The sequence below is a fragment of the Aureisphaera sp. genome, from assembly GCF_059726885.1.
The window spans coordinates 3,035,078-3,091,764 of the sequence record NZ_AP041051.1 but is presented as its reverse complement, the minus strand read 5'-3'; the positions used below and the strand labels follow the sequence as shown (position 1 = coordinate 3,091,764).

The window sequence follows — 56,687 nt, the reverse complement described above, 5'->3', positions numbered from 1 at the left end:
CTTTCAAAAAAACCAAAAATGTGCCCTATGTGAACATTGATCGTTGTAGTTTCAAAATTCAACGGGTAGATAAGTCAAGGAACTAACGGGTCTACCATTTATTTCACCAGGGGTAAACTGCATAGAACAGCTATTTAAAATATCTAAAGCAATGGTGTTGAGTTCTGGATGCTCCATGTCCACGGGTTCCACATATTTAATCTCCCCATTCTTTGTTAAAACAAAACTAAGATAACAGGTTATTTTCTCAGCATCGGGCTTCTTCTGCTGCCCTTCCCTTATTTTTTGTTGGTAACATTCTATCTGCTTTTGTGTAGGTTCGACTATCTGTGCAGGTTTGTCCAAGGCGCTGTACGATGCAACTATAATTTTATCGGAAGGAACTTCAAAATCATCCCTAGTTAGCTCTAAAGATGTGATTTTAACCGCTTCACGAATTTCTATATAGTCTTCAAACTCCGTAATGGCTTTCATGGTAATGCAACCATTGACTTCCTTCAATTTTTCGTACCAATTCCCAACCTTGTGACCTTTAAAGGATTCATAGTCGACTTTAATTTCATCTGAATAGAACGTAGTGCTCTTTCCATATTCCGAGTCGTAATGCACGGCAAAACACTCCCTGCCCAACACTTCTACAATGCTATCCCTATTAATTTTGGAACCATAGTATTCATAATTCGATTTTCGGGAATCACGATACGTGATATACGGTGAATCCGGAACCTCGTCATACATTCTTTTGGAAACATCATCATAAGTATATACATAGGTTACATTTCCATTGTCCAAATAGGTCGATTTGTAAAGGTTAGGTGAGATAAGGTATTTTGATGTCGATCCATTTTTGAGCGACCAAATTGAGTCGAGACTTAAAGATGTGTCCTTTAAGATTATACTCGTTTCATATTCAATTTCTCCACTAAAATATTGTGCATGAGTAGTAACGGAAAGGACAAAAAATAAAAATGTAGCTATTAGTTTCATTGAGCGGTATATGTATTAGGGTTTACAGGAATGATCTATTGTTACCTCTTCTTTCTTCCCTTAAATATAACATAGTTCCTTCTAACTGTATTGTAAAATTCCTGCATACTGGTTGGATTTATTTACAAATGTTTATGGGAACTTAAATTATACATTTTAATGTACATACAAAAGGTACTATGGCTAGCGTACTTTTTAATGGAAATGTTTCGTTTGGGCAGAAATGGAATCCTGTTCCATCAATAACCACTTCTCTTCGATGGGTTGATGGCTTTTGGCAAATTCTGAAGGTTCCATGAGAAAGAAGGAGTCATCGTACTTAAATTCAAAAGAATAGGTGGACATATCTATGACCCCACTAGACCAAGTGGCATCGCACAAATACCATTTGCCGTCTAATTTTACGGCATTCCACGAATGATTGGGCGCGACTAGCTTGTCGAATTTCGCTTTAATGGTTTGTCCGTATCCGTACACAATTTCACATTCCAACCCTACGAGATTGGCCAGTACTTTGATTAAGTATGCATAACCGGTGCACAGGGTCTTCTTCTGCATGAGCAGTTTGGTGAACGCCTTCTTTTTAAATTGATGGTTCCATCGCTCTAGTGCCACAGGATCGTCCTTTAGGCGCAAACGCTCTGCATCGTTCTCTGCTGTTAGATAGTAATCGCCAGCGATGTTATGACAGACCCAATAGTAAATAACCCGAAAACGTTCTACTTCGGTACTTAATTGTGTCGTGAAGCCGTGTGCCAAGCGTTGCATATCATACAACTCTTCACCCTTATGTCCCTTCGCTATGTAATCTGCACGCCAGAAGTCAATTTCATTGAAGTCACTTTGCTGAGCGTGCAAAGGAACAATAAAGGTGAAGATGAATATATGAATGATGGTTCGCATTCCTGGAAGGGTATTAGTTCCTCATTCCCTCCAATGGCATGGTACCTTCCTTGGTTCGCAAGGCAGCTACGACAATAATAGGATCGTCTTCTAAAAAGGGCTCTACATAAGTGGTGCCCTTGGCAATGGTAACCTCCTCCTTTTTGTATCCAAGATAGGTCACTACCAGAACATCATTTTCCTTTAGTTCTTCCGGAAACGTGAACTCCCCATTCTCATTAGAAACTACTCCAATAGTAGTGCCTTTTAGCACAATGGTTGCACCAAGCAATGGTCCATCCGTACTGGTAACCAGTCCTGTTACTACCTGTCCTTCTTGCTGCCCATATACAGGATTTGCCATAAGGCATAAGGTCATGATTAAAACAAGAAAACCGATGGGTTTTAAAACTTGCTTTGCTGTCGATGTGTTGTGTGTTTTCATAGTATACTATTTAATGTTTCCTCAAACTTAACAGTACCGCTATGGTATATAAAACACAAGTGAGTTAAGGGAATGTCCCTTTGAGTGAAGTCAGGGTTTCGTTTAGTCTAGGAATAAAAGAACATGCTTTTTTATTCGTTATTTCCTAGTGGCTTAAGGAAATTCGTATTGGCATACTCCCCTATTGTATTGCCCAAACGATGCCCTTCTTCGGAATCATACCTAAAATGGATTCCTAAATAGACCCTAGACAGGGAGGCTTCCAATCCAGCTTCCGAAAAAGATTGAAATGCACGTATGGGAGGATCCATGGGTAGCTTTTCTGAAAATGGACCTGCACTTTCCACTGTAGCTGTCCTCATTGTAAAGGAATACGCATTACCAGTTCCCAAGGTATTCGACAATACAGTCATGGCCGCAGAGCTTGCCGTGCCATGTGCAGAGGGATAGGAAGGAAATGCATAGGTATGTTTATGAAGGTTGTTCCATGATTCATCGGCAGCTGTGTCGGGATTACCGTCATTAGCTGCCCATCTAATGGCCGTATAAGGCCGCCAGTGGTTGTAATGAAACTTGTTGTCGAATACATTGATATAGGCATCATAGACCGTCAAATTCAACAACGCAAAAGTACGTGCGGCTTCCCACAGGTTTAGTTTTTCCCTCTGCAAAAGATCGCGGGCCAGACGGTTATGGGAATTCTCTACAAAATCCTTCCACCACATTGCCAGATGTGCTTGATCGGCAGATCTCACAGTGCTTTCTGTACTTCCAAAAGACTTAACTTCATTAAAAGCCTGGGTGTAGTCGGAACTTGTAATAGCTGGCGGTGGTGGCGATCTAAACTGATCTTGGCTTGTAAGCATAAAGGGATGTGCGGCTGACCAACCCGCACCAAAAACAAACCCTTCTGGTGTGCCACTGTGCTCATTGAACTCTGCATACACCCCAGGAGCCATGGGATGCCACGTATAGGCTGCCTCACCATTGTAATTATCGTTGGCTCGGTCTTCCAGTATCCTTGTAGCCGATGCCTTGCCTAAGGCAATACCTTCTTCCTTTGCTTTTCCCGGTGGAACCTTATCCAACCAAAAAGCTAGCTCCTTTTCCAATGCTTCCTTCTTATCCGGAAACTGATCTATCACTACTTCGAACGCAGCTTGGGCAGCGGCAGCCATAGGGTCTGCCGTAGGGTGTTTTTCCGTATAACCATAATGCGAATACTGAGGTTGAATGCTATTGAGTGCATCGTGCATTGCCACAAAAAGCATGGCTTCGATTCGGACACCTTTCAGTGTTAACAAACCATCTTCGGCTATGGCCATATCCATGACCAAATGGTTCCAAGCAATGGCCAAGTCGGCATTGTATTCGTTAGGATCTGTCTTTTGTTCTTTGCATCCATAGAGCATGGTGAGCCATCCCAATATAAATAGGCATACGCCCCATGATTTAACAGTATGATTCGCAGAAAGCTTCATCTTTTGTGCATTTTTTAGCTAGATAAAGATACGGAACCCTAAACCCAACAAATTTTCTTGTTATTTCAAAAAATGTGCTATTTAGCTCACTTTAAATGATATCTTATTGAATTTGAAGGGCTTTTTTAAGCTGTAATGGAGGACGGTTGTATTTTTCCTTGAATACCTTAATGAAATGTGAGGTGTTCTCAAATCCCGATTTAAAGGCTATTTCACCAATATTGAACTCGGTAGTTTCCAATAGGTATTTGCTGTATTCCAAACGTTTGTTGCGAAGCCATTTACCAGGGGGCATTTGAAAGGTTTTCTGAAAGTCCCGCTTAAAAGTAGCCAAACTCCGGTCGCTTAGCTTGGCAAAATCCGTAAGCTTTAAATGAAAGATAAAATGTTCTTCCATGATGGGCTTTAATGCCTTCTTCCCCCCTTTAGCCAATTCAATAAAATAGTTGGTGAGCAATGGATTGTTTCCACCAGTTAACAAATGTAGAATAAGCTCTTTGAACTTAAGCTGTAAAAGGCTCTTGGCCGGCGGCTGGGGTTCGGAAAAGTAATGCAACACCCCATTGAAGTAATCATGCAGGCGTTTGTTCAATTGCAGGGGAATAACAGAATCTTCTTTGGTATCCTTGTTTGGTGGATCGATCATTCGTATATCATCTTTCATCACTGACCGAATAAAATCATCCGGGGTAAAAATAAGCAGGGCACAGAAATCACCATTCAATATTTTAAATACACGATGTGCCCCATTTTTAAGGAATGCGGCATCCCCTACTTGCAAGATGTAATCTCCTCTGGGTGTTTTCCATCGTGCACCTCCCCTAATGACATAGCAGAAATAATTTCGGTCTACCCAATAGTCTACCGGCGATCCTTCTAATGGACAATCATAGGCTGTAAATAAAAGGGTGTCTACCTCAAACTTCCTGAAGGCTGCGTTGCTTTGTAAGAAATCGTCGAAATCTAACATGGTTCGTTCTTTTCAATGTCATACTGCTTATGGGTGCTTTGTCCATAAACAAAATTTGCTCAGCATATAGGCTATAATGAGAACACGTTCAATGATAGGCGCACTCATACTGGTAATTATCATATCATGACCGTTCGCATATTCTTAAGGAGTCTGTGGCCACCATTGCAATACCCCATCCAACCAATCATCCAATTCATTTTCAGTTACACTGAGTCCATAATTATTGGTCAATTCAAAATACAAAATCTTCCTCAATTTAGCCGTATCCGATTCCCTATATAGTTGACTAAGAAGTAAATGGTTTATCGAATCGAACTCGTCGGTTGGTGAATCGGGAATTAAGTTCCATGAATTAATGAGTGTTCTTAATTCACTAAATCTGGTTTTATATTCTTTTTTTAAGCGAGACTTCATGGTTATAAGCGTGAACTATAATCCTTTATTAGGATTCTCCAATCGATACCTGATAAAACGTTCTTCTCCCATTTCTACCTCCTTGTCTTTCTTAAAACCAAGTCTTAGGAACCCCTTAATTCGCGTTCTTGAGGGTGGAAACAAGACTGTTACCGATTCCATTCCCATTTCATTAAAGGCCCTATGAATAATCTCTTTATACAATGCCTTGCCCATGCCCCAATAATCCGGATGCAGGACCAAGGCCAAATCTACTTCGTCCCCCTCTGGCTGCAATCCACCCCAACCGGCAAACCTGTCTTCTATAACAAAAGCCCAAGGGCCGTAGCCATGTGTTGCCCAAAGTTGTTCCTTGGCAGCTACAAACCTCTGGCAATCACTTTCGCTAAAGCTACCTTGCAGCAAGGGCATTTGACGCCTCACCAGTGGATGGTTCATTAGTTCGATAATGTACGAGGTGTCGATTTCGGTAAGTCTCGTAAGTTCAATATGCATACAACTAGTCATTAATAACTATGGAAACGGGATACTTCTGATTCCGAAATAGTTTTATTTGTTCGTTCAGATCAGTGTAGATCTCTTCTAAGCCCTCAAAGGAATCCACGCCACCAATGGATCCTATCTCTTTTAGTCCTTCAATAACACTAAGTTCCCCAATTACCTGAAACTTATCCTCAATTTTGAGTAAATTGATGTGTTCTATGCTTTGAATCGAGAATCCGAAAGCAAAATTGGGCGTACCCGCCGAATAATTCCAAATATTCTCAATGCCAGGTTGCTTTGTGCGCATCTGTTCCCTTGTGAATCCACTAAATATAGTCCTTCCCAGTATTTCTGAATTCAATATTTTTTCGATTGTGGGTTTCTCCTGTGATTTGTAATCGATAGGGACTAGCCAGTACATACAGCTTCCGCGATATTGAAAAATCTTTACACACACCGTTACGGCATATTCACCAGTTGAAAGCTTGAATGAAAGAACAGAGTTTTCATTAAACACAAAGTTGGTTATTTTTCTATATTTTTTTCGTTTCCTGACTTTTTGATTTGTCTTTTCAATTTTCGACATATATCGCTTCAGAACCGATTTTCTGGATTTCCCTTCTTTTTCGGAATATTGAGTCCATTCCTTCACACAAGCACCCTTGTTTATTATATCTTTTATAAATTGAATTCTTTCCGGTGTCATTAAGCCCAATTCCCAATAAGCAAGACCACAACTGGTCACATAAATTTCATGGTCGAAATCGTCAAAGTAATCTGTTTCCTTTAATGGAAATTGATGCAAAATCATTTCAATTTCTGCTCCGCTATCATATAAATCCATGATTCCCCAATACGTATCGTGGGCTGTGTCTCCGTCTATTATTTTTGTTCCGTCTGTTGCCATTTAGTATGCCTGGGAAGTTTATTCAAATTTAATACTACCTATAATTTGTCTCTGGTTATATGCAATTTTAGGAACCAAATGGACTGTCATTCCTAAAGTAATCTAATCCTAAAATACGCATCGGAAAAAATCAGTAATGTGATGGCTAAGGTTGTTATAAGGAAAGTCCAGAATTGAAATTTCCAATGCAATTGATGCTTTCTGGACACTCTATACACCATAAAAAACAATAGGACGCTTACCACAATGGATAGGGTAAAAGTTCCGAGCCCAAGAAACTCACTCACTCGTCCTTCGTCATTCACCTCAATAAAATTCATGCCCCCAGCCAAAAAGCGCATATAAAAAGCCGTGAACAAAAACGGATATAGGTACTTATTCCATTGGTTTCGCTGTATCAGCAGAAAGAAGACCAGGCCCTGCAGTACGGTAATTATGGGGCCTGATATGGAAATAATGGCTTTGTGGTTCTCTGTAGGGCTCTCCCCTTCAACTGGTGCGACCCCATTTAGGCGCATGATGCTTTCATAGCCCAATAGTTCGCTGGTAAGCCAATGGGCAAACTCATGGATGATCCAGGTACCTATTACTGCCAATACTGCTACTAGGATATATTTGCCATTAATGGATCTGTCTTTCATGTACAATGTTTTTATTTGATATTAACTAAATCTATGTGCTGGGTATGGATGACGCTTGTTTGTGTCAGCTTACCGTTGCGCTTGCAATTATTGGTTACACTTTTTTACTTTGGCCTCCCTTATAGAGTCGAATTCGCGTTGGTATTTGTAATTAAACCTGTCAGAAAGGTCATTGTATGTAGCTACATAAAACTCCTGAAAGGTATACTTGTTCTCTGTATTGGTTTCATGGCCTTCTGCATCGATTAAAGCTCCTTTGCCACCTGTTCTGCCCGAATGAAAAACCCCAAGTTTATCCCTTGGCGGTTCATTAGGGTTCTTAGACACACTCCACTCTTCGTTAAAATCCCTAACATTCATCTTTGGTATTTCGGTCCGGTATCCTTTTTCGTCAACCAAGTAAAACGTTTGATCCAGAAAGCCAAACTTTTGTTTGTTGTTAAGCAATAAAAGGCCATCATCGGGGATTTCATAAACCATCCCTTCTTTTCCTTTTTTAAGCGAAATTCCACAACCGTCCTTATAAATTACATTTACCTTACCCCGATAGTCGTCTGGAATCAAAAACACTTCCGGGCCTATCGAATTCACTTTTCTCCAAATGGGCCAAAAAGCAACAATACCCACGATGAAAAGTACAATAGGTACTGTTTTTTGTTTCATGGGTTTTTTTGAAATCAATACCAAGATGATCCCAATTACGAAAACGGGTAATCCTATTATTGCGAAAAATGCTGCCGCTGTGAGTCCAACAGCGCCCAAGGCCATCAGTGTTATTCCGAAATAAAAAATTAGGTTACTTCTTTTTTTAGTCATGTTGGGTTAGCATTCATGGTCTTATGGTAAAAGGATAGGACTAAGATATATACTTTCGGAGGTATATAACAAACGAATATGTTCATAAGAATTTACTTTGTTCTAAGCTCATAATTGCCCGAAGCCCATTCCTAAAAATGGTTTGTATACAATTGTTTGGATTCTTTACTCGATGCGGCCCCTGTCTTTCACAATATTGGGTCTATGCAAGGAATGGTAAAAATATTGGCAAAATGAATACATTGAAAATAAAATTGTCATGCTTTGTTTTTGATGCGCGATGGTCTTACTCAAATCCGTTTGCAATAACCTCTTCCGCCGGCTTGCCCTGAGGTGTAAATCCCTTATGTTCTTTTCCTTGTATGGGCTTATAGTCACTTCGCATCTGCCAAATATGTGCGCCGGCAAACCATTCCTTATCCCAAACGGTATTAAAAAAAGCGTGGTAGGCATTGACCTGGGTTTCTGCAGAGTATCGATAATCGGGATGGTGTGGATTATCCATCCATACCCAGGGAGTCATTGCGCCGTCCGATGTACTTTTATAACCGAGCTCCGTAAATAGTATGTTGCGGTTGTTTGCGGTTGCCAAAGACTGCATGGCTTCTAGGTAGGGCTTCCATCCTTTTTCTATGGCCTGGGCACTTGGATACTCTGAAGGGGCTACTGGGAAATAGGCTTGTATCCCAATATAATCCAAATCTTGCCAAAAGGTAATCTTCTCATAGGCTTCGTACCAGTTGGCGGCATAGGTTAATTTACCGGAATACACGGCACGTACCTCTTGTATTAGCTGTTTCCAATACTCAGGTTTCTCTAGCACCAGTCTGGTAAATTCGGTTCCTAAACAGAACATTTCGGCCTGGGCTTGCTCGGCAACAGTGGCATATCGGATAATAAAGTTGCGGTAAGTGGCTTTCCATTGTTCCCAATCGGTATCGTTATTTGGAAAGATATCGGAACGCCATTGACCATTGGAGGGGTTATCTACCCATACGTGTGGTTTTAAAAACACCTTGAAACCTTCCTTGCGGGCATCTTCAATCCTGCGAACCCAATGTGCATTGTGTTGCTGTATATGTGCACTATCCTTATTGTGGTGTGTGACAGCGGGGCTGTCTACATCGTCCTGAAAACCCCAAGGGACAAAGGTGACCCATTCAATATTCATACGGGTGAACATAGCTGCATTGGTGGTATCTACATTGCTAAACACATGCGCTCCCCTATGTTTTCGTTCGCTCGGGGTTAAAGAATCGGCTGCTATATGGGTTTCTTCGCCTGCGGCAACCTTTTCCGAAGCCATAAAATGAAAGAACACTAGGCCTATGGTTATAAGTAACAGTAGTGCTATGCCACGAAGCTTGTTCTTTTTCATGTGCTTTTCATTTTGAAGCAATATTTCAAAAGGTTTTGAATAGGTGTTCCTTACCGCCATTGGATTGTATTTACTGGTATGGGAACGCTACTAAATGTAAGAAGATTAATTACAAAATTATTAGTTTAGTTATCAAATCAATCGTTAGAAGTCTTATGTGGAAATTTATCCTTGCTTGGTTCCCCATGATCTTTATTGCGATAGCTAACGGGGTATTCAGGGAAAAAGTGCTTGCTGAACGACTCAGGGAATTGGGTGCACACCAAGTATCTACAGCCCTATTGATCCTTTTATTTGGGGTGTATATTTGGATGGTCATTCACTATTGGCGGCCTGATTCTGGTCATCAGGCCATTGCGATTGGCTTCCTCTGGTTGGGGCTTACTGTCGCATTCGAGTTTATATTTGGACACTACGTAGCCGGGCATTCTTGGAGTAGGTTGTTTCATGATTACAACATCCTTAAAGGGCGTTTATGGATACTGTTCCTTATATGGGTAACCTTGGCTCCCTACTTGTTTTATAGGCTTCAGGGTTAACTATTACGGCCTGCAATTGGGGAATTTATAACCTTCTTGATCATGGTTCTTCAATTATTGCAGATGGATGGTTACTAAAGTTAACTTAAATCGTGGCAGTGCTCATGCCGTACTATGGCATAAAGCCTATCCAATTATTTTAATTTTGAAGTATTGGTCCAGAAAAACAATGACTAATAAGAAAATGGCACAAAGAAGAAATGTGACCAAGTTAAATTTTAGACTTACGTTATTCTTTCTGGAAAACTTAAAAATCAAAAAGAAAAGAAAGCCGCAAAAAAGTATGGAAACCGTATACAACCCAATCCCAAGTGACAAACCGAACCTACCCTCGTCATTGGGACCAAAGGAATTGGCTATACCTGCAAAAAACCTATAAACAAAGGGGAAAAAGAAAAAGGGATAGAGATACCCGTTTTTGGTTTTGTTCACTACAAAATAAAATACAACAGCCTGTAGCACCGTAACTATTGGCGCCGCCATGGTAATAATATTAGCATGCCAATCGTGTTTGTATTTACCGGAAATGGGTGATGCGCCATTAAGGGACATGGACATCCTGTTGCCCAGTAATTCGCCTGTGAGCCAATGGGCAAATTCGTGTATAAAACAACTCAATAGGACGGCTATAAAAAGAAATAGCACATAGGTAAGGTTTATTTTTTGTGTCATGTAGTTGCTGATTTTATTTGTTCATTGATTTCTTACGAAAATACTCGTTTCCAAAATACAATATGATCCCGACAAGTATCCAACCCAATAGTATTTCATTAACCCAACCTTCGGGTTCGTGATATAGGAATTTGAAATAATCTTTCATGTTGCTTCTTATAAACTCTACGGTTAGACTGAATCCCGTTAAAGCCATAAAAATGAAGCAAGTGCCACTAAAAATCTTTCGTTTTGTAGTTGTTTTGGTTGCAAGGAAAAAAGAAATCGTCATTACAATAATTAGCGCAGTAAACGGAATTCCCGACAACTGTCCGCCATGTATATTGGATGTCCAAATTTTTCCAAATCGGAAGCAGTACATTATTCCAATTATCGATAAGATGATTAAAACTATTTTTCTCATTTAAAAAGAAGTGCTGATTTTTAGAGAGGGCGCAAACCAGTTATCATTATATGCGTTGTTACCTGCTGACTTCTTCAAATCTGTGTCAGTTTTGTGGCTTGTATTTTTTCGAATAAATATTTTCCCAATCGAAATAAAATTAATGGAACTGCGACTACCGCAGAAAACCATGCGGTGTTGTAAACACCAAAATAAAAAGAATCAATGGGTACAAATTCTGAAAACTGCGTGCCCAAAATAATACAAACTAAAAATATTCTTATTATCATTTTAAAACGTCCTGGCCTTGTCAACATTTCATAAAAACCAATTATGAAAACAAATAAAAATAATGTGTCGTAAGTGATAAGTAAATTTATGATTGAGTCTAATTCGGGATTTGCTTTCCTCCATTCTTGAAGTTCGTAATAATCGTTCAAAGACAAAATGAATTGAACAATGATTACTAAGATTGAAAAAACTGGTTTATATAATTTCACGATTTTTTAAGCTTACTGGTAACGGTCTTGCGTATGGCTCGTTGTGGAAAATCAACTATACATGTTGTAACAGTTCGGATTCTTTTTTATTCGATTATTTGATTTTTGGTTATCCAAAGTTCGTCTCCAATTGTATCACTACTATTTTTGTACCTGAATAGCACTTTTTCGTTTCGGTATTTGGATTTTTTGAGAATCCCGAATTCGTAATATTCTTTATCTCCTCTTGCAACACGAACATCTGAAAAGAAAATGGTGTCATTTCTGATTTCGTATTTTCCCCTTACAACGCTTACGCCGAAACAAACACTTCTTTCTTTAAACTTATTGTTTGGCTTCAATTTGAAGGTGGTCATACAATTGGCCACTCCTTCTCTTTGGGCAACGAATAAATCATCACCTTCTAATTTATCAAAATTTATTATTCCCCTTGGTTTAAGCAGAATCAACCCTAAACATATCGCCATTATTCCAATAGTCCAGTTTCGGCTTCTATTTGAAAATTTTTCTATAATTCCTTTGCCAATTTGGAATAGACAAATTATGGATAAGGCTAAAAATACAATTGTCAAAAAAATGAAAATTGGAAAAGCTAAAAACCCCATTTTCCCTTCCAAAAAGTAATTTAAATTCACCGTAAGGAAAAAGATGATTGTTATTATTATTAGCCCATTATTTTTCAATGACTTTATTTTTCAGTTTTTGTTCAAACTTTTTAAGAGAAATTTCTTTTAACCACCAAGAGTATTCGCCGTAAGCTATTTTCTTGTCATAATCCACTTCCAAATAGTCATTCCAACAGGAGAAAAAGTCATAATCCCCGTTTTGTTCATCGTCTAAATCACTTTCTATTTTAGTAGGTGCAATTAAATAGTACTCTCCTACTTTGAATTCCGCAATATACGGGCGGCATAAAATTCCATTGTCCCCCCAAATTTTAAATTGCTTTCGTGATTCGGAACCTTTATACTTTTTAACTACTTCTACAGTCATTGAATAAGGCATCTTGCCGTCGTAGCCATAGATTTCATCCTCCAAAAAGTCTGAATACTCAATTACTTTTATTAATGCCACAAATTCTTTATTATCCGAAATAGCACCGAATCTACAATTCCATTTACACTCGCAAGAACAAGCGAAAGATTTCATTGAAACCAGAAGTACAAAAATTACCAGGATTTGTTTTTTCATAATTTTGAATAACGGTCTCTTATAACCGTTAGTTAAGGGTTAGTAAGCGTATTTCAATTTTTCTTTTTTATTATAATCCACCGGCTTCGGGCCAATTCCTCCAATTATTGTTTGGCTCTAAAGTGGGGTTCCAGTCTTCTGAATTTCTACTCATCAAAATATCAGCGATCAAATTAAAGGTTTCATATGTACTGGGTTTGTCCCCACCAAATTCAGAGTATGATCTATGGTGCCATTTATCAATTTTCATTAAGAATGGTACATCGACTGGAATACACATTCTTAATTCGTTTTCTGTTGCTCGAAAAACCTCTGGATTCGTCTCATCAAGATATCGTACTAATGATGGGTAGTCAATTAGCCCATCAGGATTGTCAAAATCTTGAATTTCAATTCCCATAGCACCATAGCTTTCATTATTCTGATCAATCGTTAATTCCTTATCCCGAACTTTCACTTTTGTTGCTTCTTTGGAAACAAGTTCGAAATCTCCTTCAATTTTTTCAAACTCTTCTCCAGAGATTAGTGTCAAATATTTTGAATTACAGATGAATCTATCATCTACCCCTGCCCTGTCCAGGTTTATTAAACAGTTTCCAAAAAAATTCAGTTCAATTTCAGCTCGAACACTTCGGTTTCCAAATCCACTTTTCTCGAACACAATAGCCCATTTATTTTCATCTGCATACAAATTGATTCTACTACCGGCTGTATGAAAATACCCATGTTCCAAATCCAAGAAGAAATTGTAAGCTCCAGTGTTGTCTAGCGCATTTAGTATTTCCTCTTTTGTGTATTTACTCATTTCTCAAATTGCAGCCAACTGTCTTGTGTATTAGCATTACTAGCTTTTGTTCCTAATGAACATCATGCACATTGCAGCGGTTCGGGTTCTTTTTTATTTCATTATTTCATTTAACCAATTTTGAGCTTCTTTGGTGTACCAATTTTGAGAAAAGTTCTCGGCACTTACAATACGTTCAAAATGGTATATTCCTTTTTCATTGTTTCCCTTTCTAGCATAGTATGTTCCTAGATAAAAATGCACGTAGGGGTTGTTAGGTTCTCTCGTTAACAATAATTCCCCAATGCTTTCTATTTCAGTATCGAAATCACTGAACTCGCCCAGATCCATATAAAAGGCTACATCTTTTAAAAAAGTAAGATTATGGAGAAGATTTAAATCGGCATAGTCCTGATAGTCGGGATAATTTTTAAAGACTGACCTTAAAAGCTCCGAGCTCGATTGTAATTTTTCAGGTGCAAATCTTGCCATATAGGATTCAGCCAATGCCTGGGCTAGTATCTTTTTTCTATAAAAATCTTTATCCGAAAACTCCTCGGACACCGCACTCTGTTTTTCCAACAGGGGTACTTCTGTCAGTCCCAGTAGGTAATTTTTTAGAAAACTAAGAGCAAAAAGCGATGAGGAAACATCTCCATTAATAAGTCTGGCAGGATCACTTAAAAGGCTGTTGTTGGCAAGCAATGTTAAGGTAATATTCTTTGAGGGTATTTTTAACAGGAGACTGGAATAACAATCATATTGACCATACGCCCAAATCATATTCAAATTCGCAAATTGCTGATTGAAAACTCCATAGCCATATGGCAATTCGGATGTAAAGGATGTAAACATCAAATCCTTGGATTCTTTGGATATGAGTGTATTATTGTCCAATGCACTATTGAAAATTGCCAAATCCTCCAGGTTGGAGACTATTCCTGCGGAAGACGAATAGCCATAATCAATAAAACCGTTTTCAATTCCATTGTCTAAAATGTATGGTTTGGCTATTGCTGCAATTTGTGTAGAATCTTTAAGTAGAAAGGTGTTTTTTAGGTGTAAAGGTGTAAAAATTTCTTCTTTCATTACTTCAGCAAAAGACTTCCCTGTCGACTGTTCAATCACACTTGTTAAAAGCCCGAATCTTGAGCTGTAATAAAAATCCTTTCCAACATTACCTTGGGAAGTATGGGATAATATGTGTTTTACTAGAATTGAATCACCCAATATTGGGTTTGGAAGGAATTCATTAATGGGCTCTTCAAGGGAGAGTTTTTCCTGTTCAACCAGTTTCATGACTAAAAGCGCAGAAAACACCTTGGTTACCGAAGCAATTGGGAACAATGTCGTAGCATCTAATTGTGTGGACTCCTCTATGTTCGATTCCCCTAAATACTTTCGATAAATAGTATTACCATTTTCTTCAATGGAAACAGCAAGCCCCGGAATTTGGAAGTACTGCTTTAACTCAACAATCTCTGAAGTGAATTGTTCAGATTTATCATCTAGTTTTTCTTTTTTACCAGAACAACTAGTAACTAAGATGAGAAAAATTAATGTTTGCGCAAATCGCTTCATTTGTTGTCTAAATTGTTAGGTTTTTGTGTTTTATTTAGTATCGAGCCTAGTTTCTATAGCCTCCAAGATTCGTTGGCTTCCCTGTTGAAATTGCTCGATGGTTGGGGCATAATTTTCATAAAACATGCTGTATCGAAAAGCACATAAATTTTTGAATTCCCTATTCGTTAGTATATAGTCTATAAATGCATCATCCTTTTTATTCTGCATAATATTGGAATACCAGTCCTCATTCTTCCACAGATCGTTGGTTTTTATTAAATCATCAATAATTATAGCTTCCACCTTTTCAGAAAAGTAAATGGAACTTGCGTAGAAATTGATAATCCTAAAAGCCAACGTATCATTTTCACTTACCATATTGTCCTCAAAATTACGTAGCAAATTATACCCTCTCTTTTCTATGTTCAATACCCGAACGTCGGTTAATATGGAAAGGACGATCTCATTTCCCTCAACGTCTTTTAAACTTAATGAATCATTTAAGATTTTTTCAAATACCTCTTTTCTGTCGAGCATGAAATTCAATACCATATCCACTTCCGAGGCATCTTTCTTTAGGTCCTCTGCTACAATTCTATAAATATTATCTAAAACCTTCTTTTGTTGACGTGATTCGTTCCAATTATTAATACTCAAAGCAATTAGAATACCAATAACAACCAGCACAATTTCACCTGTGGCATATTTTAAGTACTTGGTTGTTTTCCCTTGGTTGAGAAGGTTTTGACGTATGCTGCGGAAAAATTTAATCATTGGTTTATTGGGTTGTCATAATGAAGGCTAACGGTATTATCTATGCAAGTAGCCACATTAGTTTTTGAATATTATTCAGCCGTAACTGAGGTCAATTATGAGAAAAGCATTTCAAGTTAGCCAAATCTTAACAATATGTTATATACGCTATTGTGTAAGGTTTTTTTAAATATCATCGTCTGTATACCAATTATTTAATCCAATTTGTAATATACCTATTAGACTTTCCGAAACGTATTCATCTCCATAGTTTAAATTTGAAGCATCTCCCAAATGATACTTATTATCTTTAAATCGAATCATATAAAAATCTCTTTGACCAATCCATAGCTCACGTTCTTCCCACCTCTCAAATAGTATTGAATCATCTATTTGATGAATTTCGAGAGAATCAACACATGGTATTCCGTTAGTTATTCTATAAAATTCTACTAGTTCAAGAATTGTTTTTTCAGGCACACCTTTATTATGAGCAAGTCTGCTAAACTCGGTCAACTGAGATTCGGTAGCTGGAATTACTTCTTTCCATGATGTATTAAAAATTGGTTGAATTAATTTCATCAAACTTGCTCTATAATTACTCATTACTTCAAGTGTTTCATAATGGTTAGTGGATGATTAGTTCCGGACTTTTCCAACGGATAAGACTTAAGCAGGAAATTCGCCTATTGAACTTGCGACCGCAATTAATTATACACCGTGTTGTAGCGGTTTTTAATGTTTTGCTGTATCAATACTTCTTGCGTCAGAAATTAGGTGAGCAATTATTTTCCACTCCCCGTCTTTTTTAAAGAGTCTATGATGTGTGGTCCGGCGAGTCCCCAATTCTTTTCCGTCACTTAATTTTTGTCCTTTTCTCTCTATTGTGGAAATGGCAAGTATGGTGTTTGGGGAAATATATTTCAGTTTAATTGAAGTCTGTTCCGAATTTCCATCCATCACAAAATCCATTTTAAATACTCGCGATAAATATGATTCAATATTGTTTTTCCCAATCATACTAAATCCAAAAGCATTCGTGAAATCGGCATCATTAGAATACCACTTTGCCGCTAAGTTGGGATCTTTAATTTTCCAAGCTTTATTCCAGTCACCAATTTTTTCATTAATTTCTAAACTGTCCTTTTTAGCAATATTCTGTGAATTGACTGTGTTAAATCCTCCAAGAACTATTAATAAGATTAGTATTTTTTTCATAACAGTGTTTTTATCTTCCCCTCTTTAAATTTAGACAGCTCAGTTGACCAAGGACTATGATGGTCTATAATCCATTCGCCATTTCTATAAATAAACGAAATGTAAGAACTCATAAGAACATTTTCGTGAATTTTTAAATTATCCCCTTCACTAGGTATATACTCAAAGTCAAAACAGTCTTCCCGGTTTAAATTAAAAGCAATCCATTCTGCCTTTAATCCATTACCCAGATCGTTTATTGGCATCATATACCGCCCGATTTCCGTAATTTCTTTTTCTCCATCAAATTTGAAAAGGGTCCAAATGTATTCTAACGGAATTTTGGCGTCTTTGGGGCTAATCTGCTCTATTAGCTTCCCCTCTTTTCTTACGAACTTTCTTGGCTTTCGAAATTTTATGCTTTCCTTATCACAAGAGCAAAATTTTATTCCTTTTTCGAAATCACACATAGTTTGTTTTTAATGCTGCACTACGGTCTTGCCTATGGCTCGTTTAGGAAAATCATATTCGATTTTCTGCCGTAACCGAAAGATAGCAAATTGCAATGACACTAGCGAGGTGAACTGGCGAAGCAATTCCCATTAGGACACGAGCGAAGCGAACTGCCGCAAGCAATTCAGCCACTATGAACGATACACATTATTAGCAACGTATGTTATCAATAACCAAACTCCAACACCACAATACGTTTATGGATATAGTTATCAAAATTAGGTTCGGAATTTAAGATGGCATCGAGACGGTCTTGAACGATTCCATCCTTTTTGCGGCTCTCGTAGTATCGTTTGACCAAGCTATCGGAATCCTTTATACGTTCAAGGGCATGCATATATTTTCCATGTACGTTGACTTGATAACCGGCTCTGGTTGTATCGATTCGGTGAACTTCATTCCATAAGCCACTTTTCTTGAATAAAGTCCTTGTTTCTTCAGTTTGAAAATTGAATTTTTTATAACTGGTCATTTTTAAAGATAAAAAATCCGTTAGGTACTGAAGGTATGCATCTTGGCTTGATAAGTCGGGGTAGGTATTAGATAAGTTGGTCTCAAAGTCGGATACCAGGACATTTAATGCCTCAGTCTCTTCTATACCCAATGTATCCTCAAAAACTTGAATTTGATTTTCGGTTGAATTACAACTCAGCGTCAAAATAGCGATTAAGAGGATTAATGGTTTCATAGCTTTTTCAATATGTTTGTTATCGGCTTGGCTAAACGCCTTGATCAGCTTTTGCGGGACATGAATGTTCTGGCCTTTGTTCTCGGTGGGTTTCCTTTCATTATAATCTCATTATACAATACCGTAAACTATCCAACTAATTCTGCCACCGCTTTAATAGCTGAACGTGCCGCAGTATGTACGCTACTCCAATCTTCCCCATCTGTGTAAGCATCGCCGGCAAAAAAAAGTTTATTCCCTACCGATTCACCTAGTGTTCTTACCCTTCGCCAATCCTCATTATCGTATATGTACGCACCGTTTGCAAATGGTTCTTCGTTCCAATTCTGGAAAAGGTGCTGGACATAATTTGCCGATGCTTGACCATTAAAAATATCATCCAATTCCGTCAACATAAAATTTATCAACTCGGCATCCGATAAATTCACATACGGCAATGTACCTGTGCCCACAGCAAATAGACCCAAAACATTTTGATTGGTATTTTGCCCATAGGCAGCGTCGTAATATAATTTTTGTCCTGCGGATTCAGGTTGTATATCAAACGCAACAAAGGCTGGGTAAAATTTTTCAGAAAATTCAATAAAGGCTTTACAACCATCCCATACAGTTACGTTATTGATGGCCTCTATTTTATCATTTGGCAAGGCTGGGGTAAAATTTATTGCGCCGTTTTGCAAAATTTTTACAGGTACCGCAACAATTACCCTATCTGCTGTAAATTCTTCATTGGCAGTTTTTACAATAACTTGATCGGCAGAGTAGTCAATGGATTCTACAACTTTATTGTATTTAATTTGTGTTTCGACAGATGGAACAACATATTCCTTAAAAAAATCAAACCAAGAGGAGCCAATAAATTTTTGGTCAATAGTAAAGCCGACATCAGCCAAACTTATTTGTTGCCCTTCAAATAGTCCATAATCTACTGCTGGGTCGTAAGGTGTGGTTTCTACATTTATTGTAACGGAGGAATCATTGACTATTTCACTTAGCACCTCTTTTTCCACGTGTAGCCATTCGCCTCCTAAAGAAATGGGGAAATCCGCAAAGTCATTGGTGCTTCTCATCCGTCCACCGTAAGCTGAAGACGCTTCCAATATTTCAAAATCAATTCCTCTTTGATTAAGGAGATGTCCGGCGGTTAATCCAGCCGCACCAGCACCTATGATAATTACTTTTTCTATTGAACTTGGTGAGGTATCATCTTTTTTATTGCATGAACTAAAAGAAAACTGTAGAGGTATTCCAACCCCCAATAATCCGCACATTCTAATGAATTCACTTCTATTCATAAATTACCACTTTATATCTTACGTGTTTACAACGGTTTTGGCTATGGTTTTGTTTTACGTAATAAGAGATTAACCTTACGTAACAATACAGAGCCGAATTTTGAAATTTGGTGACTTGCAAATGTTCGCGCGGACTTTTCGGTTAAACACTTTTCGTCTTATTATTATACCTCGATGGTTGTAGTTTTTACCACGGAGTATCGATAAATTGATTTCTCAGCAGTAAAATATTAATTCGTTTTCTTACCTTTTCTCTTATATTATTTGTTGTTAATAATGCATAACTCCAAATTTTTTCCTTTGTCCATTTTTCTCCAAATTTTTTAAATTCTGTCATTCTCGAAACAACACCTTCTTTGTATTCAAATACGGTTTTGTATTCTTCGTTCACATCTGAATTGTGTTTTTCCCTGATTTCAATCAAATTTCCTTTTTTACTATAAACATACTCTAGTTCGTTATAAGGAATTGATTGTTGATCAGGAAACAACCTAGCTGCATAAATGATTTTGTTTTTTGAATAGACCTTTTTTGTTAGATAGTCACCATTCTGTTCAAGAATGGTATCTCCAGTTTTATATTTCTTTTTATCCGTTATTCGGGTCATATTCTTTCGTGCTGTAGGAATAAAATGACCATTCTTATATTTATATTCAGTTGTTCCTCGAACAATTATCGTATCCGAAACATGAGCAGAAGAATAATCCAATCGATATACTTTGTCGGCTTTCTTGCTAATTTCAAATTTAACTTTATGATAATCAGTTTGAAGAGTGTCCTTATAAAATTTTTGAACAACGATTATTTCGCCCTTTTCAGATTGCGAAATTCCGTGTGTCGAGAAAAGTAACATCGTAATAATTCTTAATATTCTTTTCATTACGAGGTGTTCTTTAATTGCAACCAAAGGTCTCGTACAATAATAGCAGCCAGATTTCACACACCAACTTTTCGGTTAAACATAGACTATTTTTAACTTCACTTTGTTTCCCATTAGCAATTAAACCGTTTTTTTCTTTATACATTGTTGTATTCAGTTTATTTAGTCCACTAAAGTACTTTTAAGAGTTTCCAACAATTTAGTCAGTCTATTATCAGTCAAATTAGATATTCGATATTCACGGTATTTTTTAAATCCATCACTAAATATTATTTCGTAGTGATTCAGAGCAATGGTGTCAATCATAATTCTTTTTTGGTCATCACGAAGCCCGTGTTCAACTGAGCGAGAAATAATTAGTCGATATAGTGATGTCCCAATACGAAAATGATTGTTTTCTCCTTTTTCTTTTAATTTAACAATGTATTTCTTTACGGGTTTTAATCTTTCAAATCCACCATTGTCAAATATGTCAAATATTCTTTGAGTTTCTTCCCAGGAATCTTGAAATCGCTTTGTTATTTCTATTGTTCTACTGTCCATTTCTCAAATTACATACAACGGTTTTACTCATAGCGCGTTTAGAAGAATCCTATTCTATTTTCCATCATAACCGAAAGATAGCCAATTGCAATGACATGAACGAAGTGAACTGGCGAAGGAATTCCGATTAGTACACGAGCAAACAATTCAACCGCAATGCCTATATGCATTGTTGAAGCACGTTATTGATATTCGTATCGATTTCGCCAAACACTTTCTCCTTTCAAAAAGTCAAGCAGTATCTCAGTCATTTGGACAACTGTAGTGATTGGTTTTACCATTAGAATATGGTCATCGTCTGTTACAAATCCTGATGCTAATCCATCACCTCCTAAACTTCCACTCACGTGCAAAGCTTTATATCCATCACCACTTTGGTCTTCCAATTGTACAATATGAAATTCATTCCAATAGATTGATTCCATTGTACTTTTTATTGTTTCCGCTGTGGCGTTTTTAGATATGGTTTTTGAATTTTCTCCGTTGCCATAAGAGACCGTAAGTTTTAAATCTCGCTTTTCTTGTTGAAAATCACCAATCCGCAATGCAGTCTTGTTTTTAGCAATTTCGAGTGTGTTTGAATTCCGTTTTGAATTCCAACCAATCAAAGCAAATATTCCTGTTAATGCTAAAATTCCGAAGATTATGAAGGTATTCATTCCTTTCATTTGAGTTTGGTCATAATGTGCTCCAACGGTCTCGGCTATAATTTCTTTACGGGAAAATCCGCAGGATTCTTCACGCCGTAACCGAAGATAATACATAAGCGTTGAATTCACATTAGGAATTCAACTAAGATGAACTATACACGTTGTTGACAGTCGTTTATAAAAACTTAAGTTCGAAAGGATTATTAATAGACTTTTCTCCGAAGATTTTTAATAAAGAAACTAAACTAGTTTTGTCACCTTCTAGTTTTTCCAATTTCTTTTCATGATATGGTTGATTCAAATTTGGGATACGAGTAGCAAAAAATGGCATTAATTCCTCAAATTCATACTTTTTGTCAATATCTGGAAAGTTAATTAAAGGTAGAACGAACTGCTTTTCTTTATACTCATTGGAATACTCAAAAATCCACTTATCTTTATTAAATTCAAGTATACCAACTAGTTTATCATCAAACAATAGCTCAAATTTTGCATTTTCATTTTCTGAGTTAAGTTTAGACAAGAATTCATCATCTCCAGACCATGGAGTGAGTTTTTGTAGTATATTTTTTATTTTTTCTTTCATTAATACGCTAAGTTACGATTTTTTTAAGTTCTTGAAATCTGTATCTTAATATATCAGTAATTATAAAACGTCTATTGTTACTAATTAGTGTCTTGTATTTTATGTTAAAATTTTCAATTACTCCTTCTATTTTGTTTTCCACAAAAAGTTCTTGTACAAATTTAGTGTTCTTGTAATAAGAATCATAAGATTTGATCAATTCAAAATGATTAACATTTTCTTTATTTTCGATACCAATTTTGGGTCTACTATTTTTACAATATTTCTTAATGAATTGTTCTCTACGATTCTTGGTGTTTAAAATTTCATTAATTTTATCTTCTGTTTCATTCCATAACAAACCTCGTGCCGAATCATAGATAGGTGAGAATTCAGCCAAATTTTCACCATATACATCACGAATTATTCCCCAATTGTACATGTGTCTGTCATTATTGCCAATTAATGCGTCGAAGAATAACATTAACATGAAGGATTTAAAAATTTCATTAAATGAATCTTTGAAAAAGTGTGTAAGAACATCTCTAGTGAAACTAATAGTAAAAAATGCTTGTGTCATTCTTTGTAACTCTATATCATCTACAAATTGTTTGTCATTTAGGTAACCAGCATACATATCTGCTCCGTGATAAAGTTCGTCGGTATGTTTTTTTAAAAAGTACCTAGAGAGAAATCTAATTTGTCCTCCTATGCAACAAATTTTTGAGTCAGCAAGATTAAAACCAAACCATTTACCTATATCAGAAATCAATTGTTCTGTAATTGATTCTAAAGGATAATATTTATGTCCAAGTTTAGCAATATAAATAGGCCACTTTTTTGTTTTTATTTTTAGAGAGTGACCATATTCATAATAACGTATTATATCTTTTGGAGCATCACCCGTTACTGAAACATCTTTAATCACACAATAGTTGTGTTTTTTGACAATTTCAATATTTGCAAATTTAGGTCTAAATCCACTATACTTTAAAATTGGAAGTTTAGAAACATGCTTGAATTTGTGATTTATTTTTCTGCTCATTTTCTCCAATTGCCTCTAAAGTCTAATATATAAAAAGTAGTGGATTTTTATGTCCTCAATTTCGGTTTAGTACCGACTATAAATTTAAACAATCAAATTGACTGAAATGTTAACTCGCTATTTTTTAATAACAATGTAGGCAACTTGTTTTCATTCTTAATCGCCTTTTCCTTCTGGAACTACAACAAAAGCCCATTCAGCGTCGGTAGGAACTTTATATTTATCTAAAAAATTTCCTCCAAGCCCATAAGTATCTCCAAACATAAATTTCACTCCATTGTCTAATTTAAGAGTGTCCGTCTCTTTTAAGTTAAAAACTCTAAATTCATTCGGGCTCATTTTTAGATTTTCGACAATTCCAATTGCGCTAGAAGTTTCATTATAATTAAATATTTTATAGGTTTTTCCAGTTTTATTGTATTTGGCAGGAATAATAGAATTTTCATTTCCATTTTCTACAAAAATATCTCCATTCAAATCTGTCCATTTCTCCTCTTTTTGAGGTTCACTTGGTTTTTCCGATTCTACAAACTTTTGATTTATACCTTCTTTTGTTTCCTTTTCAGTTTCCTTTTGTCCGCAAGCAGATAACGGCAAAAGAATTATAAAAATTCGAATGTATTTTGTCATTTCTTAAATTGTCACCAAAGGTCTCGTCCATAAGTAGTTGCGGAAAAGAACGCAAGGTATGTTCCGTCATTAATTATACCAGTTGTTGGTATGCGTTTATTTCCCTTTACTATAAATATCCGTCCACATAGACCTCCATATTTTCCAGGAGTTATCACTTTGTTTTCTGTAGATCGTAGTATTAAATCCGTTTTGTACCATTCCAAACGTCACTGTATCTTTCCTATAGGTCCAATCCAACAAAGATGTATGTGTGGATATTGCCAAGGTGTCCATTATTTTAATATTGATGATTTCGGTTTGATAATCGTTTATAATTGTCTTCGAGCTATCTTTTGGAAACCAAAATTTTCGAATTTCAGATTTCCCTTCTATCGGTTTTAATCTATTGGGTTGAATGCGCGCGTTCTCTTCTAATAAGCCCATAACTTTTTCTTCATCATTTTCCAACCAACCATTTACGTATAGACTGTGTAGCTGTTCTATTTTTAGTTGATCAGGATTCGGGTTATCACTTTTCTTTTCTGTTTTACAACTCCAGACAAGAATGATCACAAAAAACATGGTAAGTATTCTGTAAAATTCTTTTTTCATCCGATTTTTTTAAATGCATGGCAACGGTTTTGCGTATGGGTAGTAGTGCGTTTATATACATTACTTTTATGAAAGTAATTTACAAAATAATAAGCAATAGCGATTCGAATTAAAACTCAAATCGCTATTGCTTATACACGTAGTTGGTGCTAGTTTTATTGTTTCCCGGTTTCTTCTTTACGCCAAAATTCAAATTGCTGATTCAGTAAAGTGACGGCAGGCTTCCCCCCTTCTTTTATACCTTGAACAGCTAGTTTTAAAATAGCGTCGTCCTGAGGTCTGTAAACCATTATAAAAGCAGACCTTGCATATTGAGTTTCACATCTTTTATCGCCACCAGCTTCTTCACCGGCCTTTAGGGCAAGCATTAATCTTTCAGCCAGTGACTTGTCCCTATTTTCATTAAATGCATTGTACGCATTTATCACCACCTGTTCGCTGGGAAGTATATTGCCCATAACAGCAAAGTCATTGCCAATTTTTTCGCCATTCCAATCTTTAATGTCAGTACCGGAATAGACAAGAGGGCTTTCGTCGGTGTTCAATAAAATAACACCATATTGCTGTTTTTCAGGATCGAATTTAGCATCTTTCATAGCCATCAATATTTCATTAAGGCTTTTTCCATTTTCCATGAATTCCACACCCGTCATTCGTGCGTAATAATTACTTCTGGCCTGAACCACGATGGCCCCTTTTCCAGGAACGATTGAAGCGATACCAGATACATCAAAGGTGCAAGAAGCGCCTACAATACCTATTTCACCTGTCTTGCGATCAATGGCAATGATTGACCATGTAGCATAGCAATGTGTAGAAAAAAGTGTTGCTAAGATTACGAATAATGTAATAGTTGTTTTCTTCATTTCCATTGAATTAAATATGAGTAGATATAATACAGATACATTCAATAGAAGGATGTTACACTATTCTTGACAATAAATTCAGGCATGGGGCAGGATTAGCACCTACAGTTGGTAAAAGTGAAGTTAAGAGAATGCGAATAATTATCGTTTATACATTGCAAGCATTGGTGTACACCGTATTTATTTTAGTTTCTTTCTCATTACATAATATTCATCATACTCCCTATGTATCTTGAAATCGTTTCTTTTATATAATTCCGTTGGGCCTTTAAAATTACTTGCGCTAGATGCACCTTTCTTTGGATATGATTCAATATAATCATAGTCCGTATTCGAATAATCGGCAATAATCCTTTCAATAACCTTTTGAGATATTCCTTGTCTTCTATAATCAGGATGGATTAAAAAACAAACAACCGAACAAACCTTGTCATGAGGATTATCAATTAAATCGTAGTCCCTCAATAACCTTTGATAATTTAATCTGTTGTTTGCATTGCACCATCCAATCGGTCTGTCATTTTTAAAAACCAAATAACCTTGTAGCTCATTCTCATCTATACGATTAATAATCAAGGAGCGGCTCATCTCACGTGTACAGGTTTCAACATCTCCAAGGAAATGATAGTCATTGCAATAACACTTTGACCATTCCGGGTTTTCTTTGTGAATCATAGTATCAAAAAGGGATAAGTAATCATCTTTTAAATCCTTGGTTAATGGTCTAATTTCAATATCCATTTTATTCGCCGTTTGTTTTTGATATGGTGTACAATGGTGTTGGCTATGGTTTCATTTCGGAATGTTATATGAGTATCATTCCAACGTAGCCATAAAATTAATGAAAAGGCTCGGAATTTCGACAAGCCATTCAGCAGCAATGAGCTATACAGGTTGTTGTGTGTCGTATTTATTTTTTGATATACCCTAATTTCTCCAAAAAAGAATCTGTTAACTCACCAACCTCATTACGTACACTGGGATCGCCAAAAAAATGTCCAACCCCTTCAAATATCTTGTATTCAAAATCATTCCCTAATTCTTCCATTTTGTCCCTATATTCAGTAAACTCAACAATACGGGCTAAGTGATCCCTAGTGCCATGGAATGAAATGGAAGGAGGCAGACCTTTTTTAGCGTTGTGAAACGTAGAAATGCTTTCAGCGTTTCCATTAGATTGTCTTTTAAAAAAGTTGCTCTTTGTTGTGTTATACGTAGCAGAGTGTGTTATAAATGCATTTGGAATGGCATTAATCCCATTCGAATCCGAAATTTCTATGTGCTCCAAAATAGCCGTAGAAGCTGCTAAATGACCTCCAGCCGAAAATCCAGCGGCAACAATTTTATCAGGGTCAATCCCTAAGGAAACAGCTTCTTTTCGCAGCCAAGCAATAGCAGATTTAGCATCTTCAATACAGTTAATGATATTGGATCCATGAATATCGATCAGCCGGTATTCAAAAGATACCGAAACCATTCCTTTTCCTTGATACCGCTTACAATTTTTATAGCCCCATTCAGGTATCCCCTGTGCCCAACCACCGCCATGGAAGAAAGCATACACGGGCGTTTTATCCGTTTTTTTATGCCCTTCAGGTTTGAATATATGCGCCTCTAACTGAAAATCGCCCACTCTTTTATAAATCATAATGGTGTCAGCCTCGGCCCTTCTTGTTTTACTTTCAGCATACATATCCAATACTTGTTGTTTTAGTTCTGGGTTTTTGCTGTTCCTTTCAAAATCGGATATGATTTCTCCAAGGTAGTTTATACCATAATTGCTAATGCTTTTTTTAAGATGTTCATTCATCAAATAATCCTTAATCTCTTGATGTGCGTTTAGTTCCTTAATGGCTTGGTATTTGGGTTCAATTTTTTGAATCCCAGCGTCATAAAAGTTTCGAAATCGCAAGTTTTCTGCAGACATAATATCTGCATAACGATCTAGGAATAGGACATAATTACTTTGCTCCAAGAGTTTGGGGTCATCAAAACTGCCTTCGGTAATAGCATCGTAATAGTCTTGATTTATTTTTATGGTATCGCCTGTATACATTTCATGAACGGCAGGGTAAACGATTTTATGGAATTTAGTTCGAAATTCGATTTCATTTATAATCTTATCGTGATGCAAAGCGCCTAATTCATTCTTTTCCTTGAAACTATTGTTAATGCTTAAATAGGTCGATTTTAATGAATCGACAATAGAATTATATCTACTTAAAGTGGCTCCAAATAGTTCTTTTTCATTATTCACCACGTAGTTTTCAATTTTTTCTATCTCATTATTCATAGCATGAAGGTGGTTGTTCTGGGCTGCATTAGAACCAGAAAAAACGGTTTCTGCATTTAAATCAAGATGAATGGAATCTCCCGGAAAGGCTATAAATTCTACTTTTTGTTGCTGATGGGAAATTGAATAAAGTCTTGGCTGTCCTAACAAAATGTTGACTTTAAACGTACCATCATTTTCTAAGGAAAAAATGGAATCCCGGTCATCTGTATAACCAGACCAACTTTCGGCAAGGGAGACGGTTCCATGCCTTAGATTAATGTTGTTGGACCAATCAACCTGCACTTTACCAGTGATTACAGTGGGTTGCGGTTCCTTATCGCCAGAACAAGAAAAAAATAAAATAGCAAAAGTGAAGCTTAGAATAACGGATAGAACTTTCATCGCCTTAGTTGGGTTTTCGTTGGTTTTAATTAAAGATAAATGGAAAGAAGGATCGTTACAGTTTCCTGTAAGAAAATTGAGATGTATGCTTTTCTTGCTTGGTTAATACGGGTTGGGCAGGGATAAAATTACACACAACGTTTGGTTTAAGGATAGTTGTGTGATTAAAGAACTAACTTAATAAAAAGGAACAAACCAATTATTTTTACACTTTGTTAGCATTTTTTTATTTCCAGTCAGGTCCCGTTTTTTCAGCTTAAGGGCCATTCCCAATTCCTAGTCTATCGATTATAACTTCTTTTTGTTCTTTGTCATTCCAATCAGCAAAGGGATAAAGAGCTTGATTCACAATTACAAAAAATAATTTTTCACTCTTGTGCTTTTTGACCACCTCAAGTAATTCTGGAGTTGCTTTTTCTTTCAGAAATTCAGATTCCGTATTCTTAAGATGAATGAGTAAGTATTTCCTCTTTGCAACTGAGATTACTTCAGGATCTGTTATACTATTCCAACCCTGAACATCAGATTTGGAAAAGGCTAACAGAAAAAGGCGATTATCAGAGGGCGTTTCACTTGGATTCTCTTTGATACATTTTTCAGCATCAGAAATATTGCTATAAGTAACTACACAGCAATTACATTCAGGATTTGCTTTTTTTGCACACCCTATCATGATGGTTATAAAAAGACAAAATATCCAAAATTTAGTCATTAGAATTCAAGTTAACCTAATTAGCCCTAACGGTCTCACATGACCGTCAGTTATGGGTTTATATGCGATATTTTTCAGTCTGGCACCAAAAGTTAGTAATTCCTAGTGAATTTGGACTTGGTCGAATCCACTGTAATTGTGGTTATACGTTGTTGGCATACTTTTTTTTATTCTATCTGTTCTAAAATGTAATCTTCTTTCTGTTTGCCCAAAGTCGTCACATAAATCTTATTCCCTATTTTCTTTTTTAAAATGAATGGAATATAAATGTCTGTAAACAATATGTCAAAACCGTTGTGATTTATTCTTTCCCACATTAAATCTGAATTTCCTTGTTTCCAGCCACTACTTTTGTAAACACTATCATTTACAAAATGAATAGTGTCAGTCCATTTCTTGAAGTTCCGTATATATTTATTTCCAGATAGTTTGAATTCGTTCGATTTGCTTTTTAGACTGTCATTTAGCTTTTTATAAATCAGTTTAAAGTTTCCATTATTAATTCCGCTTAATTGAAAACTGTCTTTTGTAATTGGCACAATTTCCTCAAAGAAATATGATTCCTCATCATCAATAATCAGTTTGTTGCCTTTTAACTTAAACTCGAATGAACGTGTGTTTTCGTAAACATCGTACTTGAATTCCCTGATGATTAATTTTCCATTATTAAATTCCCATATTTCGTTGAATGCTATTCCTGATAAATCGTAATTTACGGTATCTTTTTCCTGATATTGGTATGCCGAGATCCAAGTTCCGTTTAGCTTTTTTACATTTTGGCAAGATGTCAAAATAATAGCTATAAGCAATATGTTTGTCGATTTTCTCAAATGTATCGAAATGATCTCAGCTATGAGCAGTTGCATTAAGACTAAGATAGCAAAATTGCGAGAGACCATTGTTGTAAAACAAATGGGATTAATCTATAAGGCTAGGTAAATTAATTTCCAAGGCCCTAAGCCAACCCAAAGTACAAACTGAGTATTCCTAGGGTGTTAAAAAAACCATGCACCATGATATTAAACCACAAATCGTACTTACGCAGATAGAATATAATGGATAAGAGAGCCCCGATAGATCCAGCAACAAGTTGGCCAGTGATTCCTTGCTGCATATGCATATACCCAAAGAAACTGGAAAATATTAGAATATTAATCGCAAGACTGATTTTGCTTTCCCCAAAGAATTTCACAAACTGTCTCATGAAAAAACCGCGAAAAATAATTTCTTCCCCAAACGCTGCAGTAACCCATACGATTAACAACCAGATCATAGCGGTTGGAAGGTTTCCTTTCAATTGGGCCATGCTCGAATAGTCTATAGGAACTCCCGTGAGCATCTCGATTCCAGGAACTACAACAAAGACATAAAAAACAAAAAGTCCAAAAGCCACTAATGGGGCAAGGACCCATATGTTTTTCGCAGTGAATTTTTCGCGATACATTCCAATTGCTGCAAATGGTTCTCCCTTGTATTCTATAAAATTGGCTGCAATGATTAGTATGGAAATGATAATATTTTCAAAAATGGTTCTGGTGATTGGGCCAAAGTACATGAAACAAATAATGGCCAGGGTAATTAATGGAAGTACAATTTGTTTTAAGGTTAATTTATTCATCTTTCTAGTTTTTAAATTAATATGGGGGCAATATCAATTTAATCTACCTGCTTAGAAAGCTGTTTGTGCTGGACTATCGTTAAGGCTGGTTGAATTGCAATAGCCAGATTACCAGTTCATCCAATTCTTGAAATCACTGGTTTTTGGCCTGCTTACAATGAATTCCTGATCCCTTGGATTGGTCACGGAAAGTAGCACCCGGTGGTTGAAGTAAGGCTCAATTTTCAGAATGGAAGATTTAGCCACTATTTGTCCTCGATTGATTTTGAAGAATTTTGTGGGATCCAATGTACCGAAGAGCTCATCTATGGTCTCATCAATAATAAAGCGTTTGTTACCCGTAACGCCAAAAGTGATGCTATTCTCAGAATAACAATAGAGTACATCGGCTACCTTAAGCTGTACAAATCCGTTCCCCGATTTTACCAATATACCATCCCTTTCAGTAGGTACTTGCAGGTCGCTGAGTAGTTGCTTTAAGGTGGCCGTATCCAATGCTGAAGACCTATTCGATTGAAGGAATTTGTCCAGTGCTCCGTTTAGATCCTCCTTTTGTATGGGCTTTAGCAAATAGTCGACACTGTTTACCTTAAAGGCTTCAATGGCGTATTGGTCAAAGGCCGTTGTAAAGATAATTGGGGCCTTTACTATTGTTTTTTGAAAGATTTCAAAGCTCAACCCATCGGCTAGTTGAATGTCCATGAATACAAGATCGGGTGCCTCATTTTGTTGAAACCACAACACGGCATCTTCGACCGTATCTATAATTTCCAGCAATTCGAAGGTAAAGTCACAGGATTTCAACATTAATTGCAACTGGCTAACCGCCCGAATTTCGTCTTCGATAATTAAGATTTTCATAGTCATTCTTTAAGCATACTATAATTCAACAACGGTAAGGCCACGGAAAATTGATTGCCGTCATTCACTATTTCAACCGATCTGTCTGAGATGAGTGAATAGCGCTTTTCAATATTCTTTAACCCCATTTTTGTGGAAGGTAACTGTGTCGATTTTTTTTGAATTTTATTGGTCACTACCACAAAATCGTTCGCAATATCAACGTTGATTTCCAGTGATTTAGATCTGGAAATAATATTGTGTTTAATGGCATTTTCCAAGAGCAATTGAAGGCTCATCGGTGCAATCATCTTATCTTCTACCGTTTTGGGGATGTTCCAATTCAATTTTAGATTCTCTCCAAATCGTTCCGATTGTATGTGAATATAGGCCTTGGCAAACTTTAGCTCCGCCTTTAATGAAATTAAATTGGTATTGCCAGATTCCAGTAAAAAACGATAGATATCCGATAGTTTGTCTACAAATTGCTTCGCGTCTTCCTTGGGACTTTGATCTATTATATCCCGCAATGTGTTCAACGTATTGAAGAAAAAGTGAGGTTGGGCCTGATTACGAAGTGTGTCAAGCTCTGCTTGTATGTTCGCTTGCTTTGCCTGTTCCTCTTCCCTGACTGATTTTTTGAGAAGAACAAAGAAATAAATAGCTTCATAAATGGCCATTATCATGATGGTAAGAAAAACGATGACTACCAATGACCTAGCTCTTTCCTGAAAATCATAGCTAACATTGTCAGCGAGCAGGGAAACTAGGCTAACCCCAATAAAATCAACCAAGACCACAGTAATTAAAGTGCAGATAAAAAGAAAGGTTACCCGCTTAATACTATCCTTTAGGCTGGGATACATTTTTCTTAAACGTATTAAAATGAACCTATTGATCAACCAATCACAGGTGGAAAAAAATAAAGAAACCATTAGGGTAATAATAAGTTCAATGGTAGTGAGATGTCCTACCGCGACATTAAAGACATACATCGCCGATAAGGCCAATAGCAGAATACCAACGATGGTAAACCATGTATCATCGAATCCCAGGTATTGTATGCGTTTTTCCTTGTTTGCGATCATTCAACTCTCAATTACTGCTCGTGCAGGCCTATTGCCAATCTAACTTTTGGTACTGCATAAATGGCACAACAGTACTTTCAATTAAAACACTTGACATTGGTGAATGGCACGATATGTTGCAGGCGTAAAACTAAATCCCGTAGCCAATTTATGAAAGTACTTTGAATTGAATCATCGTTAAACCGATTTGAATTGTAAAATCTAGCCTTTGAAAATTTTATTCCTGTAGCTTAATTTCATTTAAGGGGTCTCTTAAGCTTGTTGTCCGCGGTTCCATATAAGCATATGTACAGATTAAATTAACAACGTGAGTACTCGCCAACAGCAGAAAGGGTTGCGGATATAATCGCATCTGCGAGAATGGTGGCTATAACTTGCTGTACTCATTTCAATTCCATGTAATACGACAACCCTGAGTTTTCCAGATATGATATTATTTTGATTTTTTATTCCGCTTTAATCTTGTCTTCATTTTTTTCGGATGATGGTGGCACAAGTGGAATTACCTCCCAAAAAGCGAAATTCAATGCTAACCCGGTTTCTAATTTGTCATATTCTAGAGTTAAGTCCGTCATGAATTTTTCAATTCCGTTCATTTTTTCTACTCGTTCCGATTCTATTATAATCAAAAAGTTTTCTGTTCCTTTTGAATTGCGATCATATAAAAAATCCTTAGTAAGTTTCTTGCTCAAAGAGCTGGGTAAGATTTCCACAATAGTTTGCCATTCATATGGTTTTCCATTTCGAAATGTGACATAGTGTTTACCCTCTGGGTCAAAAATCATTGGCTCACAATACACCTTCGGATATATGTTTCGAGTGATGTTTTTTTGTTCTATAACTATTCGCGGAACACTATCATTGCAAGCTACTTCTCGGATTCTGTCAATAAACATTCCATAGTCTTTAAACTCGGAAGGTTTGAGGGATACGTCTGAATTTTTACTTCCACCGTTTGAAAATCCATAATTCTTTATCTCGGGTTCGTGTGGCCCACAACCAACCAAAATAACAAAGAATAGCATGTATTTGAATACATTTAAATTCACTTCAGGGTTTTTGTTAAAATGCACCTCAATGGCCTTGTCACTAGTTATTTTTTGATGTCATTTTTTACATCAACTAATTTCAATTCTTTATGGTAGTCTATAATTCTCGTGTTCGCATTACTATCAACCACCAAAATGACGACCATCATTGCAATTGTTGTGATGCAAATTGCGCGCCATAAAGGCTTATCAATGAAAATGATTAACAGCGCTGCAATCACGATAATTATCGGGATAATTTTAAATACAATGGTCTTATACTCTCCAATCGATTTTTCTGCACGAATTATTTCTGATTGCACAAACTCTGTAGGGCTCGTATTATAGTCCTCGGCAAAGCTCGTGACACGGGATTTATTGGTGAAAAAGATACCAAGTCCAACCGCTAAAAGAAGCCCTCCAGCTACTAAGGTTGGAATGATGTAGGCTTTAGCGGTTTCGGTTTTCCCTAGTTGCCAAAAGCCAATACTCAATATAATGAATAGGATGGCGGATAGAATGAAGAATTTTGATGAAAAAACTTCAGCCCTAGCCCATTCGGTAGCAATTTTCAATATTTCCATGGCATCTGATTTATACTTCTAACGATTCACAAGCTTTGTGAATGATTAGTTGCGTGGTTTAGCAATCAATTTAACAAATACAAACCGAATAGAAAATCCGCAAGGGATGTCGTATGTAAGTTTTAACTAGTAATGAATTAATCAGCTCGGTGAGGGTAGCTTCTATCTTTCATTTAACCAACCTTCAATAGCATCGAGAAAGCCATCGCATCTTTTGTAGGGTAAATTGTTATCTTGGAATTCGTAGAAGCCTCCAGTCGTGCATTCGAATATATTGTGATTGCAATTGGAGAATGATCTAATTGTCAAATCTGTATGCCGTCCCATTGTTTTTTCATACAATGATTTGGTTTTTTTCCAGTCAACGTTCATATCAGTTTCTCCAAATAACGCAAGAACTGGAGTTTTTACATTTGACAGGATCTCTTCAAAATCCTCAATATAAACTGGCAAACCCGTTTCTTCATCAAGGGTTTCTTTCATGAGAGGTACTTGAAAACCTAGGTATGCTTCTTCATTCATCTCGCCCATATTCTCACGAACAAACCGCAACCAAAATGGGTTGTTTTGAAGATCTTTAGTGGCATTCATATAAGTTTCGAAACTTGCGCCAGAGTGAGCGATTTTAATTCCATTTAGCCATTGATCCACTATTATATCGATGGAATCTTTTGGCAGTCCTTGTATTCTTAGATTTTCTTCAAGAAGATAGCTGAAGTTTTCTTTATCATCAACACCGCTTACCGAAATCCAAAATGCAATGTCTTTGTATTCGTTTATTACAATTGGATTTATCCAACCTGCCCTACTCCCTCCGTATAGACCAATAGTATTGGATTCTGATATTTGTTTTTCTTTCAGCATTTGAATGGCCGCAATAGCCTCGGATGCGCTATTTTGGACGGATTGATTATAATTGAAAGTACCACCACTTTCCCCGCATCCCATTTTATCCCACATATAAGTGGCATACCCTGTTTTTACAATGGTCTCCCTGATATCTGAATACCATTCTTGGGCAACGGCGTTCGTTCTTCCCGATCCATGAATGATTAGTACAATCCCCTTGGGTTTTTGATCTTTTGGAAGATTCAATACACCATTCAACATGATGCCCTCAAATTCAAAGTCTACCGTTTGTTTATTGCTCTGGGCTTTAACATTGGCGACTAACAATAGCACAATAGCTATTAAGGTAATTCTCTTCATTTTTTTGGTACCATTTTTTAGTTACCTCTATGTCTGGAAATAACCAAGAGGGTTAACTTTAATAGGGTTTCCCAATAAAGAAGGATGAATTTTATTAATGTTACAGTATGAGGTAAGGGTTGCCTCTAGGGATATTGCCAATGGAACGTATTGTGAGTTCTTAAAGTTTTGTGTTTAGAATCGCGAAATAACCAAGACAGTTTCTTTTCGGATTAACTCCAAACCCAATTGGCAAACATCAAGGAAGCCAACTGGCAATGGCAAATAACAACTATACCAGTGGCTCCTGTTTTAGGTTATTCCTTTTATAACTGTTGTTCAAACAGCCGGATTTTTTCGCTTAATTCCTCTTTTAATTCATTATCGGAAATTTCATCTTCCGAAAAATTATCATAGAAATTTGGCAATGAAAAATCTGTGGTTACATTGCCCCCTAGATATGGAAAATACGCTTTGGCAGAATCCAAGACTGTTCTACCTCCCCTACCACCAGGGGAAGTTGCCAGTAATGCTATGGGTTTATCCTTCCATACTTTGACATCTATCCTGGACAACCAGTCCAACGTATTTTTGAAGGATGCAGAATAAGAACCATTGTGCTCTGCAAGTGAAATAACCAATCCATCGGTTGACTCTATGAGGCTGTTTAATTTTATAGCATTCTTCGGAATGCCGTTTTCAGTTTCATAATCCACGCCATAAAGTGGCATTTCATAATCGTTTAAATCTACAACCGTTGTTGTTGCCGTTTCAATTTTATTAGCCGTATAAATGGCTAATGTCTTGTTTATGGAGTTTTTACTATTACTTCCTCCTAGTGCGATTACCTTTTTCATCCTAAAGTTTGTTTACTGTTTTTACAATTACACGTATCGTTTTTATTAATCCGTATGCTTCCTCCTAAAGAACCCCATCGAGGTTTCTCTTGTTGGTGGTTTTTTATTTTGATCGAAGTCTGCGGCTCTACCGAATTGGGTTGTTTTATAAGAAAAACCTGTTCTAACTGGTTGAAAGCTTCTGAAGTATTTCGGAAATCTATCCCAGTGGCTAAGTAGTAAAGGAAGTGCTGTGTTTTTCATGTCCCAAAGATGAGATGCTTTGACATGAAAAAAAATAAACTAGTTTAAGTCTATGGTTTTTTTTTAAGTTTTGACTTAATCATACTCATGAATTCCGGTGTGACACCAATATAAGCAGCCAAATCCTTTTGTTTTATCCTGCTTAGTATTTGCGGATATTTTTCTTTGAATCTAACGTATCGTTCTTCGGCAGTTAAGGAAATACCTTGATTGGTCCTTCGGATATAGCTCATGAGGGATCTTTGGTATAGAATTCTGTAAAACCTTTCAAATTTTGGGATTTCTTGGAAAAGGAGATCGTAATTCTTTCTGGATATTGCCAAAAGCTCGGTATCCTCCAACGCTTCTATATAAAAATGGGAGGGTTCATTGGAGATAAAGCTGTCCATGTCGGTGGTCCAATAGTTTTCAATCCCAAACATTGAAATATGTTGTGTCCCGCCCTCATCCAATGTGTAGACCTTGAGGCACCCTTTAGCAATGAAATACTCGTATTTTGCTACCTCCCCCTCTTGTAAAAGGAAGTTTTTCTTTTTGATGGTGATCTCTTTAAGCAAAGAAATAAATCTATGTTTTTCCAGATCCGTCAATTCAATGAATCTACTAACGTTATTGATTATGAGATTGTGAGACTCTTTAAATTCCATGGTCCTATAGTCCTGTTCCATTTATTTTTTTAACGAGAGGTCATTGTCCAGCCAAGCATGGTTCTTTATACTAAGATAGCCAAACTTTGGGGAAGCACCTAAACAGGTGTTTGGTAGGAAAGGGCAGTTAATTTTTCAGAATTTTTCTTACCGTGATCTGGTTAAAAGAATAAATTTTTAAAATATACAATCCATTTTCAATATGAGTCAAGTCAATGGATTTAATTTCGTGTAGATCGTACTCATTAATTATTTGTCCATGAACGCTTAACATCTCAATTTTATCGATACGATAAGTACTTTCAATATTTAGTACCCCTTTTGTTGGATTGGGAAAAATTTTTAGTGAATGCCTGCCATAATTTGTAATACCCAAATCGCATTCAACTTAACAAATAAAGAAACAATAGGAAATCTACAAGACACGAGCGAAGGGAACCGGCGCCAACAGTTTTCGAAAGTAGGAAATACTCAGCGATTATATATAATCTCTGGGCGATGGAGTTTTACCTAAACGAACTTTAGTCCATATTTTGCGCAAATAGCAGTAACCTTTTCCATGTCCGGTGGTCCAGCGGGTAATTCCGCTAATTCCCCAAACATTCCCTCTAAACCGGCGGGGAAAATACTTAACATGGCTTTGGCTTTTTCTTCTCCAACAACTTTCCAAGAATGTGGTACTCCTTTTGGACAAAAAATAATGTCTCCAGCTTTCAGGGTAGTCGTGTTTTCTCCAACACTCATTTCAACTTGCCCCTCTAAAACCTGAAACACCTCATCTTCATTTTCATGCACGTGCGGCGGAATGCCGATTCCAGGATCATTATTTTGTTCTATTAATGCGTACTGTCCATTGGTGTCTTCACCTGTCAACTTAATGTTCTGACGATCCCCCAATACGTTCAATTTATTTCCTTCGCTCTCTTTAACAATTTTGGGCTTTTGTAAACTCTTGACCTCTGGTTTTGAAGACTCATCGACACTCCCCTCTTTTGGTTCAGTTTTACAAGCATTAATCATTGGAATTATTGACAATGCTCCAATTCCGATAGCTGTAGATTTCAAGAAATCTTTGCGTTCCATATTTTTTAGTTTTGATTGGTTAGTTTAGGCTATGATTCCATTGCGAACAATCCGTAATGATTTCTTAGGAATCGCTGTGCCCCCTAAAATACAAAGTTTCACAGAAACGACTTAGAGCGCAATGAATTCTACACATTGTAGGTAACTGGCTATTTTCTGGAGTCCATAAACCCTTTGAGTAACAATTTCATACCCCATTTCATAAGCTCAATAGACTCTTTGTTGTTTAAATTGCATACATCTTTGGTAACAATGAGAGGTTCTATTCCCATGTAAATTGTTAAAAGGTTTGAAAGATCCTCTTTTTCTTTTTGTGTATAGTCTGTGTCTTCTAGAATTAGTTGCAATGTTTTCTTTCGTCTTGCTCCTCTTTTTAAGGAAGAAGTACTTGAGTCTAAAACGGCACTTAAATACTTTCGGAATAAATTTTCATGGTCCAGGGCAAGTGTATTAAAATAGTCTTGAATTTCAATAATCTTGTTTTCCAAGTTATTTCCCTTCAGGTTCTCGCATATTGTTTCGGGACTTTTAGTACTAACATCCAGTCCAGCTTCTGCGGCCAGTATATCAATATTCGAAAAATATCTATACACCGTTGCCCGAGAAATTCCTGTTCTATTCGCAATGTCTTCTAAGTTAAATTCCAATCCCCTATTCAGAAAATACTGGGCACTTGCAAGAATTTTATTTCTTGTCTCCATTTTTTGATTGGTCCGACCGGTGGTGACATATTGTTCCTTCATGAGACAAATATCTCATAAAATTTGGATTAAAAAAAACTATCCCTTAAGTTTGTGAGACAAAAATCTCATAAAATGAATACAGACAATACAAAATGGGTTCTAGGCCATAAAGTAACACCTCATGAAACAACAGGTGATTATGACCTCATGGTGGCAGAAACCCCACCAAAAGTACAGGGGCCGCCGCCACATTTACACAACTCTTTTAAGGAATCGTTTCTTATCATTGAAGGTGAAATGGAGTTTTTTGTAAATGGCAATATCAAGGTTGTTAAGGCAGGTGAGTCCGTTGACATTCCACCAAAGACCTTACATACCTTCGCGAACAAAAGTGACCTACCATGTAAGTGGATAAATATCCATAGTCCGAAAGGATTCAGAACTTTCTTTGAACAAATAGGCATTCCTGAAAATGAAGAGAATGCCATCGAAAAATCAGTCGCTCCTGAAATCATTAATAAAGTTATGGCCACTGCATCCGAATTTGACATGATTATTAAGGTGTAGTCACAGCGTATTGCAAATGATTCCTTACCAAGGTAGGCGACTAACTGCTGGTTACGGGTCTGATATATGCACTCTTCTTTTCAGGGTTTTAGATCAAATTGGCAATAAAGACACCGAAACATATCACTACCACCTTGGATAGGTTAAACTTATGACTTACCCCAGTTTCAAACAAAATAGTGGTAGCGATATGTATAAAGATACCGATCACAACGGCATTCACAACATCTATATACTCAGTTGCCAAGAAACCATTATTGGACACATAGGTACCCAAGGGTGTCATGGCCATAAATACTACCAAGAAACCACCAATTTGGGCCTTGCTATAGCTAGATTGAAGTAAAAAGCCAGTCATTAAAATCGCTATAGGGATTTTGTGAATTAGTACACCCAATACCATATCATTATGATGATGGATAGGAAACCCTTCTAAAAAGCTATGAATACAAAGACTTACAAATAGTACAAGGGGGAACTTTTTATCTTCTCTAAATGTATATGCATGACCGTGTTCTACCCCTTTCGATAAAGATTCCAAAACAATTTGCAACAAAATACCGCACATTATAAAAATACCGGTTTGCATAGCTCCTAAATGATGATACACTTCTGGCAATAAATCAAAAAGAGTTAATGCCAATAGGAATGCACCACTAAATGACAATAGGAGTTTAGTGCCCTTTACTATTTGTTTTTTGGTCACTAAGGCAATTACAACACCAATTACTATGGCAAAAGCCGGCAGCAAATATTTACTCATGAGCATCTCTTTAAAAAATTTACTCTATTTTTTTTGGTCCTGTTATTTATCAACCTTCATTCTGCTAGAATATGTTTTACTTACAATTTTCCACTTCCCATTAATTTTTAAAAGATGCATGAAATCTATGTAAGAAAAGGTGTCATATTCCAACTCTAACTGGGCACTAGCAGCATCCCCTGCTATATTTATAGCTATAATGTGGGTTTTTGTTTCTACAGGATCATTTGCGTTGACGTAAGCGCTCAGCGCTTCAACAGCATTTACTTCTTCATAATCCTTTTCTATCCACTTCATGGTGGCATTTGGATGGAATGCCAGTTCAAAAGACCCTGCATTGTGCGTAGTCATTCCGTCGAGGTAATGATTAATTGTTGTTTCAATCAATTGAAGATCGCTATTTTGTGCTTGTACTTGTGTCATAAAAATTGTAATTAAGGTGAATACGAAAAATATTTTTTTCATGATAAATTATTTGATTTTGAATTTCTGAAATAAGGTTGTTAAGGACGCAATGCTACCTTAAGTGTTCCTGAAGAACGATCACGCATTAAATCATATCCTTTTTCTGCCTCGGATAATGGCAAAATATCTGTGAAGATCTTACTGGGATCAATTATTCCTCTCTCTACTATGGGAAGTAGTTTGTTCATGTATGCAGCTACATTTACAACACCGGTATGAATGGTTATATTCCTAAACAAGGCTGATGAATAGGGTTGATCAACAGGTTCATAAAGGTGACCAAAACCGAGAACACTTATGGATGCACCAGCCTGCGTCATTTCCATACCTTGTGCAATCGCTGTTTTATTGCCCACAGAATCGATTACAGAATTGGCACCACGCCCTTCTGTAAGTGACTTCACAAATGCCACGGGATCTTCATTTTTTGAATTCACTACATGGGTTGCACCAATAGTTCTTGCCAATTCTAATCGACTATCGTGACGCCCTACAAGAATTATAGTGGATGGTCCGAATAACGTAGCAGCCATAATCGCACTTAGACCAACTGCTCCATCACCAATAACCACTACAGTTTCCCCTGTCTTAATATTAGCATTTAATGCGCCATGATAACCCGTAGCGAAGTTATCCCCTAGGGGAAGAACCTTAGTGTCATGTTCATCTCCGGTTAGACCTTTTGGAAGCTTAAATAATGTCGAGTTACCGTAAGGAACGCGTATAAACTCGGCCTGTCCTCCCTGTATATCATCACCACCATGCTGTGCAAAAAGTGGGGTGCCAAATAAACCTCCATGGTCGCATGCTGAAGGCAAATCACGCTTACAGTAGTAACAATCGCCATCAACAAACATAGCGGAAGCAATTACCCGGTCCCCTACCTTTAACGAATGTATATCTTTACCTACTTGGTCTACTACCCCCACAAATTCATGACCAATCCGCATTCCCTCAAATAGACCCATTTCGGGTCCGTTTTGGGTAAATTCTAAATCTGCACCACATACACCTGCAAGTGTAATTCGCACAATAACATCATCATCTTTTAATAACTGTGGCTTTGGTATATCCACAACTGCAACTTTTGCTCTTTCTTTATATACTACTGCTTTCATAATAACTCTTTTAATTTGTTTTCACTTTTTATTTAAGAAAATTAGAATACGCTCTATCGGGCAAATAGCTTGATATAGCGGGCATCAAATCTGTCAATTATCGACATGACAAAGTTGCTTCGTACGGGAAGGGATTACTATGATCTTTGGTAAGAAAAATGCTTGACTTTGGTCAAGGAGAAAAATTGATATAGATCAATTTTTATTTATGAGCGCGAACGAATTCTACTTATGGACTCTGGAGAGATTCCTAAATAGGAAGCTAGGACGTATTGAGGGACCCTATTGGCGATCTGAGGATATTTGTCAACGAACTCCCAATATCGTTCTTCGGAGGTTTTACTAATGTTAGAGATGGTTCTTTTGTATGAAAAGGACATAGACCTTTCTGTAAATAATCTAAAATATTGACAAAGGGAATGTATTCTACTGCAAAGCTCTTCAACATCATCATATTTCATCTGTAAGATTAGGGAGTCTTCAAGAGCTTCGGCATAGTACTCGGCTGGGGTTCGATGTATATAACTATAGAAGTCTGTAAAAAACCAATCTTCAATTGCAATGATTATTGTATGCTCTTTTCCCGAGTCGTCTAAATAGAAAACCCTAACGACACCTTCCACAATATAGTTTCGATATTCGGATACAAATCCAGGTTGGACAATAAATTGTCTTTTCTTTACTCTTGTGGGTTTTAATATTGAGGTAAACTCCTCTATTTCGTCATCAGAGAGTTGGACAAACCTGGCAATGTTATCCAATATTCCTTTGTATATACTCATCCATTACTGTTTTTGACTCTTGTAAATAATGCGCTACGACGATATCCTAATTGAAAAGTAGCGAGTTGGATTCTTAAATGTAGGAAATTGAATCCGTTTATACTTTTATTTCCATTCCCAATTCAGTTCGTCAATATATTTAGCTCCTAACTCAGTTACTCGTTTTTTAAATTCTGCTTGATTTTCAATCGAGTGTTTTGGTATAATCAGAGAAATATCAGTTGTCAGTTTTATAAAAAAATGGCTTTTTGTTTCTATTAATTCCTTTAGTTCAGTTCCGCTTATTCTACTTTGAGATGTGAAATCTCTGGCATCCAATGAGTTTTTATCAAAGTCAATCTCAATAGGTACGTTAATCCTGTTTTTATAATTTTCCTCTACATGTTTTTTGAAATGGTTTTTGTATCTCCATTTAGAATATAATGGATGAAAAACAAACCATAAAACTCCAAATGCAATCAAAGCAATTCCAATTCCTAATTTTTCGTTTTGATTTGCAATAAAAATTCCGAGCAATACATAAATTATAGGGATCATGATCCGAGAACGAAGTCGTCTTTTTTTATGTAGTTTAGATCTTGAAGAAGCATAAAGCTGATACTCTAAAAAATCCGAATTCGTAAGCTGATATTTTATGTTCATTAAATGGCTTGGTTTGGACTATTACACTTAATGTGCTCGTGCATGCATAGTAAGGAATCTAAAACACTATTTCTTCAGTAAGTAATTTACGAAATAATAACCGTGCAACTACTTGAAGGTTTGCGTCTTCTGGAGCTCACCAGCCTCGTTATACACCTTCCATGTGCCCTTCTTCTTGCCGTGTTCGAAGCTGCCTTCGTCCCAGAGTTGGCCATTGGTATGGTATCGCTTCCATACCCCGTGCTTCTGCCCTTCATCGTCAAAACTGCCTATCCCACGCGGTTCGCCCGTCTTGAAGAACCATTTCCATTGACCAACGATCTTTCCGTCCTTGAAGCTGCCGGAGGATTGCATCTGGCCATTGTTGAGAAAGTACGTCCACTTTCCCGATTTCTTTCCGTTGTCGAACTCACCTTCGCAAGAGACAAGACCGTTCTTAAAGAACAACTTAAAGGGTCCATTTTTAGGATTGCCGTGTTCATCGATTCCAGGGATATCTTTCATTGGATTCTTTTTTATTGTGTACAACGTCTTGTTATGGCTTGCTGCCATATTAAAGATTGTACTTTATCCAGTCGCCATTAATGTATACTCTAGAAGAGCAATTAAAGTTAGCCAAATTTTGACAATGTGTTTTTTATATTGTTGGCAACAGTCGTTACTCCTCCAGTACAACTATTTTATTTCTGTCCAATGTGAAGGTAGATTCCGGAATTTTTCGCTCCTCAATTTTCACAGCCTCCGAAACTGATTTAAAAAACCCTGCAAAGACATGCTCATTTCTTATACTTACTGCTTCCGAAAGCTCAATGTACTTATTCCAAAATCCGGAGGTATAGTTTTTATACTGTTCTGGGTTCAATCTATACTTGGGGTTATAGTAATGCCTCCCGTCTGTAATTTTAAAAGGGAAGTCAGGATCTGTAGACTCATATTTTAATACAATTGATGGGCACATTTCACCTAAAATCATTCTTTTCTGATCGGTTTCTTTCCTGAGGGCAATAAGTTTGTCAGAATTTTCATCGAGTCTGGATTTAATAATGGTATCAGATTTTTCATATTCCAAATAACTAAATCCTTCATCGAGTCTTACGATAGTTTTAGACCAACCTTGTTCGCCTTTGGAATTATATATCATAACATATTTATCTTCTTTAACATAAGCCGTAAAGGAGTCACCAATTAAGGTTGCCAAATATTCTTTTGGTATATTTTCATTTAAGGACTCATATTCAATTTTGTAATCGATTTGACCCTCAAAATAGTTTTGAGCGTACAAAGTAGTCGAACATATAAATAGGATAAGCTGAACTAAAATTAATTGGTGTTTCATAGATTGTTGCTAAGGTGTTCGTGTACGATTAGTTGCACTGACTGGAACGAAGTTAGCAAAAGAAAAAGAACCAGTGGAAATTCCTAATAGGCAAGAACTTAGTAATTGATTATACACGTTGCTATAGGTTGGCGTCCTTTCATCAATATCAAAAATATTAGGGTTAAATTCCAAAAAATTCATTTTCGAATCAAAAATACAATGTATCGTATCATTGATTTTTGTATCGTTTAATTCAGCTTCTAAATAGTGCTTGACAATTAAAAACTTCAGTTCCGATTTTGAAGATTTATAATCTATTGTAGTTTTTTTCAATTCTTCTTGATATTCTATAATATTAGTTTTTATGGTAGTAATTTGTGCTTTGGCTTTTCTTATTTCGATTTTGAAACTATCTATTACCATTGAATTATAAGCCGGACCACTTTCAGATTTTTCTTTAATTGATTGATTATAAATTGAAATATTCTCTTCGAATAATCTAATAATTCTACGACTATCTGAAATAACAGAATTTAAATCCTTTATAATTAATTCCTGAAAATACTCATCTCCAGCATTATATTGTTCCAAAATATCTATGTTGGATATTTTCAGAGTGATATTTTTTTCAGCGGCATTCTTTTTATAAGAATCGACAATTGCTTCCTTGTATTTCGATTCTTGGCAAGAATTTAATATGAGAATAATTGAAATTAATTTTAAGATTATCGTCTTTTTCATTTGTAGTAGCAAGCTTGCCTGTAATGATCACGCAGGTAAAGCGAGTAACGCGGTCGAGCTGGCTCGACATTTAGCTACGGTAGCATTTAACGCTATTTGTTTTAATCGCAAGTTGGTACATGTACAGCAGCACCTTGCCTTTATGGGTTATAAAGATATGGAATAAGAGCATATTGCCGTGTGCTGGGTAACCATTGGAGAAAATAGGATTAAAGCAAGCCGTAGATCGGAGGCTCAACCGTGCCGACAGGCATTTTACCAACGGGTGTCTTGCTAGTCATAACTTTATTCCCTATTCATTTTATGAAATCCACTTATTTCGGCTATGGCGTGCATGACATCATCTTGATCAGATTTTTTATTCCAACCTTTAATTGCTAATTCAGCTCTAACTTCACTCTCTGACTTTTCCATTTCGAAAAGATAGATTGCGTATTCAAGTACTTTTTCTGGAATTCTTTCAATCATATACGTCGCCGTAATTCCTGCAACTTTTGCAACGGCCAAATAGTAAGGGAAAACAATTTGAAAAATCCAGCTCAAAGTAAGCCCAATCCAACCTGTATTTAAGTCCTTTATTGTCAAGCCACTTTCAAATCGTATTCTCATAAATTCTAAAAAACCAAGCCCCGAAATATTGTTTTCTACTGTTATTAATTGATATTGAGAGATTTGATTGGTTAAAAACATTATAATCATCATTCCACCAATCATTATTTGGATTGGTCGAAATTCGATATAATTGGCTTTCTTCAAAACTTGACCAAAGAAGTATCCAATTCCAATTCCGATACCTAATTCATAAAGAAATATAAGATAAGTGAAGTTCACAGTTAATAATGCAATTAAAAGTCCAAATAAAACGGCTATAACCAGACCTCCGATTAAAGAAATAGTTACGTTCGGTTTTCCGATTTTTTTTGGCATGGGTAATTCGGTCGGAATTTCATAATCAGCCCAACTATCTTGTTTTTCAAGCTCAGTTTCTAAAGCAACAAGTTTTCCGTTTTCTTTATACTCGGTTGCTAACTTTTGAAAAAGAGCAATGAACAAACCTGTCCTTTTAGAGTTTTTACCAAAATCAAAAAAATTTCCTTCGAGTGTTTTACTTTGGACTTCAATTCGACCAGAAGCTTTTTTTGTAACAGTTATTTTTTCTGTGAATTTATTCCAATCCCCTATTCTTTTTGCTTCAACAGATTTTTTGTCCCTGTAAACAATTGGCCATTCAAGTTTTTGAAATACTTCAATTATTAATGGAATCATTTGACCTTCTTCAATATCTGTTTTGAATGATTCCGAAAATTCAGGCTTGTATTTTAAGCTGTATTTCCTCTTAATTGTTGATTGTAGGTTTTCGTATTCTATGTTCATTTCGGTATTACTGACACAACTAATTTATTAAAAAGGCAGGAATTTCCTATTCGGAAATTCCCGCCTTTATTGTGGTTACAGGTTGTTAGGTAACATTTTCTTTTATCGTAGCAAACAAACTCTCGATTATTGGTACATGCCATTGCATCAATAACCTGTTCATTGTTAAAGCCAGCTATGGATTGTAAATACTGGAGCATATAATTTTCCCCATTTGCTCCTCCTGGAACTGATAAGGTTGTTCCTTTATTTGAAACCAACCTCCACCATAAATCGATGCCCCATGGACCCGTATCATCTGTTTGGATTATAACCTTTTGTAGCTGTGCAGTTGGAAAACTCCAGACATAATTCTCAGGATCGGTAGTTATAATTTTTTCAGAATCAATAGTGACTTTCCAATTTGCTTGAGGCATTCGTTTTGTTAAGTTTTTTCGTCTAAAAAAGTCAAAGAATCCCATGTTCTTAAATGTTACCTAATGGTTTGTGTATGGCTTCGTTGCGTAGGCTGGAACTAAGTTAGCAAAAGAAAAGGAACCAGAGAAAATTCCTAATAGGCAAGAACTAAGTAATTGATTATACATGTTGTTACGTGCTGTAAAATCTATTTTACAACCGTGTTTCTGTACCATTTTCTGGATTCTGATGTGAATAATAAATATACGGCATAGGCAAACAATAGCACTTGTCCTAAAGATAGTACCCCAATTAGCATGCTGGTATTAAATGAATCTTCTATGATTTTTGGAAACGGGATCAGACTCAAAAGAAAAATAACTATCAAAACTATTCTCGACCATCTTTTTCCTAACCCGACTAAATAGCCGAGCAAAACTGTAAAACCTGTGATGGCCAGAAGAAATTTCAAAATTATTGGGTCTGATAAGACCTTTTGACCAGTAGTGACTTCCATTATTAATGGGTTCAATATTCCAACAATTGCCGATATATATATCATTTTGGAAGCCTTTGATATTGATTTAGGTGTTTGTTCTTTTATGGTCAATTTATTCTCAGTTTAATTTTTCGTGCAGTTGCTCTTTTAATGCACACGATGGTCACGCAGGTAAAGCAAGTAGCGTTGCCGGGCTGGCTCAACGTTTAGCTACGGTAGCTTTTAACCCTGTTTTCATATACATTATTGGCTGTAGTTTTATTTATTGAGCATTATTTTAATCGTTTCAAATTTCAATTCTGAGTCAACTATTCTTATCATATAAACTCCATTTGGCAAGTCATATAGTTCCTTTGAAAACTTATTTCCTCTTTGATTTTCTTCTGAAACGAGAGAACCATTTAAGTCGAAAATCTGGATTTCATAATTGTCCTCTTTTTCAAGATTGATATGTATTTTTCCAACAGAAGGATTAGGATAAAATGAACTTACCAATTTTGTTTTTTCATAGGCCTTTGGTTTTGTTACGATCCCAAACTCATCCATCATTCCCGGTGTTACGACTATGGGATAAAAATTCATTGTTATTTCGTCCTCTGTTGCCTTATTAATTACGTCGGGCATTGAATAGTCACTTAATGGTTTTTCCAATGGCGGTGCATCTCCAATCAATATGATCATTCGTTTATGTTCCGATTTCCAAAAATTTTCTTTTGAACTTTGAAAAAAACCATCATAAACAGATTCCGGGTAATCTTCTCCATTAGTAACTTTTATTCCATTTATGAATTTTTTTGCTGATTCTAAATTAGTTTCAAAGTTTTTAAATGAGAACCAATCCTTACCGTCATAATTTTTATCTCCATAAAGTCCAATTGCCACTCGTACATTTTTGTACTTATTAATAGAATTGATGATTTCTGTTAATCCTTTTTGAACATTTGCAATATCATCTTCCATACTGCCTGTTTTATCTATTAGGAAAAGAATATCAGAATTATCTGCGGAATGTTTTTCAATGATATATTTGATTTCATTTGAAATCAGTTCCGAATTAACTAAAAGTTTAAGTTCTCCTTTGGTTTCTTTTGCTAATTCAAAAAACTTATTTGTTGTCGTCGAGTCAATAATTTCTTTGTCAAATAAAGGAGGAACATAAATATTGACTTTATTTATTGAATCGAGAATTACCATAATTGAATCATTATTCCTTTTCCGTAATTCTAAAAGCTCACTTTCGGTTAATTTTCTTTCCTTATCAATATTGCAAGAAGAGATTAGTAAAGTCAGAATTAGGATTGACAAATATCTTATGTTCATATGAATTTCCGTTTTCTCAAATTATTGGCAACGCTATTGTGTGTGGCTTCGTTGCGTAGGCTGGAACTAAGTTAGCAAAAGAAAAGGAACCAGAGGAAATTCCCAGTAGGCAAGAACTTAGTAATTGATTATACACCTTCTTCGCAACTATTTATTATAGGTAATTGAAGAATAGTTCAACCAAAACACCGAGAACAAAACTGATGAAGGCAGCTATTAACGAAATTCGTTTTAGCCCAAAAATATTTTTAAAGGCCAACCATAGGCAAACTAAAGCACATATAGAAAGAACAATGGTTCCATATAAAGGCACTATACTTTCGAAAAGACCAATTTGATCGAAAATCGGATCTAGAATAGCTGTAAAACCAAAAAGGGTTAAAGCAAAGTTTGTTTTTTTATCCCCAATGAGTAAATAATAAGCTGCGATAAGTAACTCAACAGATAATACTAAAGGTCCAAATTGATTATAATACGCTCTTTTGAAATATGCCTCATATCCTTGTGGGAAGTCAATTTTTAAAAGAAAAGCTAGACTTAAAGTGATAGCAACAATTAGAAGGACTGACGAAATAGTTTTTCTTTTTTTCACAAGAGTATCTCAATTTTTGCCAACGGTTTTGTTTATGGCTCGTTGCGTGTTTCAACAACTAATTTAGCAAATACAAACCGAATAGAAAATCTGCGAGGATTTTCGTAAGTTAATGAGTACTAGCAATAAATTATACACTGTGTTGACAAGAGTTTATTTTATTTCAAAACCAGATAAATTTCGTTTTTTAGCATGTGATAAGCATCTTTTTCAATTTCCCAGTTATTATAATTTCCAGCCGTAGTTATAACGACTAGATTAGAGTTCAAATCCCAAAATATATTCTGGTCACCATTTCCATTGGCTGATACAATATTTGTTCTTGTTTTGTTAATTAGGTCATGCCAAATCCAAAACTGATAGCCATAATACTCATTCCAATCCAATGCATCGCTAGGAAATTCAATTTGTTTTGAGAAGGACGAATCAATCCAATTTGCTGATATAATTTGATTCCCTTCCCATTTACCTTTGTTAAGGTAGAGAATAGCATAATTTAATAACCCTCTAGATGTCAACCTTAAACCAGAAGGTCCAGCATAAATGTTGGATTTTTCAAATTTCAACCATTCATGCTTATCTATTTGAATTTTTTTGAAAAGGTAATTAGTAGCAAAATCGTCAATGGTCATTCCAGACGCTCTTTCAATGATTTCCACCAAAATTTGCGTTGCTCCACCGGAATAATTGAACATAGTTCCGGGTGAGTGTATCAAAGGTCTCGACAATACATATTCGATAGGTGTGTCGTTAAACATCATAATTGTTTCATCGTTAGAGGGATCCGTATATGGGACGTCCTCATTCCAATCAAAACCTGTAGTCATAGTAAGGAAATGGCGTACAGTCCAATCTTCTTTCTCATTAATCAGAATTGAATGAAACTCAGGAAAAAAAGAACTTATTTTCTGATCAACGCTCTTTAACAGTCCCTGATCTATTGCGATTCCGACACATGTCGATACAATACTTTTGGTGATGCTCCTTATATCATGAAGGCTGTTTTGCGAGTGCTGCACAACGCCAACATTTTTCCCGAGAACTTCGTCCTTACCACTTAAATATTTTTCGTACACCAAATCGCCTTTACTATAAATGATAACACTATGAAAGTTTGGGTAATATCCGCTTTGTAATTTGTTGGTTAAATCGTAAAAAGTACTTTGCTGAGTGGAGATGGTTTTCCCAGAATTTTGATTCTCACAGCCAAGAATAAATGTAGTCACTAATATTAAATATATCCATTTTATAAATGAAGAACCAAATTCTTGCCAACGGTCTTGTATTTGATATGTAGCCATATTGTTTAGTCACTATTATTCCGTCGAGACTAGGTTTTATTCGCTGAGGAGCTATTAAAGTTAGCCAAATTTTGGCAATGTGTGATATGCGTTATTAGCGAACATCTTTTATTGCGATTATTCTAATTCTTTTGTAGTCCGCAAACCATTTTCCGTTTATTAAGCATTTTTCTTTTACACTTTCTTGTACTTCATTCTTAATTTCCTCTATGTGCTTTTCCGCAACTCCAACGAAAAAGTTCGCTGCGAACATAGAAATCCAATCCTTTATTCCGGAATGTTCATCCGCAAGTTCAGTTGAACGGTCATAATGCTCTGCAAAAAGAACTCTAAATCCAGCTGATTCCAGTTCTGTTGAATATTCCCCAATTGAAGGAAAATACCATAAATCTAAATTGGATTGGCTATCGTAGCTTCTCACTTTCAGTGAATTTCGTAATTCATGAACAATGGTCTGCACATTTCCTTTACCTCCAAACTCAAGAACAACTTTTCCATTTGGTTTTAAATTGTCATACATACATTTTATAGCTCCCTTATAGTCTTTTACCCAGTGAAGTGTTGCATTTGAAAAAATCGAGTCGAACTTTTCGTTAAATCCGAAATTACCGGCGTCCGCTACTTGAAACTCAATGCTAGGAAACTTTGATTTTGCATCCGCAATCATTTCAACCGATTTGTCAATGCCAATTACCTCCTTTGCCAATTCACTTATTTTAAAAGTCAATTGTCCCGAACCACAACCCAAATCCAAAATTCTTTGATTTTCTTTTGGATCCAATAGTTTTATTAAATCTTCACCATATTCATAAACAAAAGAATGTTTCTCATTATAAGGTTCGGGTTTCCATTTGGTTGTAGTATCGTTCATTCAAATGTTTGCTAACGATTTTGTGTATGATTTAGTTGCGGGATAATCCGCAGGATTGTTCCGCTTAACTAAGATACTCTTTTGTGGGAAATGATCTTAAACATCGCCAACAGCCAACAATTAATTATACACCTTGTTGTACACAGTATTTCTTCCCAATTAGTATTCCTTTTTATCTTTCTAAACCTATCGTCTTCTTCCACCAGAATAGGTCATCGCTTCACCTTTACCGAATCCATAGCTAATTCCGAAAGTAAAAAACCGTCCTCGCTGTCCAAAACTATACGTTTCAAAAGTGGGTTGGTTAACAAAACGCTCTTGAACTCTTGATGCAAACAGATCTCGTACACCTAAATTTACAATTGCCTTTCCTTTAAATATTTTTTTACGAACGCCTAAATCCATAAATGCAAATCCTGTCTGTTCACCTTGTACGATTTCAAATCCTGAACGGTAATTTCCAGTAAGTTCCACATCAATATCTGCTGGTAATCCTAGTTTTGAGCCTAAACGTGTTGACCATTGGTTTCCTGTAAAATCAAAAACCTGGTCTTCAAAAGTTCCTACCCTATCAAAATAATTGAAGTTGAAATCGCCGGTTAATGTCAGCCATTTATTAGGACTGTATTTTCCGTTGGTCTCAAAACCTATGGATGAATTTGTTCCAATGTTTTCAGGCGTTGTAAAAGTAACGTTATCCTCAAAAGTTGAAACACGTTCAACAACGTCTGTGGTATATCTATGATATAGACTGGAACTTAATGAGGCTTTTCCAATTCTATAAATACTCGTAAGTTCATACGAATCGGTAAATTCTGGCTGTAAATCTGGATTTCCAACTCGAATATTAAAGTTGTTTCTTATGTTGAAAAATGGGTTTAAATCCCATAATCTGGGTCTAAAAATTCGTTTTGAATAGCCTGCTTGAAGTGAAACATTCTCTGAAATTTTATAAGACGTGTGTAGCGTAGGAAAAAAGTTGGTATAGTCCTGATCGTTGCTTTCATTGGTGTTGCTCAATAAGGTGTTTACATTGGTTTGTTCCAGTCTTAATCCTGCTTTTACACCCCATTTTTCTTTTTCGTAGGCACCAGTTACATACAATCCGAGCACTTTTTGGTTCCATTCAAAATTATTGGTCAAATCTTCATTGACTACATACGTTCCATCGACTAAATCCCGTACCTCAAAATCGTTCCCGACATCGTTAATTACATATTGGGCTCCAGTTTCAATTGTATAAACTTCAGATAGCGGATTTACATAATCTGCCTTAAAGGTATAGTCCGCCTGTTGGAAATTGGTTTCGGTTTGTTGGTCACTGTTAACATCTGTGCCTGAAATGGTTCTATCTGTAAACTGCGATTCTTGGTCTTTGCCAAAGAACCTACCCAAAGCACTAAATTGTAAGGTGTGGTCTTCGTTGTTTTCAAATTGCTTTTTATAATTCAGTTCGTATTGGTATTTTGGGTTTGTAGCTTCTGTAGTTTCCTCTCTCAACCAACTTGAAATAAGGTCATTATTACCATCGAAAAATTGAAAATTGGTTGCCGATGGTTGGTCTTCGATTTCATAGGCGAAATTACCGGAAAGCGTTAGCACATTCAAATCGTTTATATGATAATCTGTACCCAATGTAAGGTTGAAAAACGTTTCGTTTCTGAATTCTTCTCCTTTGCTGAAGATAACTTCGTTGTTTGTCAAGTTTCGGTTCGTTGCTTCTCTATCTTGCGGAAGTGAACGATAACCAGCGCCTAATTGAGCAAATAGGTTAAAGTTTTCTGTTCTTCGATTTAGGCTCAAACCTAAACTATGGTTATCAGGAATTCCAGTGTTTACTGAAATTGAACCATTCCAACCTCTTTTTTCTTCTTTTTTAAGGATGATATTTAAAATCCCGGCAGTTCCCGAAGCCTCATATTTTGCTGAAGGATTTGTAATGACCTCAATACTCTCTATCATATCTGCGGTAATCGTTCCCAAGGCATTGCTAGATTCGTCTGCAAGAACTGAGGGTTTTCCATTGATAAGAATTTGAACACCAGAACTTCCACGAAGGCTTATATCGCCTTCAATACTTACGTTTACAGATGGTACATTGTTAAGCACTTCCAACGCACTCGCACCTGTACTGCTTATATCTTTCCCAACGTTAAAAACACGTTTATCCAGTTTAAAAACGGTTTTAGAGACTTCGCCAGTTACGACAACTTCATCGAGTGCTTGACTGCTTGGTGCGAGTCTTATCGTTCCTAAATTTACCTTTCCATTCGTAACTGTAAATTCGGTTAAAGTCTTCGTTTCAAAACCCATAAAACTTATTTCCACATAAAAATTTAGTTTTGTTGTTGTAATGGTAAAATTTCCACTTTCATCCGTAATGACACCTGTTATGTTCTCGTTTGTGCTTTTGTCCTTAATAACCACAGTCGCATAAGGAACAGGTTGAGACGTTTCTTCCTCTATTAATTCCCCTATTATCTCTATATCTTGTTGTGCGATTGCAAAACCACTCGATAAAATGAGCAGTAGTAAGCAGGTGGAACTTTTAAGTATTGATTTCATTTATTGAATTTTATATGAAACAAATAAAGTGAGATAAGGCGAGGGCTCAAAAAGTATACCTGTAAACGACACAACTTTTACCGTAGGAAGCAAAATGCAATTTAACCATTATAAAATGTCGTTTAGAGTAGTAAGATTGAAGATTGGAAGATTGAACAATTAATAAGCGGGATAATAAAGTTAATTTTATGAAATGAAATTCAAAATGGTTACACCGCATTTAACCTTAAAAGAGCTATTATTTCAAATAGTCCTTAATATTATTGTGTTTGTTTTTTTTGCTTTTGATAGGCGAATTCCTGGCATAGAGCCACATCAATTTTTTTTCTACCTAAATTATGCAGTGGCAGGATTGATTATAAATTATGTGTTGTTACCGCATTTTTTGTATAAAAATCGGTATTGGAAATTTGCAATTTTCACCTTGGTAGTCATCGCTCTGGTTATTTTTATAGAAGAAGCCTTTTTGGAACAAGTATTTTATCCTGAAACTCGTGGGAAAAGGTTTTTAGGTGTTTTCTATAATCTTTTGAGCACAATGCCTACAATTACCATTTTGGTAGGTTTCAAATTTGCTTGGGATGCATTGAACAAACAACAAGAAGTCCTTGAGTTACGTAATTCGGTCAAGGAAAGTGAATTGCAATACCTTAAATCGCAGATAAATCCACACTTTTTATTCAATAATATGAATAATCTGTATTCATCTGCTGTGGAACAATCGCCAAAAACACCCGAACTTATTTTAGAGCTATCTTCGGTTTTACGCTATATGTTATATGAATGCAAAGCTCAATTCGTTCCGCTAAAAAAAGAAATAGAACATCTAAAACATTATATTAATTTAAGTGAAATGCAGATTGAAGGACGGGGAAATGTGGACGTTGAAATTGACCCGATCCAATTTAATTACCGCATTGCACCTTTAATTCTATCCGTTTTTGTTGAGAATGCTTTTAAACATAGTGCATCCAGCCAGACAGAAAACATTAGAATTGAAGTGAAAACGAATGTTGATGAAAATGGGCTGCTGAAATTTACCTGCAGCAATACCTATCTCCCCCATAGCAATACCGAAAGTCTTGACAGCGGAATAGGATTGGAAAATGTAAAAAAGCGATTGGATTTGATTTATCCAAATTCTCATTACCTTGAAATAAACATCGAAAAAAACCTTTATAAGGTCGATTTAACCATTGATTTAAGTAAAACACAAGTGGAATGAATTGCATCATCATCGAAGACCAATTACCTGCACAACGTATTTTAAAAAAATACATTGCAGATACTAATTCACTCATTTTAGTTGGTGCTTTCACAGATGCTTTAGAAGCAATTCACGTTTTAAAGACTGAAAAAGTTGATTTGATATTCTTGGATATTCACTTGCCCAAAATTTCTGGTATGGATTTTTTGAAAACCTTACCAAATCCACCAGAAGTAATTTTAACAACTGCTTTTCAAGAGTACGCTTTAGAAAGTTACGATTATAATGTGGTCGATTACTTGCTAAAACCTTTTTCATTTCAACGCTTTATAAAAGCCATTTCCAAAGTTGGAATGACGAACGAAAATAATGCTAATGATTTATTGAAAGCAGAAGCGCTAACATTAAATCCTACCGAAGACGTTTATATAAAAAGTGGTTACGAACATATTAGGGTAAAAATAGACGATATTCATTATATAATGGCCGATGCGGATTATACTGAAATTCACTTAAAGAGCAAGATGTATTTATCTTCTGAAACCTTACGTTATTGGCAAGATTTTCTATCAGACAAAGAATTCATGCGTATTCATAAATCGTACATTCTGAACACTACCAAAATCAATAAGGTTTCAGGCAATCAAGTTTTTCTAGAAAATGATGTGATCATACCAATAGGAAGAGCCTATAAAAGTGATTTTATAGTTCGGATTACTAAATAGGTATTTTGTTCATTTCGGTCCTTTTTTTGTGAATCCTTTTTCAGCATTTTAAGTCTTGAAGTGTTTAATATTAAATTGTTTTACAACAGTCTCGTGTATGAAACGTAGCGTATAATTAAACGCTAACTTTTCGGAATTGGCGTTCTTTGCATATAATTGCAAACCCTGCGATTTAGCACTTATTAGCTATGTTTTATACACCGTGTTAGCAACTGGCTTTTTCAGTTAAAGTGTATTTTCATTCCTTCATGGCTTGCTTTGAATCCTAAATCTTCATAGAATTTAATCGCTTTCGGTCGCTTTTTGTCTGTCGTCAATTGTAGTAAATGAGCATTTCGTTTTTTCGCTCGGTCAATGGCCCATTCAAACATTGTTTTTCCAATTCCAAGCCCTCTTTTATCTTTTCTGATTCTTACTGCTTCTATTTGAGCTCGAATACCGCCACGATAAGTCAGGTATTGAATAAAAGACAATTGTAGAGTGCCTATAATTTCAGAATTCTCATTTTCTAAAACAATTAGTTCCTGATTTTGGTCAGAATCTATATTTTCAAATGCGACAAGATATTCAGTCGGTAATGGTATTTGATAATTTTCTCTTTTTTTTCCAAGTTCATCATCAGCAATCATTTCCACAATTTTTGGAACGTCATTTTTAGTGGCTTTTCTAAATTTCATTTTCCAGTTCGGTTTTTTGAGCTTGTTGCTAACAGCATGTATAAATGGCGTAGCGGAGTATAGCCGCTATGAACACTTGACACTTTGTTACCCTTTCGCCTTTTTTAGCCTTTTCCTTATCATATAAATTGATGGAATCAAGATAATCAAATATCCAAGGACTAACAATGTTACGAGCATTGTTAGATTAGAACTCATTACTGTATTATTTGGAATTTCAGTTTTCCAAAAGCCCCATTCGTCTGCCAATTCTGACGCC

Annotated in this window: 67 protein-coding genes (1 of these 67 cut by a window edge); 4 read left to right on the top strand and 63 right to left on the bottom strand. The window is 36.1% G+C overall.

Annotated elements, in window-relative coordinates; translation table 11 throughout:
* Positions 1-51 precede the first annotated feature (51 nt).
* The 11 genes from AC6JAD_RS13865 to AC6JAD_RS13815 all read right to left on the bottom strand — a co-directional run bounded on the left by AC6JAD_RS13865 (position 52) and on the right by AC6JAD_RS13815 (position 9,407).
* Complete coding sequence (locus AC6JAD_RS13865; protein WP_461302945.1) at positions 52-987, bottom strand: energy transducer TonB; 936 nt, start codon at positions 985-987, stop codon at positions 52-54.
* A gap of 195 nt (positions 988-1,182) precedes the next feature.
* Entirely contained in the window at positions 1,183-1,890 is a 708-nt protein-coding gene (locus tag AC6JAD_RS13860) for a transglutaminase domain-containing protein (RefSeq protein ID WP_461302944.1), read from the bottom strand.
* Positions 1,891-1,903: 13 nt separating this feature from the next.
* Positions 1,904-2,314 (bottom strand): carboxypeptidase-like regulatory domain-containing protein, encoded by a 411-nt coding sequence (locus tag AC6JAD_RS13855; RefSeq protein WP_461302943.1) that lies wholly within the window; start codon positions 2,312-2,314, stop codon positions 1,904-1,906.
* A 131-nt stretch (positions 2,315-2,445) separates the two neighbouring features.
* Positions 2,446-3,795: a vanadium-dependent haloperoxidase gene (locus tag AC6JAD_RS13850; protein ID WP_461302942.1), complete on the bottom strand. Its 1,350-nt coding sequence runs from the start codon at positions 3,793-3,795 to the stop codon at positions 2,446-2,448.
* A gap of 103 nt (positions 3,796-3,898) precedes the next feature.
* The gene (locus AC6JAD_RS13845; protein WP_461302941.1) at positions 3,899-4,765 is read right to left on the bottom strand and encodes a helix-turn-helix transcriptional regulator; all 867 of its coding nucleotides are present in this window, start codon (positions 4,763-4,765) and stop codon (positions 3,899-3,901) included.
* A gap of 144 nt (positions 4,766-4,909) precedes the next feature.
* Complete coding sequence (locus tag AC6JAD_RS13840; protein ID WP_461302940.1) at positions 4,910-5,182, bottom strand: hypothetical protein; 273 nt, start codon at positions 5,180-5,182, stop codon at positions 4,910-4,912.
* 15 nt (positions 5,183-5,197) lie between these two features.
* Entirely contained in the window at positions 5,198-5,677 is a 480-nt protein-coding gene (locus tag AC6JAD_RS13835; RefSeq protein ID WP_461302939.1) for a GNAT family N-acetyltransferase, read from the bottom strand.
* A 4-nt stretch (positions 5,678-5,681) separates the two neighbouring features.
* The gene (locus AC6JAD_RS13830) at positions 5,682-6,572 is read right to left on the bottom strand and encodes a hypothetical protein (protein WP_461302938.1); all 891 of its coding nucleotides are present in this window, start codon (positions 6,570-6,572) and stop codon (positions 5,682-5,684) included.
* A gap of 92 nt (positions 6,573-6,664) precedes the next feature.
* Complete coding sequence (locus AC6JAD_RS13825; RefSeq protein ID WP_461302937.1) at positions 6,665-7,213, bottom strand: hypothetical protein; 549 nt, start codon at positions 7,211-7,213, stop codon at positions 6,665-6,667.
* An 87-nt stretch (positions 7,214-7,300) separates the two neighbouring features.
* Positions 7,301-8,029 carry a DUF6843 domain-containing protein gene (locus AC6JAD_RS13820; protein ID WP_461302936.1) on the bottom strand — a complete coding sequence of 243 codons (729 nt, stop codon included), beginning with the start codon at positions 8,027-8,029 and terminating at the stop codon, positions 7,301-7,303.
* 286 nt (positions 8,030-8,315) lie between these two features.
* The gene (locus tag AC6JAD_RS13815) at positions 8,316-9,407 is read right to left on the bottom strand and encodes a glycoside hydrolase family 113 (RefSeq protein ID WP_461302935.1); all 1,092 of its coding nucleotides are present in this window, start codon (positions 9,405-9,407) and stop codon (positions 8,316-8,318) included.
* A gap of 155 nt (positions 9,408-9,562) precedes the next feature.
* Between AC6JAD_RS13815 and AC6JAD_RS13810 the strand changes: the two genes are divergently transcribed.
* A complete protein-coding gene (locus AC6JAD_RS13810; RefSeq protein WP_461302934.1) occupies positions 9,563-9,946 on the top strand; it encodes a hypothetical protein in 384 nt (127 codons plus the stop codon).
* Positions 9,947-10,072: 126 nt separating this feature from the next.
* On the opposite strand, the gene AC6JAD_RS13805 is transcribed toward AC6JAD_RS13810, so the two are convergent.
* From AC6JAD_RS13805 to AC6JAD_RS13640, 34 genes are all read right to left on the bottom strand, one after another.
* Positions 10,073-10,618, bottom strand: coding sequence for a hypothetical protein (locus AC6JAD_RS13805; RefSeq protein ID WP_461302933.1), 546 nt, complete (start codon positions 10,616-10,618; stop codon positions 10,073-10,075).
* A 968-nt stretch (positions 10,619-11,586) separates the two neighbouring features.
* Complete coding sequence (locus AC6JAD_RS13800; RefSeq protein ID WP_461302931.1) at positions 11,587-12,183, bottom strand: hypothetical protein; 597 nt, start codon at positions 12,181-12,183, stop codon at positions 11,587-11,589.
* Complete coding sequence (locus tag AC6JAD_RS13795; RefSeq protein ID WP_461302930.1) at positions 12,173-12,691, bottom strand: hypothetical protein; 519 nt, start codon at positions 12,689-12,691, stop codon at positions 12,173-12,175. Before AC6JAD_RS13795 ends, AC6JAD_RS13800 begins: the two co-directional genes overlap by 11 nt.
* Positions 12,692-12,761: 70 nt before the next feature.
* Positions 12,762-13,496: a DUF7003 family protein gene (locus AC6JAD_RS13790; protein ID WP_461302929.1), complete on the bottom strand. Its 735-nt coding sequence runs from the start codon at positions 13,494-13,496 to the stop codon at positions 12,762-12,764.
* A gap of 93 nt (positions 13,497-13,589) precedes the next feature.
* Positions 13,590-15,056: a serine hydrolase domain-containing protein gene (locus tag AC6JAD_RS13785; protein WP_461302928.1), complete on the bottom strand. Its 1,467-nt coding sequence runs from the start codon at positions 15,054-15,056 to the stop codon at positions 13,590-13,592.
* A 30-nt stretch (positions 15,057-15,086) separates the two neighbouring features.
* A complete protein-coding gene (locus AC6JAD_RS13780) occupies positions 15,087-15,812 on the bottom strand; it encodes a DUF6090 family protein (RefSeq protein WP_461302927.1) in 726 nt (241 codons plus the stop codon).
* Positions 15,813-15,977: 165 nt separating this feature from the next.
* Positions 15,978-16,397 carry a hypothetical protein gene (locus AC6JAD_RS13775; RefSeq protein WP_461302926.1) on the bottom strand — a complete coding sequence of 140 codons (420 nt, stop codon included), beginning with the start codon at positions 16,395-16,397 and terminating at the stop codon, positions 15,978-15,980.
* A gap of 129 nt (positions 16,398-16,526) precedes the next feature.
* A complete protein-coding gene (locus AC6JAD_RS13770) occupies positions 16,527-17,009 on the bottom strand; it encodes a YybH family protein (protein WP_461302925.1) in 483 nt (160 codons plus the stop codon).
* A complete protein-coding gene (locus tag AC6JAD_RS13765; protein ID WP_461302924.1) occupies positions 17,006-17,458 on the bottom strand; it encodes a hypothetical protein in 453 nt (150 codons plus the stop codon). The genes AC6JAD_RS13770 and AC6JAD_RS13765 overlap by 4 nt, the downstream gene beginning before the upstream one ends.
* Positions 17,459-17,667: 209 nt before the next feature.
* A complete protein-coding gene (locus AC6JAD_RS13760) occupies positions 17,668-18,189 on the bottom strand; it encodes a hypothetical protein (RefSeq protein WP_461302923.1) in 522 nt (173 codons plus the stop codon).
* 128 nt (positions 18,190-18,317) lie between these two features.
* The gene (locus AC6JAD_RS13755; RefSeq protein ID WP_461302922.1) at positions 18,318-19,484 is read right to left on the bottom strand and encodes a flavin monoamine oxidase family protein; all 1,167 of its coding nucleotides are present in this window, start codon (positions 19,482-19,484) and stop codon (positions 18,318-18,320) included.
* 187 nt (positions 19,485-19,671) lie between these two features.
* Positions 19,672-20,364 carry a hypothetical protein gene (locus tag AC6JAD_RS13750; protein ID WP_461302921.1) on the bottom strand — a complete coding sequence of 231 codons (693 nt, stop codon included), beginning with the start codon at positions 20,362-20,364 and terminating at the stop codon, positions 19,672-19,674.
* A gap of 162 nt (positions 20,365-20,526) precedes the next feature.
* Positions 20,527-20,907 carry a hypothetical protein gene (locus AC6JAD_RS13745; protein WP_461302920.1) on the bottom strand — a complete coding sequence of 127 codons (381 nt, stop codon included), beginning with the start codon at positions 20,905-20,907 and terminating at the stop codon, positions 20,527-20,529.
* A gap of 182 nt (positions 20,908-21,089) precedes the next feature.
* Positions 21,090-21,671, bottom strand: a complete 582-nt coding sequence (locus AC6JAD_RS13740; protein ID WP_461302919.1) for a hypothetical protein — start codon at positions 21,669-21,671, stop codon at positions 21,090-21,092.
* A gap of 61 nt (positions 21,672-21,732) precedes the next feature.
* Positions 21,733-22,143, bottom strand: a complete 411-nt coding sequence (locus tag AC6JAD_RS13735) for a HipA N-terminal domain-containing protein (protein ID WP_461302918.1) — start codon at positions 22,141-22,143, stop codon at positions 21,733-21,735.
* Between the two features lie 7 nt (positions 22,144-22,150).
* Positions 22,151-23,167 (bottom strand): HipA domain-containing protein, encoded by a 1,017-nt coding sequence (locus AC6JAD_RS13730; RefSeq protein WP_461302917.1) that lies wholly within the window; start codon positions 23,165-23,167, stop codon positions 22,151-22,153.
* 156 nt (positions 23,168-23,323) lie between these two features.
* On the bottom strand, positions 23,324-23,797 hold the full coding sequence (locus AC6JAD_RS13725; RefSeq protein ID WP_461302916.1) for a hypothetical protein: 474 nt from the start codon (positions 23,795-23,797) through the stop codon (positions 23,324-23,326).
* Positions 23,798-23,893: 96 nt separating this feature from the next.
* Positions 23,894-24,391: a YybH family protein gene (locus tag AC6JAD_RS13720; RefSeq protein ID WP_461302915.1), complete on the bottom strand. Its 498-nt coding sequence runs from the start codon at positions 24,389-24,391 to the stop codon at positions 23,894-23,896.
* 155 nt (positions 24,392-24,546) lie between these two features.
* The gene (locus AC6JAD_RS13715; RefSeq protein ID WP_461302914.1) at positions 24,547-25,257 is read right to left on the bottom strand and encodes a DUF1028 domain-containing protein; all 711 of its coding nucleotides are present in this window, start codon (positions 25,255-25,257) and stop codon (positions 24,547-24,549) included.
* A gap of 180 nt (positions 25,258-25,437) precedes the next feature.
* Positions 25,438-25,998 (bottom strand): GNAT family N-acetyltransferase, encoded by a 561-nt coding sequence (locus tag AC6JAD_RS13710; protein ID WP_461302913.1) that lies wholly within the window; start codon positions 25,996-25,998, stop codon positions 25,438-25,440.
* 169 nt (positions 25,999-26,167) lie between these two features.
* Positions 26,168-27,934, bottom strand: a complete 1,767-nt coding sequence (locus AC6JAD_RS13705; RefSeq protein ID WP_461302912.1) for an alpha/beta hydrolase — start codon at positions 27,932-27,934, stop codon at positions 26,168-26,170.
* Positions 27,935-28,190: 256 nt separating this feature from the next.
* Positions 28,191-28,646, bottom strand: a complete 456-nt coding sequence (locus AC6JAD_RS13700) for a hypothetical protein (protein WP_461302911.1) — start codon at positions 28,644-28,646, stop codon at positions 28,191-28,193.
* Positions 28,647-28,813: 167 nt separating this feature from the next.
* Positions 28,814-29,512 (bottom strand): hypothetical protein, encoded by a 699-nt coding sequence (locus AC6JAD_RS13695; RefSeq protein ID WP_461302910.1) that lies wholly within the window; start codon positions 29,510-29,512, stop codon positions 28,814-28,816.
* Between the two features lie 89 nt (positions 29,513-29,601).
* On the bottom strand, positions 29,602-30,264 hold the full coding sequence (locus AC6JAD_RS13690; RefSeq protein ID WP_461302909.1) for a CPBP family intramembrane glutamic endopeptidase: 663 nt from the start codon (positions 30,262-30,264) through the stop codon (positions 29,602-29,604).
* A gap of 108 nt (positions 30,265-30,372) precedes the next feature.
* Complete coding sequence (locus AC6JAD_RS13685; protein ID WP_461302908.1) at positions 30,373-31,125, bottom strand: LytR/AlgR family response regulator transcription factor; 753 nt, start codon at positions 31,123-31,125, stop codon at positions 30,373-30,375.
* A gap of 2 nt (positions 31,126-31,127) precedes the next feature.
* Positions 31,128-32,192, bottom strand: coding sequence for a sensor histidine kinase (locus AC6JAD_RS13680; RefSeq protein ID WP_461302907.1), 1,065 nt, complete (start codon positions 32,190-32,192; stop codon positions 31,128-31,130).
* Positions 32,193-32,638: 446 nt separating this feature from the next.
* Positions 32,639-33,241: a hypothetical protein gene (locus AC6JAD_RS13675; protein WP_461302906.1), complete on the bottom strand. Its 603-nt coding sequence runs from the start codon at positions 33,239-33,241 to the stop codon at positions 32,639-32,641.
* Positions 33,242-33,285: 44 nt separating this feature from the next.
* Positions 33,286-33,804, bottom strand: a complete 519-nt coding sequence (locus AC6JAD_RS13670) for a hypothetical protein (RefSeq protein WP_461302905.1) — start codon at positions 33,802-33,804, stop codon at positions 33,286-33,288.
* A 162-nt stretch (positions 33,805-33,966) separates the two neighbouring features.
* The gene (locus tag AC6JAD_RS13665; protein ID WP_461302904.1) at positions 33,967-35,013 is read right to left on the bottom strand and encodes an alpha/beta hydrolase family protein; all 1,047 of its coding nucleotides are present in this window, start codon (positions 35,011-35,013) and stop codon (positions 33,967-33,969) included.
* A 305-nt stretch (positions 35,014-35,318) separates the two neighbouring features.
* Positions 35,319-35,849, bottom strand: coding sequence for an NADPH-dependent FMN reductase (locus AC6JAD_RS13660; protein WP_461302903.1), 531 nt, complete (start codon positions 35,847-35,849; stop codon positions 35,319-35,321).
* A gap of 293 nt (positions 35,850-36,142) precedes the next feature.
* Positions 36,143-36,760: a Crp/Fnr family transcriptional regulator gene (locus AC6JAD_RS13655; RefSeq protein ID WP_461302902.1), complete on the bottom strand. Its 618-nt coding sequence runs from the start codon at positions 36,758-36,760 to the stop codon at positions 36,143-36,145.
* A 106-nt stretch (positions 36,761-36,866) separates the two neighbouring features.
* Complete coding sequence (locus tag AC6JAD_RS13650) at positions 36,867-37,115, bottom strand: T9SS type A sorting domain-containing protein (protein ID WP_461302901.1); 249 nt, start codon at positions 37,113-37,115, stop codon at positions 36,867-36,869.
* A gap of 134 nt (positions 37,116-37,249) precedes the next feature.
* Complete coding sequence (locus tag AC6JAD_RS13645) at positions 37,250-37,822, bottom strand: cupin domain-containing protein (protein ID WP_461302900.1); 573 nt, start codon at positions 37,820-37,822, stop codon at positions 37,250-37,252.
* Positions 37,823-37,971: 149 nt separating this feature from the next.
* Positions 37,972-38,523: a TetR/AcrR family transcriptional regulator gene (locus tag AC6JAD_RS13640; RefSeq protein ID WP_461302899.1), complete on the bottom strand. Its 552-nt coding sequence runs from the start codon at positions 38,521-38,523 to the stop codon at positions 37,972-37,974.
* A 114-nt stretch (positions 38,524-38,637) separates the two neighbouring features.
* On the opposite strand from AC6JAD_RS13640, the gene AC6JAD_RS13635 reads away from it, so the two are divergent.
* Positions 38,638-39,072: a cupin domain-containing protein gene (locus AC6JAD_RS13635; RefSeq protein WP_461302898.1), complete on the top strand. Its 435-nt coding sequence runs from the start codon at positions 38,638-38,640 to the stop codon at positions 39,070-39,072.
* A gap of 88 nt (positions 39,073-39,160) precedes the next feature.
* Here the strand turns inward: AC6JAD_RS13635 and AC6JAD_RS13630 are convergent, their stop codons facing one another.
* From AC6JAD_RS13630 to AC6JAD_RS13555, 16 genes are all read right to left on the bottom strand, one after another.
* The gene (locus tag AC6JAD_RS13630) at positions 39,161-39,835 is read right to left on the bottom strand and encodes a ZIP family metal transporter (RefSeq protein ID WP_461302897.1); all 675 of its coding nucleotides are present in this window, start codon (positions 39,833-39,835) and stop codon (positions 39,161-39,163) included.
* A gap of 42 nt (positions 39,836-39,877) precedes the next feature.
* Positions 39,878-40,300 carry a nuclear transport factor 2 family protein gene (locus tag AC6JAD_RS13625; RefSeq protein WP_461302896.1) on the bottom strand — a complete coding sequence of 141 codons (423 nt, stop codon included), beginning with the start codon at positions 40,298-40,300 and terminating at the stop codon, positions 39,878-39,880.
* Between the two features lie 38 nt (positions 40,301-40,338).
* A complete protein-coding gene (locus AC6JAD_RS13620; protein WP_461302895.1) occupies positions 40,339-41,418 on the bottom strand; it encodes a zinc-dependent alcohol dehydrogenase in 1,080 nt (359 codons plus the stop codon).
* 206 nt (positions 41,419-41,624) lie between these two features.
* On the bottom strand, positions 41,625-42,200 hold the full coding sequence (locus AC6JAD_RS13615) for a Crp/Fnr family transcriptional regulator (protein WP_461302894.1): 576 nt from the start codon (positions 42,198-42,200) through the stop codon (positions 41,625-41,627).
* A 105-nt stretch (positions 42,201-42,305) separates the two neighbouring features.
* Positions 42,306-42,842: a YcxB family protein gene (locus AC6JAD_RS13610; RefSeq protein ID WP_461302893.1), complete on the bottom strand. Its 537-nt coding sequence runs from the start codon at positions 42,840-42,842 to the stop codon at positions 42,306-42,308.
* 108 nt (positions 42,843-42,950) lie between these two features.
* Complete coding sequence (locus AC6JAD_RS13605; RefSeq protein WP_461302892.1) at positions 42,951-43,394, bottom strand: toxin-antitoxin system YwqK family antitoxin; 444 nt, start codon at positions 43,392-43,394, stop codon at positions 42,951-42,953.
* A gap of 106 nt (positions 43,395-43,500) precedes the next feature.
* Positions 43,501-44,178: a hypothetical protein gene (locus AC6JAD_RS13600; RefSeq protein ID WP_461302891.1), complete on the bottom strand. Its 678-nt coding sequence runs from the start codon at positions 44,176-44,178 to the stop codon at positions 43,501-43,503.
* Between the two features lie 9 nt (positions 44,179-44,187).
* Entirely contained in the window at positions 44,188-44,901 is a 714-nt protein-coding gene (locus tag AC6JAD_RS13595) for a hypothetical protein (RefSeq protein ID WP_461302890.1), read from the bottom strand.
* Between the two features lie 285 nt (positions 44,902-45,186).
* On the bottom strand, positions 45,187-46,275 hold the full coding sequence (locus AC6JAD_RS13590; protein WP_461302889.1) for a hypothetical protein: 1,089 nt from the start codon (positions 46,273-46,275) through the stop codon (positions 45,187-45,189).
* A complete protein-coding gene (locus AC6JAD_RS13585) occupies positions 46,272-46,736 on the bottom strand; it encodes a hypothetical protein (RefSeq protein WP_461302888.1) in 465 nt (154 codons plus the stop codon). The genes AC6JAD_RS13590 and AC6JAD_RS13585 overlap by 4 nt, the downstream gene beginning before the upstream one ends.
* Before the next feature lie 143 nt (positions 46,737-46,879).
* Positions 46,880-47,281, bottom strand: a complete 402-nt coding sequence (locus AC6JAD_RS13580; RefSeq protein ID WP_461302887.1) for a hypothetical protein — start codon at positions 47,279-47,281, stop codon at positions 46,880-46,882.
* A gap of 147 nt (positions 47,282-47,428) precedes the next feature.
* A complete protein-coding gene (locus tag AC6JAD_RS13575; protein ID WP_461302886.1) occupies positions 47,429-48,490 on the bottom strand; it encodes a T9SS type A sorting domain-containing protein in 1,062 nt (353 codons plus the stop codon).
* 154 nt (positions 48,491-48,644) lie between these two features.
* Entirely contained in the window at positions 48,645-49,082 is a 438-nt protein-coding gene (locus AC6JAD_RS13570) for a hypothetical protein (RefSeq protein WP_461302885.1), read from the bottom strand.
* A gap of 158 nt (positions 49,083-49,240) precedes the next feature.
* Entirely contained in the window at positions 49,241-50,383 is a 1,143-nt protein-coding gene (locus tag AC6JAD_RS13565) for a serine hydrolase domain-containing protein (RefSeq protein WP_461302884.1), read from the bottom strand.
* Between the two features lie 94 nt (positions 50,384-50,477).
* Complete coding sequence (locus tag AC6JAD_RS13560; RefSeq protein ID WP_461302883.1) at positions 50,478-51,254, bottom strand: class I SAM-dependent methyltransferase; 777 nt, start codon at positions 51,252-51,254, stop codon at positions 50,478-50,480.
* Positions 51,255-51,440: 186 nt separating this feature from the next.
* Entirely contained in the window at positions 51,441-53,819 is a 2,379-nt protein-coding gene (locus tag AC6JAD_RS13555; RefSeq protein WP_461302882.1) for a TonB-dependent receptor, read from the bottom strand.
* A gap of 538 nt (positions 53,820-54,357) precedes the next feature.
* Here AC6JAD_RS13555 and AC6JAD_RS13550 point away from each other — a divergent pair.
* Positions 54,358-55,044 carry a sensor histidine kinase gene (locus AC6JAD_RS13550; RefSeq protein WP_497865589.1) on the top strand — a complete coding sequence of 229 codons (687 nt, stop codon included), beginning with the start codon at positions 54,358-54,360 and terminating at the stop codon, positions 55,042-55,044.
* Positions 55,041-55,751 carry a LytR/AlgR family response regulator transcription factor gene (locus AC6JAD_RS13545; protein WP_461302880.1) on the top strand — a complete coding sequence of 237 codons (711 nt, stop codon included), beginning with the start codon at positions 55,041-55,043 and terminating at the stop codon, positions 55,749-55,751. Before AC6JAD_RS13550 ends, AC6JAD_RS13545 begins: the two co-directional genes overlap by 4 nt.
* 221 nt (positions 55,752-55,972) lie before the next feature.
* Here AC6JAD_RS13545 and AC6JAD_RS13540 read toward each other — a convergent pair whose 3' ends face one another.
* Both AC6JAD_RS13540 and AC6JAD_RS13535 read right to left on the bottom strand, forming a co-directional pair.
* Entirely contained in the window at positions 55,973-56,428 is a 456-nt protein-coding gene (locus tag AC6JAD_RS13540) for a GNAT family N-acetyltransferase (protein ID WP_461302879.1), read from the bottom strand.
* A gap of 87 nt (positions 56,429-56,515) precedes the next feature.
* Positions 56,516-56,687, bottom strand: the final stretch of a protein-coding gene (locus AC6JAD_RS13535) for a serine hydrolase domain-containing protein (RefSeq protein ID WP_461302878.1). Its footprint extends 1,076 nt past the window's final position; only the last 172 of its 1,248 coding nucleotides appear in the window; the start codon falls outside the window, past its right edge — the gene reads right to left on this strand; its stop codon occupies positions 56,516-56,518.

What these genes read in the sequence shown, in the direction of transcription:
- AC6JAD_RS13865 (WP_461302945.1), bottom strand. Translation starts at nt 987, where the DNA reads ATGAAACTAATAGCTACATTTTTATTTTTTGTCCTTTCCGTTACTACT.
- AC6JAD_RS13860 (WP_461302944.1), bottom strand. Translation starts at nt 1,890, where the DNA reads ATGCGAACCATCATTCATATATTCATCTTCACCTTTATTGTTCCTTTG.
- AC6JAD_RS13855 (WP_461302943.1), bottom strand. Translation starts at nt 2,314, where the DNA reads ATGAAAACACACAACACATCGACAGCAAAGCAAGTTTTAAAACCCATC.
- AC6JAD_RS13850 (WP_461302942.1), bottom strand. Translation starts at nt 3,795, where the DNA reads ATGAAGCTTTCTGCGAATCATACTGTTAAATCATGGGGCGTATGCCTA.
- AC6JAD_RS13845 (WP_461302941.1), bottom strand. Translation starts at nt 4,765, where the DNA reads ATGTTAGATTTCGACGATTTCTTACAAAGCAACGCAGCCTTCAGGAAG.
- AC6JAD_RS13840 (WP_461302940.1), bottom strand. Translation starts at nt 5,182, where the DNA reads ATGAAGTCTCGCTTAAAAAAAGAATATAAAACCAGATTTAGTGAATTA.
- AC6JAD_RS13835 (WP_461302939.1), bottom strand. Translation starts at nt 5,677, where the DNA reads ATGCATATTGAACTTACGAGACTTACCGAAATCGACACCTCGTACATT.
- AC6JAD_RS13830 (WP_461302938.1), bottom strand. Translation starts at nt 6,572, where the DNA reads ATGGCAACAGACGGAACAAAAATAATAGACGGAGACACAGCCCACGAT.
- AC6JAD_RS13825 (WP_461302937.1), bottom strand. Translation starts at nt 7,213, where the DNA reads ATGAAAGACAGATCCATTAATGGCAAATATATCCTAGTAGCAGTATTG.
- AC6JAD_RS13820 (WP_461302936.1), bottom strand. Translation starts at nt 8,029, where the DNA reads ATGACTAAAAAAAGAAGTAACCTAATTTTTTATTTCGGAATAACACTG.
- AC6JAD_RS13815 (WP_461302935.1), bottom strand. Translation starts at nt 9,407, where the DNA reads ATGAAAAAGAACAAGCTTCGTGGCATAGCACTACTGTTACTTATAACC.
- AC6JAD_RS13810 (WP_461302934.1), top strand. Translation starts at nt 9,563, where the DNA reads ATGTGGAAATTTATCCTTGCTTGGTTCCCCATGATCTTTATTGCGATA.
- AC6JAD_RS13805 (WP_461302933.1), bottom strand. Translation starts at nt 10,618, where the DNA reads ATGACACAAAAAATAAACCTTACCTATGTGCTATTTCTTTTTATAGCC.
- AC6JAD_RS13795 (WP_461302930.1), bottom strand. Translation starts at nt 12,691, where the DNA reads ATGAAAAAACAAATCCTGGTAATTTTTGTACTTCTGGTTTCAATGAAA.
- AC6JAD_RS13790 (WP_461302929.1), bottom strand. Translation starts at nt 13,496, where the DNA reads ATGAGTAAATACACAAAAGAGGAAATACTAAATGCGCTAGACAACACT.
- AC6JAD_RS13785 (WP_461302928.1), bottom strand. Translation starts at nt 15,056, where the DNA reads ATGAAGCGATTTGCGCAAACATTAATTTTTCTCATCTTAGTTACTAGT.
- AC6JAD_RS13780 (WP_461302927.1), bottom strand. Translation starts at nt 15,812, where the DNA reads ATGATTAAATTTTTCCGCAGCATACGTCAAAACCTTCTCAACCAAGGG.
- AC6JAD_RS13775 (WP_461302926.1), bottom strand. Translation starts at nt 16,397, where the DNA reads ATGAGTAATTATAGAGCAAGTTTGATGAAATTAATTCAACCAATTTTT.
- AC6JAD_RS13770 (WP_461302925.1), bottom strand. Translation starts at nt 17,009, where the DNA reads ATGAAAAAAATACTAATCTTATTAATAGTTCTTGGAGGATTTAACACA.
- AC6JAD_RS13765 (WP_461302924.1), bottom strand. Translation starts at nt 17,458, where the DNA reads ATGTGTGATTTCGAAAAAGGAATAAAATTTTGCTCTTGTGATAAGGAA.
- AC6JAD_RS13760 (WP_461302923.1), bottom strand. Translation starts at nt 18,189, where the DNA reads ATGAAACCATTAATCCTCTTAATCGCTATTTTGACGCTGAGTTGTAAT.
- AC6JAD_RS13755 (WP_461302922.1), bottom strand. Translation starts at nt 19,484, where the DNA reads ATGAATAGAAGTGAATTCATTAGAATGTGCGGATTATTGGGGGTTGGA.
- AC6JAD_RS13750 (WP_461302921.1), bottom strand. Translation starts at nt 20,364, where the DNA reads ATGAAAAGAATATTAAGAATTATTACGATGTTACTTTTCTCGACACAC.
- AC6JAD_RS13745 (WP_461302920.1), bottom strand. Translation starts at nt 20,907, where the DNA reads ATGGACAGTAGAACAATAGAAATAACAAAGCGATTTCAAGATTCCTGG.
- AC6JAD_RS13740 (WP_461302919.1), bottom strand. Translation starts at nt 21,671, where the DNA reads ATGTATTATCTTCGGTTACGGCGTGAAGAATCCTGCGGATTTTCCCGT.
- AC6JAD_RS13735 (WP_461302918.1), bottom strand. Translation starts at nt 22,143, where the DNA reads ATGAAAGAAAAAATAAAAAATATACTACAAAAACTCACTCCATGGTCT.
- AC6JAD_RS13730 (WP_461302917.1), bottom strand. Translation starts at nt 23,167, where the DNA reads ATGAGCAGAAAAATAAATCACAAATTCAAGCATGTTTCTAAACTTCCA.
- AC6JAD_RS13725 (WP_461302916.1), bottom strand. Translation starts at nt 23,797, where the DNA reads ATGACAAAATACATTCGAATTTTTATAATTCTTTTGCCGTTATCTGCT.
- AC6JAD_RS13720 (WP_461302915.1), bottom strand. Translation starts at nt 24,391, where the DNA reads ATGAAAAAAGAATTTTACAGAATACTTACCATGTTTTTTGTGATCATT.
- AC6JAD_RS13715 (WP_461302914.1), bottom strand. Translation starts at nt 25,257, where the DNA reads ATGAAGAAAACAACTATTACATTATTCGTAATCTTAGCAACACTTTTT.
- AC6JAD_RS13710 (WP_461302913.1), bottom strand. Translation starts at nt 25,998, where the DNA reads ATGGATATTGAAATTAGACCATTAACCAAGGATTTAAAAGATGATTAC.
- AC6JAD_RS13705 (WP_461302912.1), bottom strand. Translation starts at nt 27,934, where the DNA reads ATGAAAGTTCTATCCGTTATTCTAAGCTTCACTTTTGCTATTTTATTT.
- AC6JAD_RS13700 (WP_461302911.1), bottom strand. Translation starts at nt 28,646, where the DNA reads ATGACTAAATTTTGGATATTTTGTCTTTTTATAACCATCATGATAGGG.
- AC6JAD_RS13695 (WP_461302910.1), bottom strand. Translation starts at nt 29,512, where the DNA reads ATGCAACTGCTCATAGCTGAGATCATTTCGATACATTTGAGAAAATCG.
- AC6JAD_RS13690 (WP_461302909.1), bottom strand. Translation starts at nt 30,264, where the DNA reads ATGAATAAATTAACCTTAAAACAAATTGTACTTCCATTAATTACCCTG.
- AC6JAD_RS13685 (WP_461302908.1), bottom strand. Translation starts at nt 31,125, where the DNA reads ATGAAAATCTTAATTATCGAAGACGAAATTCGGGCGGTTAGCCAGTTG.
- AC6JAD_RS13680 (WP_461302907.1), bottom strand. Translation starts at nt 32,192, where the DNA reads ATGATCGCAAACAAGGAAAAACGCATACAATACCTGGGATTCGATGAT.
- AC6JAD_RS13670 (WP_461302905.1), bottom strand. Translation starts at nt 33,804, where the DNA reads ATGGAAATATTGAAAATTGCTACCGAATGGGCTAGGGCTGAAGTTTTT.
- AC6JAD_RS13665 (WP_461302904.1), bottom strand. Translation starts at nt 35,013, where the DNA reads ATGAAGAGAATTACCTTAATAGCTATTGTGCTATTGTTAGTCGCCAAT.
- AC6JAD_RS13660 (WP_461302903.1), bottom strand. Translation starts at nt 35,849, where the DNA reads ATGAAAAAGGTAATCGCACTAGGAGGAAGTAATAGTAAAAACTCCATA.
- AC6JAD_RS13655 (WP_461302902.1), bottom strand. Translation starts at nt 36,760, where the DNA reads ATGGAACAGGACTATAGGACCATGGAATTTAAAGAGTCTCACAATCTC.
- AC6JAD_RS13645 (WP_461302900.1), bottom strand. Translation starts at nt 37,822, where the DNA reads ATGGAACGCAAAGATTTCTTGAAATCTACAGCTATCGGAATTGGAGCA.
- AC6JAD_RS13640 (WP_461302899.1), bottom strand. Translation starts at nt 38,523, where the DNA reads ATGGAGACAAGAAATAAAATTCTTGCAAGTGCCCAGTATTTTCTGAAT.
- AC6JAD_RS13635 (WP_461302898.1), top strand. Translation starts at nt 38,638, where the DNA reads ATGAATACAGACAATACAAAATGGGTTCTAGGCCATAAAGTAACACCT.
- AC6JAD_RS13630 (WP_461302897.1), bottom strand. Translation starts at nt 39,835, where the DNA reads ATGAGTAAATATTTGCTGCCGGCTTTTGCCATAGTAATTGGTGTTGTA.
- AC6JAD_RS13625 (WP_461302896.1), bottom strand. Translation starts at nt 40,300, where the DNA reads ATGAAAAAAATATTTTTCGTATTCACCTTAATTACAATTTTTATGACA.
- AC6JAD_RS13620 (WP_461302895.1), bottom strand. Translation starts at nt 41,418, where the DNA reads ATGAAAGCAGTAGTATATAAAGAAAGAGCAAAAGTTGCAGTTGTGGAT.
- AC6JAD_RS13615 (WP_461302894.1), bottom strand. Translation starts at nt 42,200, where the DNA reads ATGAGTATATACAAAGGAATATTGGATAACATTGCCAGGTTTGTCCAA.
- AC6JAD_RS13610 (WP_461302893.1), bottom strand. Translation starts at nt 42,842, where the DNA reads ATGAACATAAAATATCAGCTTACGAATTCGGATTTTTTAGAGTATCAG.
- AC6JAD_RS13605 (WP_461302892.1), bottom strand. Translation starts at nt 43,394, where the DNA reads ATGGCAGCAAGCCATAACAAGACGTTGTACACAATAAAAAAGAATCCA.
- AC6JAD_RS13600 (WP_461302891.1), bottom strand. Translation starts at nt 44,178, where the DNA reads ATGAAACACCAATTAATTTTAGTTCAGCTTATCCTATTTATATGTTCG.
- AC6JAD_RS13595 (WP_461302890.1), bottom strand. Translation starts at nt 44,901, where the DNA reads ATGAAAAAGACGATAATCTTAAAATTAATTTCAATTATTCTCATATTA.
- AC6JAD_RS13590 (WP_461302889.1), bottom strand. Translation starts at nt 46,275, where the DNA reads ATGAACATAGAATACGAAAACCTACAATCAACAATTAAGAGGAAATAC.
- AC6JAD_RS13585 (WP_461302888.1), bottom strand. Translation starts at nt 46,736, where the DNA reads ATGGGATTCTTTGACTTTTTTAGACGAAAAAACTTAACAAAACGAATG.
- AC6JAD_RS13575 (WP_461302886.1), bottom strand. Translation starts at nt 48,490, where the DNA reads ATGAACATAAGATATTTGTCAATCCTAATTCTGACTTTACTAATCTCT.
- AC6JAD_RS13565 (WP_461302884.1), bottom strand. Translation starts at nt 50,383, where the DNA reads ATGGCTACATATCAAATACAAGACCGTTGGCAAGAATTTGGTTCTTCA.
- AC6JAD_RS13560 (WP_461302883.1), bottom strand. Translation starts at nt 51,254, where the DNA reads ATGAACGATACTACAACCAAATGGAAACCCGAACCTTATAATGAGAAA.
- AC6JAD_RS13555 (WP_461302882.1), bottom strand. Translation starts at nt 53,819, where the DNA reads ATGAAATCAATACTTAAAAGTTCCACCTGCTTACTACTGCTCATTTTA.
- AC6JAD_RS13550 (WP_497865589.1), top strand. Translation starts at nt 54,358, where the DNA reads ATGCCTACAATTACCATTTTGGTAGGTTTCAAATTTGCTTGGGATGCA.
- AC6JAD_RS13545 (WP_461302880.1), top strand. Translation starts at nt 55,041, where the DNA reads ATGAATTGCATCATCATCGAAGACCAATTACCTGCACAACGTATTTTA.
- AC6JAD_RS13540 (WP_461302879.1), bottom strand. Translation starts at nt 56,428, where the DNA reads ATGAAATTTAGAAAAGCCACTAAAAATGACGTTCCAAAAATTGTGGAA.